This window comes from Streptomyces sp. NPDC048269, from assembly GCF_040652395.1.
GTDB lineage: Bacteria > Actinomycetota > Actinomycetes > Streptomycetales > Streptomycetaceae > Streptomyces.
The window spans coordinates 226,012-282,442 of the sequence record NZ_JBEZLW010000001.1 but is presented as its reverse complement, the minus strand read 5'-3'; the positions used below and the strand labels follow the sequence as shown (position 1 = coordinate 282,442).

Sequence of the window (56,431 nt, the reverse complement as noted above, 5' to 3'; positions counted from 1 at the left end):
CGGGGAGAGACTGGGGGGCGATCCCGGTGAAGGAGTCGCTGAAGCTGCGCCCGATGGTGCCGGCCGGGTTGGCGAAGGACCCGGAGGAGGTGAACCAGATCGCGGCGGCGATGTACGCGGCGACCGCGGCCGGGATGAGCCTGGGGCGCCCTGTGCGCGCGAGGCCCTGGATGACGAGGACGAGTCCGGCGGTGGCCACGACCTCGCCGACGAGCAGGTGGCCGCCGTCGCGGACCTGGGTGGCGAAGGTGCCGGGGGTCCGGCCGAACATGGCTTCCGCGAGGACGGCGCCGCCGATGGCTCCGGCCGTCTGAGCCGCGGTGTAGACCAGGGCCTCCCGACCGCCGAGCCCCTCCCCGCCGGTACGCCGGGACCACCAGGAGGTGAGGGTGACCACCGGGTTGAGATGCGCGCCGGACAGCGGCCCGAAGAGGGTGATGATCAGCCCGAGGCCGATGGCGGAGGCGACCGAGTTCGCGATGAGGGCGACACCGGTGTCGCGGCTGAGCTCGGCGGCCTGGATTCCGGAGCCGATCACGACCACGAGCAGACCGGCGGTGCCGATCAGTTCGGCAGCCGCGCGGCGTGGCAATGAGGTCTGGGCTGTCATGGTTCTCCCCCTGGGCAGAAGTGGCAGCGGAAAATGTATTCCGTATCTTGGAAGAGCGATAGAGGGTGTCCAGGCGTCCGCGGGCCCGTGAAAAATCCCTGCCGGAAGGCCCTCCGACCGGGCACGCTGGGGTCATGGATGACAGGCGCACCGTGAAGGTGTCCAAATACGTCTCGAAACACCTGCGACATCAGCCGGAACGGATCGGACTGGTGCTCGACCCTCACGGCTGGGTGGAGATCAACGATCTGCTGCGGGCGGCCGCCGCCCACGGCTTCGCCTTCAGCCGCGCCGAGCTCGACCACGTCGTGGCCGCCAACGACAAGCAGCGGTTCGCCGTCGACGGGACCCGGATCCGCGCCAGCCAGGGCCACACGGTCACCGTGGACCTGGATCTCCCGGAGGCCGAACCGCCCTCGTACCTCTACCACGGCACCGTCGCCGCCGCCCTGGACGCGATCCGCGCCGAGGGCCTGCGCCCGATGGCCCGCCACCACGTGCACCTGTCCCCCGACCGGGAGACCGCGACCCGGGTCGGCGCGCGCCGCGGCCGGCCCGTCGTGCTCAGCGTCGACGCGGGAGCGATGCGCGCCGCCGGGCACGTGTTCCGGATCAGCGCCAACGGGGTGTGGCTGGTGGACGCTGTACCGCCGCAGTTCCTGCGCTTCCAGTAGCGACTCCGCAGCTCGCCTCGGCGCACCCCGGTGCACGTCGGCGTACCTCGGCGTGCCCCCGCGAATCCCGGCGTATGCGGCGTGTCCGGGTGCTTCCCAGACAGCTCCGGGTGCGGGAATTCGACAGAGATTGTCGGACCGTCAACCTAATTTGTTCCCCACTCCGGGATCTGTGAGGGGGGGACCTCACGATCGCCGAAGCATCCCCATATGCACGCGAGGTGACGCCCCATGACGTCCACACCCCACAGCTTCCAGGTCGATCTGCGCGGCCTGGTCGACCTGCTCTCCCACCACCTCTACTCCAGCCCGCGCGTCTACGTCCGTGAGCTCCTGCAGAACGCGGTGGACGCCGTCACCGCCCGCCAGGCCCTCGACCCCGAGGCCCAGATCCGCATCCGGCTGTCCGCGGCGGACGGCCGGGTCACCATCGAGGACAGCGGCATCGGCCTGACCGCAGCAGAGGCCCACTCCTTCCTCGCCACCATCGGCCGCAGCTCCAAGCGCGGCAACGACGGCACTGAAGACATCCGAGCCCTGGAGACCACCCGCCGGGAGTTCCTCGGCCAGTTCGGCATCGGGTTGCTCGCGTGCTTCGTCGTGGCTCGCCAGATCCGCGTCGTCACCCGCTCCGCCCGCGATCCGCAGGCCGCACCCGTCGAATGGCTGGCCACGGACGACGGTTCGTACACCGTGCGCGAACTGCCCCACGAGGCACGCCCGGAACCCGGTACCACCGTCGTCCTGGAGGCCCGCCCCGGCTCCGCCGAATGGACCGCCCCGGCCAAGGTCGAGCAGCTCGCCCGCGACTACGGCTCCCTGCTGCCCTACGACATCACCTTCGACGACGGCACGGGCGGCGATCCGCGCCCCGTCACCGACCGGCCCGCGGTATGGGACCGGCCCTTCCCCACGCCCGCCGCCCGGCGCGTTGATGGACGCGGCCGCCGGGGGGGGCTGGAGACGGCCCTGGCGACGGATCCCGGGGCTCCCGGGCTCCGGGCCGAACTCGCCCAGACCTGGCACCAGCTGGCGCAGGTCCTCGACCGGCGCGTGAGCGTGCAGGCGGAATCGTTCGACGATGAGGAGGACGACGAGGACGGTGTGGCCGGTGCGGACAGCGGCTCGGCCGCATCGGCCCAGTCGCTGAGCGAGGCGGAGATCGAGGCGCTGCGCCAGGAGGAGATCGAGCTCTGGGACCGGGCTGCCGCGGTCTACGCGGAACTCGGCCCGGACCATCTGCGGGACCGGTTCCAGTGCCTCAACAACGCCGCCTGGACGGAGCAGGAGCGGGGCCACGCGGAAGCGGGCGCGGCCAGTGTCTCCGCCCTGATCAACGAGGTCGAAGCGCTGCCGGAGGGCGCCGCGCCCGACTGGCTCCTGCCGTCCGCCGAGCGTCTGCGCTCCCAGCTGACGGCCTGAGCCCGCCGCTGCCGTCGGTCGTCGCCGCTCCCCGCCCGGGGCAGCGGCGACGACCATGGGGATCAGCCGTCCAGCTGGGCCAGGGCCTCCACGGCGATCTTCTCGAAGATCGCCTCGTCCGCGGCGAAGTCGGAGTCCGCGATCGGCGCGTGGATCACCAGCTCGGTGAACCCCAGATCGCGGTGGCGGCCCGCGAAGTCGACGAACGCGTCCACGGATTCCAGCATGGTGCTGCGTTCGGGCGTGAAGCCGGTCAGCAGGACCTTTTCCATCGGCTCGAAGTCCCGCCCGATCTCTGCGAAAGCCGTCTCCAGCCCTCCGATCTGCCGGCGCAGCGCCTCCAGTGACTGCTCGGGCGTGCCGTCCTCGAATATCTTCGGGTCACCCGCGGTCACCCAGGCCTGGCCGTGGCGGGCGGCGAGCCGCAGGCCGCGCGGTCCGGTGGCGGCGACCGCGAACGGCAGTCGTGGCCGCTGCACGCAGCCGGGGATGTTGCGGGCCTCCTCGGCGGAGTAGAAGGTGCCCTGCGAGCTCACCGCGCCCTCGGTCAGCAGCTGGTCCAGTAGCGGTACGAACTCGGCGAAGCGGTCGGCCCGCTCACGCGGGGACCAGGGCTCCTGGCCCAGCGCGGTCGCGTCGAAGCCATTGCCGCCCGCGCCGATGCCGAGGGTGATGCGCCCGCCGGAGACGTCGTCCAGGGAGATGAGGTCCTTGGCCAGGGTCACTGGGTGACGGAAGTTCGGCGAGGTGACCAGCGTGCCCAGGCGCATCCGCTCCGTGGCCCCGGCCGCCGCCGTCAGGGTGGGCACCGCGCCGAACCACGGCCCGTCGCGGAAGCTCCGCCAGGACAGGTGGTCATAGGTGTAGGCGGTGTGGAACCCGAGCGTCTCCGCCCGTACCCACTGGTCACGACCCCCTTCATGCCATCGACGTACCGGGAGGATCACCGTGCTCAGACTCAGACTCATGCGTTCGAGCCTACGGCGGCCTTCGTGTTTCACGTGAAACATCGCCTCCCACCGATGTTTCACGTGAAACATCGGGCCGCCGGCCCGGGTGGGGCCGCAGATGGTCCGGCCCTCCGCGGGCGATGGGCGAAGATGGAGCGGTGACCTCGGCTCCCCAGTGCCCGGACGGGCCCACCCCCATGCCCCGGCTCATCGCCACCGACCTCGACGGCACCCTGCTGCGCGACGACAAGTCCGTCTCGCCCCGCACGGTCGCCGCTCTCGCGGCCGCCGAGGAGGCCGGCATCGAGGTCTTCTTCGTCACCGGACGCCCGGCCCGCTGGATGGGCGTGGTCAGCGACCACGTCCACGGCCACGGCCTCGCGATCTGTGCAAATGGCGCGGCGGTCGTCGACCTCCATGCCGGACAGGAATTCGTGCAGGTCAGAGCCCTCCCGAGAGCTGCCGCCCTGGCCGTCGTGGACGCTCTGCGGACCGCGGCGCCGGGCACCTCCTTCGCGGTCGAGCTGACCACCGGCATCAATTACGAGCCGACGTACCCGCCGTTCTTCCAGGACCCGGGCGCCAACGTCGCCACCGCCGAGAAACTGCTGCACGAGGACACGGACGAAAGCGCCGCACCGGTGCTCAAGCTGCTCGCGCACCACGCCGAGCTGGCCCCGGACGAGTTCCTCGCCCTGGCCCGCTCCACCGCCGGCGAGCTCGCCTCGATCACCCGCTCCAGCCCGACCTCCTTGCTGGAGATCAGCGGACAGGGCGTCTCCAAGGCGAGCACGCTGGCGATGTGCTGCGCCGAGCGCGGCATCTCCCCCGCCGAGGTGGTCGCCTTCGGAGACATGCCGAACGACGTGGAGATGCTCAGCTGGGCGGGCACCTCGTACGCAATGGGCAACGCCCATCCGGACGTGATCGCGGCCGCGTCCGGCCGTACGACCGCCAACAACGAGGACGGCGTCGCCGTCGTCATCGAGCACCTCGTGGCCGACCGGATCGCACAGCAACTGCTCTAGGGCAGCGACCGCTCTGGAACCAAAGCCTTCCTGGGGCGCCCTAGAGCGGGGCCTCCCAGACCAGGGTGGTCCCGCCGCCGCCCTCGCCGATGCCGGGGCCGTACGAGCTCGCGCCGCCCAGCGCTTCGGCCCGCCGACGCAGATTCCGCAGCCCGCTGCGCCGTCCGCCGTCGGGGATGCCCACCCCGTCGTCGGCGACCTCCAGCCGGACCCCGGGGCGCCCGTCCGCCAGTTTGACCGTGGAATCCACGACCACCTCGATCCGGGACGCGTCAGCATGGCGGAACGCGTTGGACAGCGCCTCGCGCAGCGCGGCGATCAGGTTCTTGCCCACCAGTTCGCCGACGACCGCGTCGATGGGGCCGAGGAAGCGGTGCGCGGGCTTGAAGCCGAGCGGCACGGCGGCCATGTTGATCTCCCGCAGCACCCGGGTGCGCAGCCCCGAGGGTGCCTCCGCGGGGCCCTGCTGGAGCGCGAAGATCGCGGTGCGGATCTCCTGGATCGTCACGTCCAGCTCGTCCACGGCCTTGCCGACCCCGTCACGGACCTCGGGGACGATGGACCGGCGCTGGGCCCCCTCCAGCATCATCCCGGTGGCGAACAGCCGCTGGATTACCAGGTCGTGCAGGTCTCGGGCGATCCGGTCGCGGTCCTCGAACACGGCGAGGCGCTCCCGGTCGCGCTGCGCCTCGGCCATCATCAGGGCGAGCGCGGCCTGGGAGGCGAACTGTGTGGCCAGGGTCCGCTCGGCCTCGGTGAACGGGCGCTTGCCGCGGGTCCGGGGAGTGACCAGGGCGCCCAGAACCCGGCCGCCGCTCTGCAGCGGAAGCATCATGCAGGGCCCGTACGGGCTGGTGAGCTTGCTGGCCATGCGGGAGTCGGACGCGGCGTCGTCCACGAAGACGGGCTCGCCCTGCAGCAGCCTGTCCACCACCGGGCTCTCGGCAGGGATCACCACGCCGAGCGAGGTGGCCGGGTTCTCTGCGGAGACGGCGACGATCTCCATCCCGCCGTCCTCGGTCGGCAGCATCACGATGCCGGCGGATGAGTCGGCCAGATGACGGGCCTGCTCGGCCACCACCGCGAGGGCGTCGTCGGCGTCCCCGCCGGACAGCAAGGCGGTGGTGACGGCCACCGAACCGTCGATCCAGCGCTCGCGCTGAGTGGCGGCCTCGTACAGCCGGGCGTTGCCGATGGCGATACCCGCCTCGGTCGCCAGCACCCGGACCATGTGGACGTCGTAGTCGGTGAACGCGCCGCCGCCGTTCTTCTCGGCGAGGTACAGGTTGCCGAAGATCTCCCCCTGCACCCGGATCGGGACACCGAGGAAGGTCTTCATCGGCGGATGGTGCGCAGGGAAGCCCGCCGAACGCGGATCCTTCGTCAGATCGTCGAGCTGCACGGTGTCGGAGTGCGAGATCAACGCCCCCAGAAGACCCCGCTTCCCGTCCGGCCGATGACCGATCTTCCGGGCCAGCTCGGGACTGATCCCGTACGTGACGAAGTCCGAAAGCCCACGGCCCTCGGTGTCGACGACGCCGATCGCCGCGTAGCGGGCATGCGCGAGCTCGGCCGCGGTCTCGCAGATGCGGTCCAGCGTGGAATGCAGCTCGAGCCCGGTCCCGACCGACCTCATGGCCTCCAGCAGTTGCGGTACGCGGGCCGTGAGCTCGGTGGACAGTCCTTGCAGGCTCCTGGCGGCCTGGGTGGCGGCCCCCAGCGGGTCCGGGGTTCCAGGTGACGGTTCCCGCGGTTCCTGCGGTTGCTGCGGCTCCTGCAGTGACATGCCCTTGAGACTAGTTAGTCCCCATTAGCGGGGAAAGTCGGCCTGGAGGAAGTCGGCCACGGTCCCGTCCGCTTCCCGTTCCCGCTCCAGCAGCCGCCGCAGCGGCCCCTCGATGGCGGCCAGCTCCGCGTACGACCCGCGCTGGACGACCTCCCCGCCGTCGAGCACGAGCACCTCGTCGACCGCCTCCAGTCCGGCCAGCCGGTGGGTGATCAGGACGGTGGTCCGGCCCTCGGTCGCTTCCAGCAGGTCCGCCGTAAGCGCATCCGCCGTGGCCAGGTCCAGGTGCTCGGCCGGCTCGTCCAGCACCAGTACGGGAAAGTCCGCGAGGAGCGCCCTGGCCAGGGCCAGGCGCTGGCGCTGGCCTCCGGAGATCCGCGCACCGTGCTCGCCGACCAGCGTGTCCAGCCCGTCCGGCAGTCCGTCGGCCCACTCCAGCAGCCGCGCCGCGGCCAGCGCCTCCCGAAGCTCCTCCTCGCTCGCACCGGTCCGGGCCAGCCGCAGGTTCTCCCGTACCGAACTGTCGAAGAGATGCGCGTCCTGGGCGCAGAGCCCGACGAGCGCGCGCACGTCGTCACCGTCGAGCGTGCGGGCGTCGGACCCGCCCAGGGTGTACGCGCCCTCGCGCAGGTCCAGAAAACGCAGCAGGACCTGGGCCAGTGTGGTCTTGCCGGAGCCCGAGGGGCCGACGACGGCGACGCGACGGCCGGCTTCCAAGGTCAGGTCCAGGCCCCGCAGCGCGTCACGTTCCTGGCCCGGATGGCGAGCCGCGAGCCCCGTCAGCCGCAACGGGAAGGGCGAGCCGGGTGCCGCAGCAGGCCGCTCCGGCTCGGCGACGGGAACCGGGGAGTCGATCACCTCGTAAACCCGCTCGGCGCTGCGGCGCACCCGCTGGCGGTACTGGACGGCCAGCGGAAGGCCGTTGACCGCCTCGAACGCGGCGAGCGGCGTCAGCACGGCGCCGGCCATGGCCACCCCGGACAGCCGCCCGTCGTGCACCGCGTCCGCCGCCGTGGCCGCAGCCGCCACGACGGTCAGCCCGCACACCAGGGCGGACAGCCCACTACCCAGGCCACCCGCGGCGGCGCCGCGCGCGGCGATGCGCGTCAGTACGCCGTCGCTCTCCCGGGCCCTGCCCTTGCGGTCTTCCAGCGCCCCGGCGACGGTCAGCTCAGCTGTGCCGGTGAGCAGATCGGCCACCCGGGTGGCGAGTTCACCCCGGGCAGGAGCGAGTCGGCGCTCGGCGCGCCGGGAGCATGCTCCGCTCACCAGCGGAACGCCGACGCCGGCGGCGAGCAGCCCGGCAGCGAGAGCGGCTCCGGCCTCCGGCAGCAGCCAGACGGTGAAGGCGACCGAGCCGGTGCCGACGAGCACCGCGGTACCGACGGGCAGCAGCCAGCGCAGCCAGTAGTCCTGGAGTGCATCGGCGTCGGCCACCAGCCGGGCCAGCAGGTCTCCGCGCCGGTGCTCGCGCAGCCCCGCAGGGGCGATGCGCTCAAGCCGCCGGTACACGGAGACCCTCAGGTCGGCGAGCATCCGCAGGACGGCGTCGTGCGAGACGAGCCGCTCGGCGTACCGGAAGACGGCCCGCCCCATCCCGAAGGCCCGGGTGGCGGTGACCGCCACCATCAGATGGAGCACGGGCGGCTGTTCGGAGGCCCGTGAGATCAGCCAGCCGGACACCGCCATCAGCCCGACGCCGCACCCGACCGCCAGCGCGCCCAGGAGCAGTCCGAGCCTGAAGCGCCCTTGCCAGGCCTTGGCCACCGCGCGTACCCGGCGCAACGGATCGGCTCCGCCCGAGTCCTTCCCGCCCCCGGCCCGCGCCCGCTCTGGCGCGGCTCCGAGGATCCACTCCCCGCCGTCGGAGGTGGCCCGGGCCGGGGCCTCGGCCCGGGTGCCGGCGGGACGGGGGAGCGGCTTCGCCGTGGCGCCGCCCGCCGCTGCGAAGCCGGTCTCCGCGATCGGGACCACCCGGTCGGCGACGGCGAGCAGCGCCGGCCGGTGCACGACCAGCAGCACGGTCCGGCCCACGGCGAGCCTCCGGACCGCGTCCACCACCCCCGCCTCGGTCTCGCCGTCCAGCGCGGCGGTCGGCTCGTCCAGCAGCAGCACGGGCCGGTCCGCCAGGAACGCCCGCGCCAGGGCCAGCCGCTGGCGCTGTCCGGCGGACAGTCCCACACCGCCCTCGCCCAGGGGGGTCTCCACCCCGCGCGGCAGCGCCGTCACGAACTCCCAGGCTCCGGCGTCCTTCAATGCCCGGGCCACCTCCGTGTCGGAGGCCCCTGCCCGGGCCAGCCGTACGTTCTCCCCGATCGTTCCGGCGAACAAGTGCGGGCGTTGCGGTACCCAGGCGATCTGCCCCCTCCACTGTTCCCGGGACAGTTCTGTCAGGTCCACGCCGGCCACCCGTACGCGCCCCGTGGTCGGCGTCACGAACCCCAGCAGCACCTGGAGCAGTGTGGATTTCCCGGCTCCGCTCGGTCCGGTGAGGGCCACGCACTCCCCCGGCTCGACGGTCAGCGAGACCGGGCCGGGCGAATCCTGGCCCCGGCCTTCGTACCGGACGCGGACGCCGTCGAACTCGATGCGCAGGGGAGCGGCGCTCGGCAGCCGGGCCCCACCGGCGGCCGGACGCGCGACGGGGGTCTCCAGCACCTCGAAGATCTCCTCCGCGGCGGCGAGTCCCTCGGCGGCCGCGTGGAACTGCGCGCCGACCTGCCGCAACGGCAGGTACGCCTCGGGCGCCAGGATCAGGATGACCAGTCCGGTGTAGAGGTCGAGTTCCCCGTGGACCAGCCGCATGCCGATGGTCACCGCCACCAGAGCCACCGACAGGGTCGCCAGCAGCTCCAGGGCGAAGGAGGAGAGGAAGGCGATGCGCAGGGTCCGCATCGTCGCGCGCCGGTAGTCGGCGGTGATCTTGCGGATGGACTCGGCCTGCGCCTTGGCCCGTCCGAAGACCTTCAGCGTGGGAAGGCCGGCCACCACATCGAGGAAATGCCCCGACAGGCGTGACAGCAGCCGCCACTGGCGGTCCATGCGGGACTGGGTGGCCATCCCGATGAGGATCATGAACAGGGGGATCAGCGGGAGGGTGACCACGATGATGGCCGCCGACACCCAGTCCTCGGTGACGATACGGGCGAGCACCGCGGCCGGCACGACCACCGCGAGCCCGAGCTGGGGCAGGTAGCGGGAGAAGTAGTCGTCGAGCGCGTCCACCCCGCGGGTGGCCAGTGCCACCAGCGAACCGGTTCGCCGGCCGGTCAGCCAGCCGGGGCCCAGCTCGGCGGCCCGGTCCAGCAGCCTGCCGCGCAGTTCCGACTTGACCGCCGCACCGGCCCGGTGCGCGGCCAGCTCCGTCAGCCAGGCGATCAGGCCGCGGCCCAGCGCCACGGCCGCGAGCAGCAGCAAGGGCGTCCGCAGTTCCGCCCCGCCGAGCCCCTCCTCGAAGGCGCCGACCACGATCTCGGCGATGAGCATCGCCTGACCGACGACCAGCCCCGCCCCGGCGAGGCCCAGTGTCACCACCGCCGCCAGGAAGAGGCGGGTGGAACGGGCGTACCGGAGCAGGCGCGGGTCGATCGGTTTCACGTGAAACATCCCCCAGGGGAGGTCAGGCGGGAGGGGCGGGGTCGGGCCTCAGTGCACGTCGACGATGTGCTGCGTCCCGATCCGCTTGCGGAACACCCAGTACGTCCATCCCTGGTAGAGCAGGACGAGCGGCGTGGCCACGCCCGCGCACCACGTCATGATCTTCAGGGTGTAGGGGCTGGACGAGGCGTTGGTGACCGTGAGGCTCCAGGCGTCGTCCAGCGAGGACGGCATGACGTTCGGGAACAGCGTCAGGAAGAGCATCGCGACGGCCGCCGCGATGGTGATCCCGGACAGTGCGAACGACCAGCCCTCGCGGCCCGCCCGGTTGCAGGCGAGGGCCCCGACCAGTGCGATCACCGCGATGGCCATCGCGACGAGGCTCTTGGCGTCGCCGCTGGAGACCTGGGTCCAGCCCAGGAAGACCAGGGCCAGTGCGGCCGTGGCCGCGCCCAGCCGGGTCGCCAGCGTGCGCGAGCGGTCCCGGAGGTCACCGACCGTCTTGAGCGAGGTGAAGACCGCGCCGTGGAAGGTGAACAGGGTGAGCGTGACCAGGCCACCGAGGATCGAGTAGGTGTTGAGCAGGTCGAGAAAGGTGCCGACGTACTCCTTGTTCTGGTCGATCTTCACGCCGTGCACGATGTTGCCGAAGGCCACGCCCCAGAGGAACGCGGGGATCAGCGAGGTCCAGAAGATCGCGTGTTCCCAGTTGGTCTGCCAGCGGTCCTCGTCCCGCTTGTGCCGGTATTCGAAGGCGACACCGCGGATGATCAGGCAGACCAGGATGAGGAGCAGCGGCAGGTAGAAGCCCGAGAAGAGGGTGGCGTACCAGTCGGGGAAGGCGGCGAAGGTCGCGCCGCCCGCGGTGAGCAGCCAGACCTCGTTGCCGTCCCACACGGGTCCGATCGTGTTGATCAGTACCCGCTTCTCCGTGCGGTCGCGGGCGAGCAGCTTGGTCAGTACGCCGACTCCGAAGTCGAAGCCCTCCAGGAAGAAGTAGCCGGTCCACAGGACGGCGATGAGTACGAACCAGACGTCGTGAAGTTGCATGGTGTGGTCTCCTCAGCCTCAGTACGAGAAGGCCATCGGCCGGTCGGGGTTCTTGTCGTCCCCGCCGATCCTGGTGGGCGGGTTGAGGTCGGCCTCGGTGAGTTCGGGCGGACCTGCCTTGACGTACTTGACCAGGAGCCTGACTTCGATGACGGCGAGCACGGCGTACAGGAGCGTGAAGCCGATCATCGAGGTGAGCACCTCGCCCTGGGAGACGTTCGGCGAAACCGCGTCCCGGGTGCGCAGGACTCCGTAGACCACCCAGGGCTGGCGGCCCATCTCGGTGAAGATCCAGCCCCAGGAGTTGGCGATGAGCGGGAAGCCCATCGTCCAGAGCGCGACGATCCAGAACAGGTTGGCGAACTTCGGGCTCAGCGCGCTCTTGAAGAGGACCAGGTTCGGAACCTCCTCCTCCCCGGTGCGCAGACCCGGCGGCAGCATGAACTTCTTGCGGGTCAGCCACAGGCCCAGCACTCCGACGCCGAGGGAGGCCATGCCGAAGCCGATCATCCAGCGGAAGCCCCAGTAGGCGACCGGGATGTTGGGCCGGTAGTCGCCGGGGCCGAACCTCTCCTGCTCGGCCTTGTTGACGTCGTTGATGCCCGGGACGAAGGAGGTGAAGTCGTCGTTGGCCAGGAAGGACAGCAGGCCCGGGATCTCTATCGCGACCTTGTTGTGGCCCTTCTCGACGTCGCCGTAGGCGAAGACGGAGAAGGGAGCCGGCGCCTCGCCGTTCCAGAGCGCCTCGGCGGCGGCCATCTTCATGGGCTGCTGCTTGAACATCACCTTGCCGAGCAGGTCACCGCTCACCGCCGTGCCCATACCGGCGATGATCATGACGATCAGGCCGAGCCGCAGCGAACTCCGCATCACGGGGATGTGCTTCTTGCGCGCCAGGTGGAAGGCGGCGATGCCGGCCATGAACGCACCGCCGACCAGGAAGGCGGCCGTGATGGTGTGGAAGAACTGGGTGAGCGCGGTGTTCTGCGTGAGCACGTGCCAGAAGTCGGTGAGCTCGGCCCGGCCGCGCTCCTCGTTGATCCGGTACCCGACCGGGTGCTGCATCCAGGAATTGGCCGCCAGGATGAAGTAGGCGGACAGGATCGTGCCGAGGGACACCATCCAGATGCAGGCCAGGTGGATCTTCTGGGGCAGCTTGTCCCAGCCGAAGATCCACAGACCGATGAAGGTCGACTCGAAGAAGAAGGCGATCAGCGCCTCGAAGGCCAGCGGGGCGCCGAAGATGTCACCGACGAATCGCGAGTAGTCGGACCAGTTCATGCCGAACTGGAACTCCTGGACGATGCCGGTGACGACCCCCATCGCGATATTGATCAAGAAAAGCTTGCCCCAGAACTTCGTGGCCCTGAGGTACTTCTCCTTCTCGGTGCGCACCCAGGCGGTCTGCAGGCCGGCCGTGAGGGCCGCGAGCGAGATCGTCAGGGGAACGAAGAGGAAGTGGTAGACGGTGGTGATGCCGAACTGCCAGCGCGCCAATGTCTCCGGCGCCAAAGCTAGGTCCACGTCGTCTTCTCCTTGTCGTCGCCGTGGGTCACAGCCGCAGTCTGCCTGGCGGGTTCCCTCCCGTAACGGGAGGAAGCAGGACACGCTTGTGAACGCGTTCACATTCACAAGCATTATTGCGCACCTGTTTTCGACCCTTCACAGGGGGGTCCCCTCCAGGCCCCCTCCGGATCCCCTCTAGCCAAGAAATTCAACAGATTGTTGAATGTGCTCATGAAGATTCGAATCTCCTGGCCCGCCGGACAGCTCACCGCAACCCTCGACGAGACCCCGACCAGCAAGGCGCTGGCCGAGGCCCTTCCGATCTCCGCCTCCGCGAACACCTGGGGCGAAGAGGTCTACTTCGACACCGGCGTCTCCGTGGCCCTGGAGCACGACGCCCGGCAGGTGGTCGAGCCCGGCACGGTCGCGTTCTGGACCGAGGGCGACGCGCTCGCGCTGCCCTACGGCCCCACACCGATATCGCGCGGAGGCGAGAGCCGCCTGGCGAGCCCGTGCAACGTGCTCGGCTCCTTCGACGGCGACCCCCGCCTGCTGGCCACCGTCCGCGACGGCGACCCCGTGCGAGTGGAACTCGCGTAAAGCGCGGAACTCGCGTAACCCGCGGAACTCACATGACGCGACGGAACACGGCGCCCGGAACTCGGGTAAGTACCTGGTGCGCAGTCCGCAGTCCGCAGTCCGCAGTCCGCAGTCCGCCGGGGGAGCTACAGCTCCTTGAAGAACGCCTCCGCCGCGTGCAGGAAGAGGTCGTTCGCCTCGGTCTCACCGATCGTGACCCGCAGGCCCTCGCCCGCGAAGGGCCGGACCACCACACCGGCCTTCTCGCAGGCCGCCGCGAAGTCGGCCGTCCGCTCCCCCAGCCGCATCCACACGAAGTTCGCCTGCGTGTCCGGGACCGTCCAGCCCTGCGCCAGCAGCGTCTCGTGCACCCGGTTCCGCTCGCAGACCAGCGCGCCGACGCGGCCCATCAACTCGTCCTCGGCGCGCAGCGAGGCGACCGCCGCGTCCTGCGCCAGCTGGCTGACGCCGAAGGGCACCGCCGTCTTGCGCAGCGCCGCGGCCACCGGCTCGTGCGCCACCGCGAAGCCGACGCGCAGGCCGGCGAGCCCGTACGCCTTGGAGAACGTACGCAGCACACAGACGTTCGGGCGGTCGCGGTACAGCTCGATGCCGTCCGGCACGTCCGCGTCGCGCACGAACTCGCGGTAGGCCTCGTCCAGCACCACCAGGACGTCCGACGGCACCCGGTCCAGGAACCGCTCCAGCTCGGCGCGGCGCACGGCGGTACCCGTGGGGTTGTTGGGGTTGCAGACGAAGATCAGCCGGGTCCGCTCGGTGATCGCCTCGGCCATCGCGTCCAGGTCGTGCACATCGCCCTCGGTCAGCGGGACCTGCACGGAGGTCGCACCCGAGATTTGCGTGATGATCGGGTAAGCCTCAAAAGAGCGCCAGGCATAGATGACCTCGTCGCCCGGGCCGGCCGTCGACTGGATCAGCGACTGGGCCACACCCACCGAGCCGGTGCCGGTGGCGATGTGCTCGACCGGCACCCCGAACCGCTCCGCGAGCTCGTTCACCAGGCCGGTGCAGGCCATGTCCGGGTAACGGTTGAAGTTCCCGGCCGCCGCGACCGCGCTCTCCAGCACCCCGTTGAGCGGCGGGTACGGGTTCTCGTTCGAGGACAGCTTGTACGCGACGGGCCCGCCCGCGGCCGCCGGCTTGCCGGGCTTGTATGTGGGAATGCCATCCAGCTCGGCGCGCAGCTTCGGGCTCTTCTCGCTCACCGCAGGTCCTCCTCGACCGTCCCGTACGACGTCGCCGTCGACTCAATACTGCTCACCTTATGAGGATTCCGCTCTGCCGAGAATGGGGGCGCCTGGAATGCGGGGGAGCGCGCGCATATATGCGCGCGCCGGTGGCCTGCGCCGTGGCGCGCATCCCTCGTGCAGGTGAGTTGAGACCGGCCCGAGACCGTACCGCTTTGGCATGCTCGTACCCGCCGACAAGCTTCACGACAGCCCTCGCCCAGCAAATGCCTTCATTTCCAAGGTCATTGGGGGTGGCGAACCATGCAGAATCGTGCCTGTCAACGCGTGCATATGCACCCAGACCACCCGCCCCACCGAGCCCTACTATCGGCTCGCCATGACACCAGCAGGGAAGCATCAGGTGAGCCGGACCGAGACCACCCGGCGGGCCGCCGGCCGACAGGGCCGGGCAGGCATCAGGGACGTGGCCGCCGCGGCGGGCGTCTCCATCACAACCGTCTCCGACGCGCTCAATGGCAAGGGGCGGCTGCCGGACGCCACCCGCCGCCATGTCCGCGAGGTCGCCGACCGGCTGGGCTACCGCCCGTCCGCCGCCGCCCGCACCCTCCGTACCGGCAAGTCGGGCCTCATCGGCCTGACCGTGACGACGTACGGGGATGAACCTTTCACCTTCACCGAATTCGCCTACTTCGCCGAGATGGCCAGAGCCGCCACCTCCGCCGCGCTCGCCCGCGGCTACGCCCTCGTCATCCTCCCCGCCACCTCCCGACACGACGTGTGGTCCAACGTCGCCCTCGACGGCACCGTCGTCATCGACCCCTCCGACCACGATCCCGTCGTCACCGAACTGGTCCGCCAGGGCCTGCCCGTGGTCTCCGACGGCCGCCCGGCAGGCTCCCTCCCCGTCACCGCCTGGGTCGACAACGACCACGAGGCCGCCGTACTGGGCCTGCTCGACCACCTCGCCGCCGCCGGCGCCCGTCGGATCGGGCTGCTGACCGGCACCACCACCGACACCTACACCCGGCTCTCCACGACCGCCTACCTCAACTGGTGCGAACGCGTCGGCCAGGACCCCGTCTACGAGTCCTACCCCGCCCACGACCCCTGCGCGGGCGCCGTGGCCGCCGACCGGCTCCTCGCCCGCCCCGACCGGCCCGACGCCGTGTACGGGCTCTTCGACCCCAACGGCACGGACCTGCTCGCCGCCGCCCGGCGCTACGGCCTGCGCGTCCCCGAGGACCTGCTGCTCGTGTGCTGCAGCGAGTCCACCGTGTACGCCAACACCGAACCGCCCATCACCACCCTCTCCCTCAAACCGCGCCGCATCGGCACCGCCGTGGTGCAGCTGCTCATCGACGCGATCGAGGGAGTGGACACCGGACGCCCCGTCGAACAGGTCGTCCCGACCGAGCTCATCATCCGTACGTCGTCACAGCGCAGGCAGCCCCGTACGACCGTCAGCCCGCCCCGGTCTCCGGCCCAGGACTGAGTCGCCGCACCACCCCACGGGCGGGGTCGTTGGCTCCGCCGAGGATTTCAGAACACCGATATCGGGAGAAAATGGTAGGAACCATCGGCTCCGGACAGGATTCACCACCCCTGGTGCGTCACACAGCGCGAGCCGCATTCCTATGATGGGCGCACGACATCACGGACCCTCCTCCCCGGAGGTCAGGAGGGTCCGCAGGTGTACGGCAGCGCGACGGTGGTGGAGGGGTCGATGACTCAGGGGGCCGGTCAGGGACCCGCGATGCGGACGGAGACGCTGCGGGACTTCCGGGTTCCGGTCACCGAACCCGCTCCGTACGCCGTATCCAACGGGCTTCCCGGTGAGGCCCCCGTGTACGGCGAGTACCCGGCGTACTACGAGGACGGCGCGCTGAGCGTGCCCGCGCAGCCCGGCTACGCGCCTCCGGCGAACGCACAGCCCGTGGCACCGCCCGTCCCGCATCACGACGTGAACGAGGCGCGCGCCGTCCACGATGCGCGCGAGGCGTACGAACCGCGCGAGGCCCACGACGCGTACGAGCCTCGCCTGGCGCACGAAGCGTACGAGCCTCGCAAGGCCCATGAGCCGCACGAGGCGCACGCACCCGCCGAGCCCGAGGCCCCCGTGGACCCCGAGGACGACGGCTTCGACGGCTACACCCCGACCCACCGCGACCTGCCCGTCATCGGCCGCGGCGCGCTCGGCGGCCCCGGCGACACCGTCCAGGTCCAGTACGTCCCCCAAGAGGCGTCGACCGCCGGTCCCGGCCCGCTCTACGTGGTCGGCGACGTCCACGGCTACCTCGACGAGCTCGTCACCGAACTCCACGCCCAGGGCCTGATCGACACCGAGCGCCGCTGGTCCGCCGGCAACGCCCGGCTCTGGTTCCTCGGCGACTTCACCGACCGCGGCCCCGACGGCATCGGCGTCATCGACCTCGTCATGCGGCTGTCCGCCGAGGCCGCGGCCGCCGGCGGCTACTGCAAGGCCCTCATGGGCAACCACGAGCTGCTGCTCATCGGCGCCAAGCGGTTCGGCGACACCCCCGTCTCCTCCGGCGCCGGCACGGCCACCTTCCAGGCCGCCTGGCTGCTCAACGGCGGCCAGCGCACCGACATGGAGCGCCTGCAGGACGTACACCTGCAGTGGATGTCCCGCCTGGACGCGGCCGTCCTGGAGGAGGACCACCTGCTGCTGCACTCCGACACCACGGCCTACCTGGACTACGGCGACTCCATCGAGGACGTCAACGACACCATCCACGAGCTCCTCAACCGCAACGACGCCGACATCACCTGGGACCTCTTCCGCAAGTTCACCAAGCGGTTCGCCTTCCGCGACGAGGAGACCGGCCCGGGGGCCGTACGCGAACTGCTCGGCACGTACGGCGGCAGCCGCGTCGTGCACGGGCACAGCCCCATCCCGTACCTCCTCGGCGAAGTGGGCACCGAGGACGGCGACGAGGCGCGCGGCCCGGAGGCGGTGGACGGGCCCCACGTGTACGCGGACGGGCTCGCCATCGCGATGGACGGCGGGGTCACGATGGCCGGCAAACTGCTGGTCGTCCAACTTCCGCTGCGCGACTGAGGATTGTCACCAGGGGGGTATTTCCGCAAAGCCCCTGTCAACCTGCGGTGTGATCCCTCTACCATCGCTCTATCCGTAGCAGGCTCTCCTCCGTTTGTGCCGGCGCCCGGGTCTACGCGGGCAAACCGGCCTCCACGGAGCATCGGGGGATGCACATGACCAGCGCTCCGCACCTGCTGACCGAAGACCGGCCGGAGTTCGATCGGCTCCTCGACGAGGCGCTGCGCACCGCACACGACCGGCCCGAGCTCGCCACCCTGGGCGAACGTCTGAACGCCGAACAACTGCGCACCATGGCCCTGGGGGCCAGCGCGCTGCTGACGGCCGCGGCCGCGGCCGAGTACGACCACTACGTGAAGCTCCGCGAGGAACGGCGCGACGAGGTCCTCTCCACTCCCGGGACCGCGGGCGAGGACGACGACGGACAGGGCGGCGCGGGCCTCGGCGCCGTGATCGCGGTCCTCGCACCCGTGCTGGCGGGCACCGCCATGCTGATCTTCCTGCTCGTGGGCTACATCCTGAAGATGATCGAGCCCGAACCGGCCTTCGCGGAGACCATGCTGACGGCGGGTTCGTTCTTCGGCGTGCTCACCGCCGCCGCCCTGATCTTCGCCGTCATCGGCCTGCTGGTGACCGCCGTCCACAACGGCGCGACCGAGGTGGCGGCGGACGAGGCCGAGGCGATACCCGACGAGGTCGCGCAGGCCCGGGAGGCCTGGCGGAACGCGCTGCTGGAGCGGGGGATCATGCCGTTCCTGCGCGATGCGCTGACCGATCCGGCGGCGGGGCCGGGACATCCGGCGCCCCGCACGCCAGGGGCCGGGCGCATCCCCAACCTGGGATACACCCGGCCCGACTTCACCAGTCCGGGATCCCCGTCACAGGGGCCCCGGCCCGGCTACACGCCCCCGGACTTCACGAGTCCGGACTTCGGCGGCACGGAACACGGTCCGGAGTAGTTCCCCCCGGCCGCGCCCCCTGCTTCCCCTACTTCAGTGCCTTCGGCAGGTAGTTGGGGTTCATCGGCCGGATCGGCGGTGAGTTGGCTGCCCGGCGGGCGTCCGGGTCATCCGGGTCGGGCTGGGGAACCGCCTCGGTCCACACCCCGCCGCAGGTGAGGGTGAGGGGACCCGGATTGACGGCGCAGGTGGTCTCCCAGATCACGCCTTCCGTCGTCACCACCTCGACCAGCAGCTGGTTGGCCTGATGGCTGATGGCGATCGCGCAGGCGTCGTCGGGGTAGTTGCCCTCCTCGTTGGTGGTGAGGTCGTACCAGGTCCAGGGTCCCGGGGTCGCCTGGAGCCCGCGGATACCCGCGTACGCAGTGCCGTCGCCGGGGAGTACCGCCTTGAACTCGCGGCTGTTGTTGTCCCGGACGGAGTCGATGTCGACACACGTGGACCCACCGGTGGCTCCGGTCGCACCCGTCGCGCCGGTGGCGCCCGTCGCGCCGGTGGCACCCGTGGCTCCGTCGGCACCCTTCGGACCCCTGGGGCCCGTCGGACCCTGCCGGCACTCGTCGTCGTCGCCGCCACCACCACCGCGCGGGCCGGCCTGGACGGCCGCTCGCGGGTCGTAGTCGTGCTTGTCCGACTCGCAGCGGTCGCCCGTGGGGGCAGCCGCGCGGACTGTCTCGCTCGCCTGGATGGCCTGAGCCGTGGCGACCGCGGGGCTGGAGATGCCCGCCACGACCAGGGCCAGCGAAGCGAGGGTGCCGCCAGTCAGCCAACTGCTCCGCCTGGGCAGCGGACCAAGGGTTGACTTGGTCCTGTTCTCGGGGCTCATATACGCCGCTCCTTCTCGAAACCGGATCGAACGATGTGCGATGGGCCATATCGGGCCACCTCGGTCATCGTGAGGATCGCGGTTGCAAGTGGTGAGACGCCCCGCGAGAAAGTCCACTTATCGGACCAGCGGTACGCCCCCAATGGGGGCTTTTACGAAGTGGCGGGCGCGACGCGCGCCCGGCACGGAAGGACCGTGGCCTACGGTCGGCTCACGGTCGTTTTTCATCACCACAGGGGATGGAATCCTTGAGAGCAACAGTCTGCCTGAACATGATCGTCAAGAATGAGGCTCCGGTGATCCGGCGCTGTCTCGAATCGGTTCGCCCCTTGATCGACACATGGGTGATCGTGGACACCGGATCTACGGACGGCACCCAGGACATCATCCGGGAATTCTTCAGTGACCTGCCCGGAGTTCTGCACGAGCGGCCGTGGAAAGGATTCGGCGAAAGCCGCAGCGAGGCGATCGACCTCGCGCGTTCCAGCGCGGACTACCTGCTGTTCATCGATGCCGATGACGTGATGCAGGTACCGCCCGGCTTTCACATGCCGGACCTCACTCTCGACGCGTACAGCCTCGCGGTGCACCACGAGCCCGTCATCCACTGGCGGCCCGCTCTGGTCTCCACCCGATTGCCGTGGAAATACGTCGGAGTGCTCCACGAGTACATCGACTGCGAAGTCCGGCACAGCAGCGGAGTGCTCGAAGGCATCAACATCCTCATCATCGGCGGCGGGGCACGCCTCAGGCAATCGGGCGAGCGGGAGAAGTACCTGCGCGACGCGGAGGTACTCGAACAAGGGCTGATCAAAGAACCCGAGAATGCCCGCTACGCGTTCTACCTGGCCCAGAGCTGGCGCGACGCGGGAGAACCGGAGAAATCCCTCGCCGCATACGACCGCCGGGCGGCGATGGGCGGATTCGTCGAGGAGGCCTTCTGCTCCCAGCTGTACGCGGCGCGGATCGCGGCGAACCTCAAGAAGCCCTCGGCCGAGGTGATGGACCGTTTCCTCCGCGCGCACGAGAGCCGTCCCTCGCGCGCCGAAGCGATCGGCAGCCTCGCCCGCTACTGCCGCCTCGAAGGCCGATGGCCGCTGGCGTACATGTTCGCCCGGGAGGCGCTGCGGATCCCCCGCCCTGCCGACATCCTGTTCGTCGAGTTCGACTGGCACGACTGGCGCGCCCTCGACGAACTCGCCGTGGCCGCCTACTGGGTCGGTGAGTACCAGGAGTCGCTGGACTGCTGCGAGCGCCTCCTCCAGGACGGCGGGCCACTCCCTGCGTCCCAGCGTGACCGGGTCACCGAGAACCTCGCGTTCGCGCGCAGCAAGGTGGACCCGGGGTACCAGGTGGTCGCCTGACGGGCTCCGGCCCGGGCACCGAAAGGCGCCGCTCCCCGGCCCGACGGACCGGGGAGCGGCGCCTTCGCGTGTGAGCGGTGGTGCCTCAGTCGGCCAGCGGCAGGTAGACGCGGTTGCCCGAGGCCGCGAACTCGGCGGCCTTCTCCGCCATGCCCGCCTGGATCTCCTCGGCCTTCAGGTCGCCGCCGTGCTCACGGCGGATGTCCTGGGAGATCTTCATCGAACAGAACTTCGGACCGCACATGGAGCAGAAGTGCGCGGTCTTGGCCGGCTCGGCGGGCAGCGTCTCGTCGTGGAACTCACGAGCCGTGTCCGGGTCGAGGGCCAGGTTGAACTGGTCCTCCCAGCGGAACTCGAACCGCGCGTCCGACAGCGCGTCGTCCCACTCCTGGGCGCCGGGGTGCCCCTTGGCCAGGTCCGCGGCGTGCGCCGCGATCTTGTACGTGATGACGCCGGTCTTGACGTCGTCCCGGTTGGGCAGGCCCAGGTGCTCCTTGGGTGTGACGTAACAGAGCATCGCGGTGCCCCACCAGGCGATCATCGCGGCGCCGATGCCCGACGTGATGTGGTCGTACGCGGGCGCGACGTCCGTGGTCAGCGGGCCGAGCGTGTAGAAGGGCGCCTCCTCGCAGATCTCCTGCTGGAGGTCGATGTTCTCCTTGATCTTGTGCATCGGGACGTGGCCCGGGCCCTCGATCATCGTCTGCACGTTGTGCCGCTTAGCGATCGTGTTCAGCTCGCCCAGCGTCTTCAGCTCGGCGAACTGCGCCGCGTCGTTGGCGTCCGCGATGGAGCCGGGGCGCAGACCGTCGCCCAGCGAGTACGTGACGTCGTACGTCGCGAGGATCTCGCAGAGCTCCTCGAAGTTCGTGTAGAGGAAGTTCTCCTTGTGGTGCGCCAGGCACCACGCGGCCATGATCGAACCGCCGCGCGAGACGATGCCGGTCTTGCGGCGGGCGGTCAGCGGCACGTACGGCAGCAGCACGCCGGCGTGGACCGTCATGTAGTCGACGCCCTGCTCGGCCTGCTCGATGACCGTGTCCTTGTAGATCTCCCAGGTCAGGTCCTCGGCACGGCCGTCGACCTTCTCCAGCGCCTGGTAGAGCGGGACGGTGCCGATCGGGACGGGGGAGTTGCGCAGCACCCACTCGCGCGTGGTGTGGATGTTGCGGCCGGTCGAGAGGTCCATGACCGTGTCGGCGCCCCACTTGGTCGCCCAGGTCATCTTGTCGACCTCCTCCTCGATGGAGGAGGTGACCGCGGAGTTGCCGATGTTGGCGTTGACCTTCACCAGGAACCGCTTGCCGATGATCATCGGCTCGATCTCGGGGTGGTTCACGTTGGCCGGAAGCACCGCGCGACCTGCGGCGATCTCCTCGCGCACGACCTCGGGGGAGACGTTCTCGCGGATCGCGACATACTCCATCTCCGGGGTGATCTCGCCCCGGCGGGCGTACGCGAGCTGCGTGACGGCGGCGCCGCCGCGGCCCCGGCGGGGCTGGCGGGGGCGGCCCGGGAAGACCGCGTCGAGGTTCTTGAGCCCGCCGCGCGGCGAGGTGTGCTTGATCCCGTCGTCCTCGGGGCGCACGGGACGTCCCGCGTACTCCTCGGTGTCGCCGCGGCCGATGATCCAGTTCTCGCGCAGCGGCGCGAGACCCCTGCGCACGTCGGTCTCGATCTGGGGGTCGGTGTACGGACCGGACGTGTCGTAGAGCGTTACGTCCTTGCCGTTGGTGAGGTGGACCTGGCGGACCGGCACCCGGATGTCGGGGCGGGAGCCCGCCACGTAGCCCTTGTGCCAGCCCGGCTTGCGCTCGGTCGAGCCGTCGCCGTCCTGGCTGACGGCAGGCGTGCGTGCGTCCTGAATGGTCATGAGACCTATCTCCCTACGCCGGCATTACCCGGTAACAGGTTCGGCGGTCGACGCAGCCTCCTCCCGCACGCATCCGTGATGCGCGTACGGTGATCAGCGTCCTCTCAGCCCGGTGCTCCGAGCTCCCGCGTTGTGCAAAGGTGCCCCCACGCTAGCGTCATCTATGGCGTGCTGAACAGTGGGCCCCCTCATCTCTTGCGATGATCTGCTGGTGACGATCTCGCCGCAGCCCCCCACCGAGCCCACGGATCCCACCGGCCACTCGGGCCACGCACACGCGGGTTCCGGGCACCCTGCCGGCCATTCCCACGGGCACGGCCACGGGCATGGCCCGGCGGCCCCCGTCTCGAAGCACCTGCGCAAGGTCATCGCGGCCGTTCTGATCCCCTTCGCCGCCGCCGTCTTCATCGGCATGGCGGTGCTCTGGCCGGGCGGAGCCCCTGCCCACGAGCGCACGGGGGTGGGCTTCGACCGGCAGACGCAGCAGGGCACGGTCGTCTCGCTCGAACAGGTCGACTGCAAATCGGTGAACGCCTCACAGGTGCCGCCCACCGGTGACACATCCACTCCCGAGGGCCGCGAAGCCAAGGCGGCGCAGACCGGCGAGTGCAAGAAGGCCACCGTCGAGGTCGGCACCGGCCCGGACAAGGGCCGTACCTTCGTGGAGATCGTCCAGCCGGGCGCGCCACGGCAGTTGGCGGACGGCCAGGAGGTGGTGGTCGCGTACGCGCCGGATGCGCCCCGGGACCTCCAGTACTCGGTGATCGACGTGAACCGCAAGCTCCCCATGGCGCTGCTGGCCGGGATCTTCGCGGTCGCGGTCGTCCTGGTCGGCCGGATGCGCGGGCTGTTCGCTCTGATCGCGCTGGTCATCAGCTTCGGCGTGCTGACCCTCTTCATCCTCCCGGCCATCCTGCAGGGCTCGAATCCGCTGGTCGTCGCGGTCATCGGCGCGAGCGCCATCATGCTCATCGCCCTGTACATGTGCCACGGTCTGACCGCCCGCACCTCGGTCGCCGTCCTCGGCACGCTCGTCTCGCTGCTGCTCATCGGGCTGCTGGGCTCGGTGTTCATCGACTGGGCGTTCCTCAGCGGCAACACCGACGACAACACGGGCCTGATCCACGGGCTCTACCCGGAAATCGACATGAGCGGTTTGCTGCTCGCGGGCGTGATCATCGGATCGCTGGGCGTGCTCGACGACGTGACGGTCACCCAGACCTCCGCGGTCTGGGAACTCCACCAGGCCGACCCGTCGATGGGGTCGCGCGCCCTCTACCGGGCGGCCATCCGGATCGGCCGTGACCACATCGCGTCGGTGGTCAACACACTCGTACTGGCCTACGCGGGTGCCGCACTCCCCCTGCTCCTGCTGTTCTCGATCGCGAACAGCAGCATGGGGTCGGTGGCCAACAGCGAGCTGGTCGCGGTGGAGATCGTACGGACCCTCGTGGGCTCGATCGGCCTCGTGGCCTCGGTTCCCCTGACGACGGCGCTGGCCGCTCTGGTCGTTTCCGCCGACCGGCCGGGGACCCCGGTCGCCGGGCCGGCTTCGGGGCCGGTCCGTGGCGGCCGGGGCCGCCGTCGCAAGCGCTGAAAGGTTGTTGCGGGAAGAGCAGCGTGGCCGGCGCGGCTGGTCAGTGCGCGCGCGGGGGCGTGTCAGCCCGCGTTCTGCTCGTTCTGCCGGGATTCGGACAGGATCTTGCCGAGCTCCTCGTCAAGGTTCTCCTCGAAGTCACCCAGGTTGCGCTCCTGGCCGAGCGGGACGAGCCGGTCGGTGCGGTCGAGGAACGCGACGAGCGGCGCCGCGCTGGCGCGGAACAGGGCCCGGTCGCCGCCGACCTGGAGGCGGATGTGGACATCGGACAGGTCCTCGGGATCGGTCGGGGCGATGTGCACATCGCCGTCGCCGCACGGTTTGTTGATGCCGTCGAGGAGGAGTTCCCGGCCGAACGCCCAGGTCACGGGCGCGTCTCCGGGAAGGTGGAAGGTCAGGCGGACTGCGTAGGGGTCCCGAGCGTCGTACCCGAGTTCCACCGGGATCCGGAACGAGAGCTCCTCGGAAACGAGGAAGCTCATCATGACCTCTGCCTGTACCGACTCGCGCATTGCCTACCCCGCTGTAGTGGAAGTGGCCAGGAATGATCCCCCAGGGCCCTCTTGACAAGGGTGGTGGAAGCGCTAGCAGATCACAAGGAGTGAGTTTTCAGATACTGATAGAGAACGAGAGGGTGCTCAACAGCGCGCCTACTTCACTCCGTAGTCGATCGACTGCATACAGCAACCGACCTTCTTGGTGCAGAGGCAGGGAAATCGCCATGGTTGCGGCCGTGTCGCCGGCAGTGATGGGGATGGCTGCACACACGGTGCCGAGGGCGTACTCCTGACGCTCCGTAACCAGCTGCAGCCGCGCCAGGGACCCGATCCGGTGTTCCAGGGAGCGTTGATCGGCCACGGTGTACGGGGTGATGGCCTCGACCGGGTGCCGGTCGTAGTAGTCCTTGCGCGTCTTCTCGTCGAGCTGGCCGAGCAGGCACTGACCGATGGCGTGCGCGTGGCCGGTCTCGCGGAAGTCGGCCCACTCCTCGCAGGCCGGGCTGGCCGGGGTGTCCGAGACGCCCACGAGCTCGATCTCACCCTCGCGGAAGACCGCGAAGTAGACGGGGGCCCCGACCGAGTCGCGGAAGTGCGCTAGCGAGTCGAGGATCATGCTGCGACGTTTCTGCTGGAGTCCCCCACCGGCCAGCCGCCCGGCCGCCTCGCCGAGGACGAAGACTCCGCTCTCCCGGCGCAGATAGCCCTCGTGCGTGAGGGTGCGCAGCAGGTGGTACGCGGTGGGCAGAGGGAGCCCGGCCTCGCGGGCCAGCTGTTTCGCCGGGGCTCCCTCGCTGTGCGAGCCCGCCGCTTCGAGCAGTCTCAACGCCCGCTGCACCGAACCGATCAGAGTCGGCACACCGGCGTTGGGAACCGAAGACAAAGCTCACCCCCAGGCGTGGCGGCGGGCCTTGGGGTGGCCCGCTCTGCGGGGGCCGCCCCCGCACATGCCGTGACTCCTGGGGGTCGTGCTCGGCGGCGTATCAACGCAACCGCAGGTCAGAGCGGTGGTACCGGCTTTCGGTGCCCAGGGAACGGCACAGATTGCCACTCTATCCGCCGATTCCCGGAGTGTGAGCGGTTTCGCGCGTCATGTTCCCCCGCCTGGCTCAATCCCGGGAGTGCCGGGCCGAGTCCTCTACCACTCACCGGAGGAGGACTTCGTGCTGCGGCCGCTGACCTTCTTCACCACGAAGATCAGGCCGCCGACCAGGCCGACGAAGAGGAGCAGCTTGAAGACGATCCCGATCAGGGCGCCCAGGATGCTCGTGATCACACCACCGAAGACGAACAGCGCCAGCAGCGGAACGGCGACCCACTTAACCCACCAGGGCATGCCTGCGAAAATCCCTCGGATGCCGTCCATGGCTCGTCCTCTTCCTCGTCCTCGTCCGTGACTTCCTGCTCTCGACTCTAGGAGTCCGCGGACTGCCGCGGGGGCCCGCGAGCCCCCGGAGTCCCCTGATCCGCCCCCTAGGGGGACCGGGGGGCGAAACCCTCATCCGGTCGGGGCCTCACCCGGCCCCCATCCGGTCCGGGGGCTCACGCGGCCCCATTCCGGTCCGGGGGCTCACGCGGCCTCCGTCCGGTCCGGGCCCTCAGCCCTCCGGCGGGGAGAAGACCACCATCACGCGCAGGTCCTCGCTGATGTGGTGGAACTTGTGCGGGACCCCCGCCGGGACGTAGACCACGCTGCCGCGCGCCACCGTCGTCGTCTCCTCCCCGACCGTGATCGAGGCCCGGCCGCTCACGACGAAGTACACCTCGTCCTGGCGGTGCGGCTGCTGCGGATCACTCTGTCCGGCGTCGAGCGCGTACAGCCCGACCGACATGTTCCGCTCGCGCACGAACTGCAGATAGGCGCCGTCGTTGGCGACCCGCTCCGCTTCGAGCTCGTCAAGCCGGAAGGCTTTCATCGTGGTTGTGCCCCTTGTACTCGATCGTTCCCTCACATCCGCTGATCTGCGGATGTCCACCCGGGATCTTCTCTGCCACGATCAGACACATGACGAATTTCGTAGTCAAGACGCTCGCCAACGCGGCGGCCCTGGCCGTCGCCATCTGGTTGCTCGCCGGCATCACCCTGGACGACGGCAGCAGCATGGGCCGCCGGACGCTGACCCTCATCCTGGTCGCCCTTGTCTTCGGCCTGGTCAATTTCCTCGTCAAGCCCGTGGTGAAGCTGCTCTCGCTGCCGCTTTTCATCCTCACCCTCGGCCTGTTCACCCTCGTCGTGAACGCCCTGATGCTGCTGCTGACCTCCTGGCTGGCCGGGCAGCTCAACCTCAGCTTCCACGTCGACGGCTTCTGGACCGCGGTCCTCGGCGGCCTGATCATCTCCATCGTCTCCTGGGCCGTGAACATGGTCCTGCCCGACAAGAGCTGAACGGGCCGCCCATGTACCGCGTGTGCTTCGTCTGCACGGGCAACATATGCCGCTCACCCATGGCCGAGTCCGTCTTCCGCGCCCATGTCGCCGCAGCCGGGCTCGACGCCCTGGTCGAGGTCGACAGCGCCGGAACCGGCGGCTGGCACGAGGGCGACGGCGCGGACCCGCGCACCGTCTCCGTCCTGGAGGCCGCCGGCTACGAGCAGGACCACCGGGCCCGGCAGTTCCGGCCCTCCTGGTTCGACCGCCTCGACCTGGTCGTCGCGCTCGACGCCGGGCACCTGCGGGACCTCACGGCGCTCGCGCCCACCCCGCGGGACGCCGCCAAGGTCCGGCTGCTGAGGTCCTACGATCCGGCGGCCACGGCCGCCGAGACCGACGTACCGGATCCCTATTACGGCTCGCTCGACGGGTTCGAGGAATGCCTGCAGCTGGTCGAGGCAGCGAGCCCCGGCCTGCTGGACGCCGTACGCGAGGCCATGAAGGAGCACACCGCGTGAACTCCCCCCACGACTCCGGCCCCAACCCCCGCCCCGGCTCCGGCTCCGGCCATGGCCCGGCTGACGACCGCGGGCACGGCACCGCGGCGGCCCGGCTCGGCGACGGCACCCTGGCCGTCCGCGCCGGGCTGCCCGAGCCCGTCAAGAACGAGCCGCCCCTGCCCGGCCCGGTCTTCGCCGCCCACTTCCACCTCCCCGGCGACGTCGAAGGCCCGTACACCTACGGCCGCGACACCAACCCCACCTGGACCTTGCTGGAACAGGCCGTCGGGGAGCTGGAAGCCCCCGGCAAGGACGTGCACACCATCGTCTTCGCCTCAGGGATGGCCGCCATCTCCGCCGTCCTGCTCTCCCAGGCGCGCACCGGCGACACCGTGGTCCTGCCCGACGACGGCTACCAGGCCCTGCCCCTGCTGCGGGAGCAACTGGAGGCGTACGGGATCCACGTACGCACCGCCCCGACCGGGGACGACGCCCAGCTCGCGGTGGTAGACGGCGCCCGGCTGCTGTGGATCGAGACGCCCTCCAACCCCGGGCTCGACGTGTGCGACGTACGCCGCCTCGTGGACGCGGCGCACACCGGCGGGACGCTGGTCGCCGTCGACAACACCCTCGCCACCCCGCTCGGCCAGCGGCCCCTCGAACTCGGCGCGGACTTTTCCGTCGCCAGCGGCACCAAGGGCCTCACCGGCCACGGTGACCTGCTCCTCGGGTACGTCGTCTGCCGCGATGCGGAGCTCGCTGCCGGCGTCCGCAGGTGGCGCAAGATCGTGGGCGCGATCCCGGGCCCCATGGAGGCCTGGCTCGCCCACCGCTCCCTGGCCACCATCCAGTTGCGCGCGCAGCGCCAGTGGGCCAACGCGCTGGCCGTCGCCGAGGCACTGGCCGACCGCACCGAGGTGACGGGGCTGCGCTATCCGGGCCTGGCGTCGGACCCGTCCCACAAGACGGCCGCCCGGCAGATGCGGGGCTTCGGGTCCGTGGTCTCCTTCACGCTGCCCGACCGCGCACACGCCGAACGCTTCATGGCGGCCCTGCACCTCGTCGAGGACGCGACGAGCTTCGGAGGCGTACGGTCGACCGCCGAGCGGCGCGGACGGTGGGGCGGCGACGCCGTGCCGGAGGGCTTCATCCGCTTCTCCGCCGGAGCCGAGGACACCGAGGACCTCGTCGCGGACGTCCTGCGCGCCCTCGATCTCACGGGTGGCAGCGGCCTCGCGGGTGACGGCGGCTGAACAGGCTGTGGAACGGCGGTCCGAGCCTCCCCCCTCGTGGCTCGGACCGCCCCGGGTTCCGCACGAGAAGAACCACGCGACAAGGCTAGTTGACTCTGTGTCAGAGTCCAATCACGGTAACGACAGGGGGCTATCGGCATATTTATAGTTGAAGCCCCCACCGAGAGGTGCCGCCATGGACCTGGCCCTGCTGCGCACCTTCGTCGCCGTCCACCGGGCGGGCTCCTTCACCCGGGCCGCCGCGCTCCTCGGACTGTCCCAGCCGGCCGTCACCTCGCAGATCCGCACGCTCGAACGCCAGCTGGGCCGCCCGCTGTTCCACCGTCGCGCCCGCGGTGTCACCCCCACCGCCGTGGGCGACGAGCTCGCCCACAAGGCCGCCCCTCACCTCGACGCCCTGCTGCGGATCACCGAGGCCGGGCGGGAGGCCGCCGGCGCGTTACGCTCCCTGCACGTCGCGAGGGCCCCCGGAGTTCCTGTGCCTGCGGGTGCTCCCCGCCCTCGCGCCCCTCGTCGGCCAGGGCCACACTCTGCGCGCCGCCCTCCAGACCGGCGCCGAGGAGACCCTCGACGGGCTCGCCGCCGGCCACCACGACCTCGTCGTCACGACCGCCCATCCCCGGGGCGGGCTGTTCACCGTCACCGCGCTGTGCGACGAGGAACACGTCCTGGTCGCCGCGCCCTACTGGGCCGCCCTCGTCGGCCAGGACCGCGTGCGCGAGGAGGGGCCCGCAGCTCTCGCCGGCGTCCCGCTCGTCGAGGTCCACGAGACCCTGCCGCTCGTCACCCGCTACTGGGCCGCCGTCTTCGACACCCGGCCCGACGCCGGCGCCCTCGCCGCCACCGTGGTCGCCCCGGACCTGCGCGCCGTACTGGAATGCGTCCAGGCGGGCGCCGGGCTCGCCGTCCTGCCCCGCTACCTCTGCCAGGACGCCCTCGACAGCGGCCGGATCGTGGCCCTGGCGGATCCGCCCGTACCCCCGCTGCGTACCTGGTTCCTGGTCGTGCGGACCGGCAGCCTCGCCCTTGCCCACCTCGCGAGGGCGCATGACCGGCTGCTGCGAGCCGCCGCACACTGGTAAGCCTCCGTTTCCGGTCCGTGGCGCGTTTCAGAAGCGGAGTCGTGGGCCACTCTTCTCCCATGACCGAACGTCCCGTGGTCAAACGCACCGCCCGCGCGATCCTGCTCGACGGTGACGACCTGATCCTCATCAAGCGCACCAAGCCCGGCCTCGATCCGTACTGGCTCACCCCCGGCGGCGGAGTGGAGTCCTCGGACGCCACCGTCGTCGACGCCCTCCACCGGGAGGTCCACGAAGAACTCGGCGCGAAGATCACCGATGTGGTGCCCTGCTTCGTCGACACCGTCGAGCACATCGCCGACGGGGGAGTGACCGGCGTGAAGGTGCAGCACTTCTTCGTCTGTCACCTCGAATCGATGGACCCCAGCCAACGGCACGGCCCCGAGATCGACCAGCCCGAGGGGGAGTACGAGATCGTCCGCGTGCCCTTCAGCCGGGTCGGCATCGCCGCCGTCCACCTCGTCCCGCTGTCCCTGCGGCACTACCTCGACGGAAACATCGAGGGGGTCCGCGCCATGCACGCCCCCGACCTGGGCTGAGGCGGCCCCTGACCGAGACCGGCGGGACGCCCGCCGGTCTCAGCCGGCCACGCCCGCCAGCTCCTCCACCGCGTCGTGCCGGATCCGCTCACCGGGGATCCCGATCCGCTTGAGCTCGTCCACCCCGCTGCGGATCATGGCGGGCGGCCCGGAGATGAACGCGTCGTACGAACTCCAGGGCCCGTGCTCGCCGATCGCTTGCGGCAGTTGCCCGGAGAGCCAGTCGCCGACCACCGGGCGCACCGACAGCCACGGATGCGAGCGCTGCAGGCCCAGCAGCGTGTCCTTGTCGTACAGGTCGTGGTCACTGCGCGCCCCGAAGAACACCTCCACCGGCCGCCGTTCACCGTGCTCGGCCACGTCCTCGATCAGCGCCTTGATGGGGGCGATTCCGGTGCCGCCGCCCAGGCACAGCATCCCGTTGTCGGTCGTGTGGTCCACCACCATCGACCCGCCCGGCGGACCGAGGCGCAGCACGTCCCCGGGGCGGGCGTGACGTACCAGCGCGTTGGAGACCCAGCCCGCGGGCACTGCCTTGACGTGGAAGGACAGCAGCCCGTCGGCACGCGGCGCCGAGGCGAAGGAGTAGTGCCGCCACACCCGGGGCCACCACGGGGTTTCCAGGCTGGCGTACTGCCCGGCGAGGAATGCGTACGGCTGGTCGGGACGGACGGTCAGCACGGCGATGTCGGACGTGCGCAGATCGTGCGAGACCACCTCCGCGTGCCACCACGCGGGAGCCCTGACCTCGTCCTCCGCCGCTGCGTCGATCATGATCTGAGAGATCGCGGTGTAGGCCCGCACCCATGCGGCCTCCGTCTCGGGCCCCCACATGCCCCCCGCGTACCGGGCCAGCGCACCGATGAGGGCCTCGCCCACCACCGGATAGTGACCGGCCAGGGTGCCGTACTTGCGGTGCCCCGTGCCGAGCCGGCGCAGATAGGGGTTGAGTACCCCGGGATTGTCGATGTGCTCGGCGGCGGTCAGCAGCGCCTTCAGCAGCCGGTCGCGCTGGGCGTCCATGGCGGCGGGGAACATGCCGCGCATTTCGGGGTGCCCGGTGAAGACCAGGGCGTAGAAGTACGAGGTCACCTTGTCGGCGACGGGTGCGATCTCCGCGAGGGTCCGGCGGATGAGCACGGCATCCGGCGAGGGCTCGATCACACCGCCCCCGGCGGGTATCCGGGACCCCCGGCTGGCCGATCTGGTGGGCGGAGCGTCCATGCGGTGCCTCGCTTCGAACATCTCGGTCGGTCTGCACACGCCACGGCCTGAGAATCCGTGGTTCCGGGTTCCACAGCGTGCCAGCCCACTCAGAAGCCTGCGGCGAAACGCGGAAAATCTGCGCTTCGGACCCACTTTCCTCTTAAGATGCCTCAACTCCCGGGCGTGCCACCCCTACAAGCTGGTATGCCTCCCGAAGGTCCCGCCCCTCGTAGACATGTGTCGCGCGCTCGGCCAGATAGGGCCGCGCGTTGACCGCCACCGAGACCGGCACCGCCTCGAAGAGCACCGCGTCGGTCATCGAGTCCCCGTACGCGACGCAGTTGCCCCGGCTCACCCCGAACCGCTCGCACAGCCGGTCCGCCACCGTCACCTTGCCCTCGGGCGTGAGGATTCCGGACACCTCCATGGGCCCGGTGAACGGCACCGCCGGGAACACCGAACCGTGCGCGGCGTGCGCGCCCCATTCCACGAGCAGTTCCACGAAGAAGGACGGCGACAACGAGATCACCGCGCAGTAGTCCCCGCGCTCGCGGATCTCCCGCCACACCTCCCGGATACCCGACAGCCACGGGGAGCCGTCGAACGCCGCCCGGACATGCGCGGGCGTCAACTCGGCCCACAGCGCGTGGGCCGCCACCGAGAACTGCTGCGGCCCGATCTCCTGTGCGCCGAAGGACCGCTCCAGCTCCGCGATCTCGTCACTCAGCCCGAGCTGTCGGGAGATCTCGACCGGCGCCGCCGAGCCGAACATCAGCGTCCCGTCGAGGTCGAAGAGATGCAGGGTGGTCATAGCCGTCGAGGCTAACCTCTCCCGGCCAGCGCAGGGATGCACAAGCCGATGTTTCACGTGAAACATCGGCTTGTTTCACGTGAAACATCGACACCAAATCCCCTGGACGGCTCCCGACCGATGATCCAGTCTGGGCCGGTGACACCACCACACCTCACCGATCTGCCGATCCGGGCGCTGACCGTGGACGATCTCCGCCACTGCGCCGACCTGTCCGAAGACCGCGGCTGGCCCCGCGAGGACCACAAGTGGGGCCTCCTCCTCGCCGCTGGAAACGGCTACGGAGTCAACGCCCCTGACGGACAGGGACTCGCCGCCGCCTGTGTCATCACCCGGTACGGCGGCACCCACGCGGAACCGGAACTCGCCGCCATCGGGATGGTCCTCGTCGCCGGCCGCTACGCCCGCCAGGGCATGGGACGGCGCCTGATGACATACATCTGCGACGACGTGCTCAAGGGCATCCCCCTGACCCTGCACGCCACCCCGTACGGCCGGCCCCTCTACGAAGAGCTGGGCTTCGAGACCACGGGACGCGCCGAAATGCTCCGGGGACCCTTCCAGCCTGCGGGCATCCCCGGCGCATACGGCACTGCCCGGGTACGGCCGGCCCGCGCCGGGGACCTCCCCCGCATCCTGCGGCTGGACGCCGAGGTCTTCGGCAGCGACCGCACCCACCTGATCACCCGGCTGCCCGCCTTCGCCGACCAGCTCGTCGTCGCCGAGGACGGTGGCGGCAACGGCACCCTCACGGGCTACGCCGCGGCCTGGCCCAACATGGACACCCACGTCATCGGACCGCTGATCGCCCACGACACCGGCACCGCCCAGTCCCTGATCACCGCACTCGCCCAGGGCACCGACCGGCCGCTGCGGACCGATGTCGACGTACGTCACGAGGAACTCCTCGCCTGGCTCAAGGACCGAGGCCTCGTCTCCGTGGCCTTCAACGCCGTCATGACCCGCGACATCCCCGCCCTGCCGGGTGACTGGACCCGCCGCTGGGCACCGCTCACCGTGGCCGCGGGCTGAGAGAGGAGCACCCTGACGTGATGGACACCCCCGAGTTGGCCATTCGAGCCGCCACCGAGGCCGACCTGCCCGCCATCGTCGCCATGCTCGCCGACGACCCCCTGGGCGCCACCCGGGAATCCCCGGACGACCTCACCCCGTACCGCGCGGCCCTGAAGCGCCTCACCGACGACCCGAACCAGCACCTGGTCGTCGCCGTCCGCGCGGACCGTGTCGTCGGCACCCTCCAACTGACGATCGTTCCGGGCCTCTCCCGCAAGGGGTCCACCCGCTCCATCATCGAAGGCGTCCGTGTGCACGCCGACGAACGGGGCAGCGGCCTGGGCACGCGCTTCGTCGAATGGGCCATCGAGAAGTCCCGCGCCGAGAACTGCGCGCTCGTCCAGCTGACCTCGGACGTGACCCGGACCGACGCCCACCGCTTCTACGAGCGGCTCGGCTTCACCGCCTCGCACGTCGGATTCAAGTTGCAGCTCTGACCCACCGACCGGCAGGCCGGGCCGCTGTGTCATCGGCCCGGCCTACGATCGGAAGGATGAGCCCCAGCCTTCCCCTCATCAGCACCGCCGAGCGCCGCAATCGCCTCGGCAGGCGCCACCGCCTGGCTCCCTCGACCCGCGCGACCACGGTCCCCGAGGCCGCGGACGCCGTGGTCGCCCTGCACGCCACCGACGCCGCGACCATCTTCCTGTCCGCCCGAGCCCGGCTCACCGCAGGCGGACCCGAGGCCATCGAGCGGGCGCTCTACGAGGACGTGAGTCTCGTCCGGCTGCTGAGCATGCGCAACACCCTCTTCGCCGTCTCCACCGGCCTCGCCCCGTACGTCGATTCCTCCACCGCCCGCGGCATCGCGGTCAAGGAGCGCCGCACCCTCATCAAGCACCTCGAAGAGGACGGCCAAGGCCTCGACGCCGCCTGGCTGGCGCAGACGGAGGCCGCCGCGCTCGACGCGCTCGACAGCCGTGGTCCCTCCACGGGCAGCCAGCTGTCCGCGGCCGTTCCCGCCCTGCGCCAGAGGATCACCGTGTTCCGGGGCAAGAAGTACGAGACGGAGACCGGTGTGGCCACCCGGGTCATCCGCCTGCTGGCTGCCGACGGCCGGATCCGCCGCGACCGCCCGCGCGGATCGTGGACCTCCAGCCAGTACCGCTGGGTCCACACCGAGCCCTGGTCCCCCGTACCGGCAGCCGAGGCCCGCGCCGAGATCGCCCGCCGCTGGCTCCACGCATACGGTCCGGCAACCGAGGCCGACCTCAAGTGGTGGACCGGCTGGACCCTCACCGACGTCCGCAAGGCCCTCGCCGCCGTGGACCCCGACCACGTGCGCCTCGACGACGGGACCACCGCCCTGGTCAGCCCCGGCGACACCGCCCCCGAACCGGCCCCGGAGCCCTGGGCCGCCCTGCTGCCCGGCCTCGACCCCACCGGCATGGGCTGGGCAGACCGCGGCTTCCACCTCGACCCCGCCCACAAGGCCGCCCTCTTCGACTACGCCGGCAACATCGGCCCCACCGTGTGGTGGAACGGCGAGATCGTCGGCGGCTGGGCCCAGCGCCCCGACGGCGAGATCGTCTGGCGGATGCTGGGCAGCCCCGGCCGCGCCGCCGAGAAGGCGATCACCGCAGAGGCCGCCCGACTCGCCGCATGGGTCGGTGACGCCCGCATCACCCCGCGCTTCCGCACCCCACTGGAGCGCGAACTCATCGCGTAAGCCCCCTGGTTTTGGCCTGGACCGGCCTGCCCTGGACCGGCCGTCAGCCGATGCCCCGCCATCCCTGCGGGTCCACCCCGCCGGGCACCGGGGCCTGGGCCTCGTACGGCTCCCGCGTGAACACGAAGGACGCCAGGTCGAGGTGGCTCACCGAACCGTCCTCGCGGCGCACCGCCCGCAACGTCTCCCCCGCGTAGTAGCCGGACAAGCCCGTCCAACTGCCGTCCGGCTCCGCCCGGAAGCGGGCCGTACGCCCGGTCGCGCCCAGCGGGCCCAACTCCAGCGTCCCGTCCGACTTCAGCCGCACCGCCTGCGCCGACGTCCCCCAGTACCAGGGGCCGCACAGCTCCAGCGGCACATGGTCGGACTCCGTGAACGGCCTCCACGGCTGCGGGACCCGAGGCTCGGCCTCCGCGACGATCGCCACGAGGTCCGCGGCCAGCGTCGCGGCCGCGAGCCCCGAGGTGCAGTTCGCCAGCGCCACCGCCGCCACGTCGTCCGCCTCGCTCAGCCACAGCCCCGCGACGAACCCGGGCAGTGATCCGCTGTGACCCGCCAGCCGGCGCTCGCCGTGGGCCACCAGTTGCATCCCCAGCCCGTAGCCGAGATCGGCTGAACCGGGCTCCGGCGGCGCGGCCGGCGTACGCATCTCCCGTACGGACTCCACGCTCAGCACCCGCTCGTCGCCCCGGAGAAGGAAGTCCGCGAACCGCGCCAAGTCCCTGGTCGTGGACCACAGCTGGCCCGCCGGCGCCATCAGCCCGAGATCCTCCAGCGGCTCCGGCATCATCACGTCCGCCCACGGATGCACCGCCCAGCCTCCCGCGTGCGGGGCCTGCGGCCGCCCACTCGTGCGGTCCAGCCCCAGCGGCTCCAGGACCTCGGCCCGCAGCGCCTCTTCCCACGGCTTCCCGCGCAGCGCCTCGACGAGCGAACCCAGCAGCGTGTAGCCCGGGTTGGAGTAGTGGTGCCTGGTACCCGGCGTGTGCTTGAACGGCTCTTCGCCCAGCACGTCGGCGAGCTCGGGCCGCAGTTCAGCGGGGGTGCGCTCCCACCAGGGGCCGGGGGTCTCCGCCGCCAGTCCGCCGGTGTGGGCCAGCAATTGGGCGATGGTCACCTCACCCGCGCCGGTACCCGGCAGGTGCTTCTCCAGCGGATCCGCGAGCGCCAGCATCCCCTCGTCGCGCAGCCGCATCACCAGCACGGCGGTGAAGGTCTTGGTGATCGACCCGATCCGGTACTGGACGTCCCCGTCAGGGCCATGCCCCTCCACCGAGGTCCGGGAGCCCTCCCAGACCACCTCCCCGCCCCGCGCGACGGCCGCCACGACGGACGGCGCCCGTCCTTCGCTCTGCGCGACGGCCATACGACGGCGCAATGCACGCCGGGTGGACGGGAGAAGTTCAAGGTCCTCAGAGAGCGCATCCATGATCGGATGCTACGTGTTGGCCATGTCCACGAACCGCGAATAATGGCCTTGGAAGGCCACGGTGATCGTCGCCGTGGGTCCGTTACGGTGCTTCGCCACGATCAGGTCCGCCTCGCCCGCGCGGGGGGACTCCTTCTCGTACGCGTCCTCACGGTGCAGCAGGATCACCATGTCCGCGTCCTGCTCGATCGAGCCCGACTCACGCAGGTCGGAGACCATGGGCTTCTTGTCGGTGCGCTGCTCGGGACCACGGTTCAGCTGGGAGAGCGCGATCACCGGGACCTCCAGCTCCTTCGCCAGCAGCTTGAGGTTTCGGGACATGTCCGAGACCTCCTGCTGACGGCTCTCGGGACGGCGCGATCCGCCCGACTGCATCAGCTGGAGGTAGTCGATGACCACGAGCGAAAGGTCGTTGCGCTGCTTGAGCCGACGGCACTTGGCCCGGATCTCCATCATCGACAGGTTGGGCGAATCGTCGATGTACAGCGGAGCGGCGGACACGTCCGGCATCCGGCGGGCCAGCCGGGTCCAGTCATCGTCCGTCATCGTGCCCGAGCGCATGTGGTGCAGCGCCACCCGGGCCTCCGCCGAGAGCAGGCGCATCGCGATCTCGTTGCGCCCCATTTCGAGGGAGAAGATCACGCTGGGCAGGTTGCTCTTGATGGAGCACGCGCGTGCGAAGTCCAGCGCGAGCGTGGACTTGCCCATCGCGGGACGGGCGGCGATGACGATCATCTGGCCCGGGTGCAGACCGTTGGTCAGCGAGTCGAGGTCCGTGAAGCCGGTCGGAACGCCCGACATCTGGCCGCTGCGCGAACCGATCGCCTCGATCTCGTCGAGGGCGCCTTCCATGATGTCGCCCAGCGGCAGGTAGTCCTCGGAGGTCCGCTGCTCGGTGACGGCGTAGATCTCGGCCTGGGCGCTGTTGACGATCTCGTCGACGTCGCCGTCTGCCGCATATCCCATCTGTGTGATCTTCGTACCGGCCGCGACCAGCCGGCGCAGGACGGCTCTCTCGTGGACGATCTCCGCGTAGTACTCGGCGTTCGCCGCCGTCGGCACGGACTGCACCAGCGTGTGCAGGTACGAGGCCCCGCCGACCTTGCTGATCTCCCCGCGCCGGGTCAGTTCGGCGCCGACGGTGATGGGGTCGGCCGGCTCGCCCTTGGCGTACAGGTCGAGGATGGCCTGGTAGATCGTCTCGTGCGAGGGCCGGTAGAAGTCGTGGCCCTTGAGGACCTCCACGACGTCGGCGATCGCGTCCTTGGACAGCAGCATGCCGCCGAGCACGGACTGCTCGGCGTCGAGGTCCTGCGGGGGGACGCGCTCGAAGCCGCCGGCGCCACCGCCGCCGTCCCAGGAGCCGCCCTCGCGGCCCCGGTCGTGCTGGTCGTCCCCGCGACCGCGGCCTTCGCTGTTGCGGCGAGTACGGGCGGGCAGACGGTCACCCGGACCGCTGTCGGCCCAAGGGTCGTCCATGGGCTCGGGCATGCTCACCGGGCCGCCTCCCTCCGTCCGCAACGCGGACCTCGCCGTGTCACTCTTTCTACGACACGGCTCTGACATTTGGGGCACCCGAATCGGCTGTGGGCGAGTCGGGCAACGCACCACGGTAGGGCCGCGAGCGGCGTCAGCCAATCTTGTTATCCACAGGCTGTGTGGATGAGATGTGGACGACGGCGCCAATGCTGTGGGTAAGTCCCCGGAAGCTGTGTACGGACCGGGGGACGACGCTGTGGACAAAATCACCTGACCCACCCCAGCACCCCACCTGACCTGGGATTTTCTTCGCCCGCACCGGTGGGGCGGAAAATTCTTCGCCACCGTCTCGAGATCGCCTCCAACGGGTTGGAAGGAACGTGCAAGTCAGGACGTCGGTAAGGATCCAAAGACCCTTGCATCTATTACCTGTGGAAGATTAGATTGAGCGCATGACACAGGCCCCCGTCGCACCGAAGGCCACACCGAGACGGCACGACCGAGAGATCTTCGCGCTCGCCGTCCCCGCCTTCGGCGCCCTCGTCGCCGAACCGCTGTTCGTGATGGCCGACAGCGCCATCGTCGGACACCTCGGGACACCCCAGCTGGCCGGCCTCGGCATCGCCGCCGCCCTGCTCACCACCGCGGTGAGCGTCTTCGTCTTCCTCGCCTACGCCACCACCGCGGCCGTCTCCCGCAGGGTCGGAGCGGGTGACCTGCAGGCGGCGATCCGGCAGGGCATGGACGGCATCTGGCTCGCTCTCCTCCTCGGCGCCGTCGTCATCGCCGTGGTCCTCCCCACGGCTCCCTGGCTGATCTCCCTCTTCGGGGCCTCCGACACCGTCGCCCCGTACGCGATCACGTACCTGCGGATCTCCGCGCTCGGCATCCCGGCCATGCTCATGGTCCTGGCCGCCACCGGCGTCATCCGCGGCCTCCAGGACACCCGTACGCCGCTCTATGTGGCCGTGGGGGGCTTCGCCCTCAACGCGGGCCTGAACGCCCTCCTGGTCTACGGAGCAGGCCTCGGGATCGCGGGCTCCGCTTGGGGCACGGTCATCGCCCAGCTCGCCATGGCCGCCGCCTACCTCGTCGTCGTCATCCGCGGGGCCCGGCGGCACAGCGCTTCCCTGCGTCCCGACATCGCGGGAATCCGGGCCTGCGCACAGGCCGGCGCACCCCTGCTCGTCCGCACCCTGTCCTTGCGCGCCATCCTGATGATCGCGACCGCCGTGGCCGCCCGGCTCGGCGACGCCGACATTGCGGCCCACCAGATCCTGCTCGCCCTGTGGAGCCTGCTCGCCTTCGCGCTGGACGCCATCGCGATCGCCGGCCAGGCAATCATCGGACGCTATCTCGGTGCGGGTGACACCGAGGGCGCGAAGACCGTCTGCCGACGCATGGTGCAGTGGGGGGTCGCTGCGGGCATCGTCCTCGGCCTGCTGGTCGTCCTGGCCCGCCCCGTGTTCATTCCGCTGTTCACGAGCGACCCGGCGGTCGAGGACGCGTTGCTGCCCGCACTGCTGGTCGTGGCCCTCTCCCAGCCCGTCTCCGGCATCGTCTTCGTTCTCGACGGAGTCCTGATGGGTGCGGGCGACGGCCGCTACCTGGCCTGGGCGATGCTGCTGACGCTGGCCGTCTTCACCCCGGCGGCGCTCCTCGTGCCCACCCTGGGAGGCGGCCTGACGACGCTGTGGTGGGCCATGACGCTGATGATGGTGGTCCGGATGGCCACCCTCCAGCTCCGCGCCCGCTCGGGCCGGTGGCTGGTCTCGGGAGCCACCCGCTGACGCACCTTGACGTTTCACGTGAAACATCGGTCCGGCTTCGGCATGTTTCACGTGAAACATGGCCCGGTCCCGGCAACGACGAAGGGCCGCACCCCACTGGGGTGCGGCCCTTCATGCGCAGCCCTTAGGCGGCGACGACCTCGATGCCCACGTTCGCGGCCACGTCGGCGTGCAGACGCACGGAGACCTGGTACGAACCGAGGGTCTTGATCGGGGAGCCCAGCTCGACGCGGCGCTTGTCGACCTTCGGGCCACCCGAGGACTCGATCGCCGTGGCGATGTCGGCCGGGGTCACGGAACCGAAGAGACGACCGGCGTCACCCGCGCGGGTGGCCAGACGGACCTTCACACCCTCGAGCTTGGCCTTGACCTCGTTGGCCTGCTCGATGGTCGCGATCTCGTGGATCTTGCGGGCGCGGCGGATCTGCGCCACGTCCTTCTCGCCACCCTTGGTCCAGCGGATCGCGAAACCACGCGGGACCAGGTAGTTGCGAGCGTAACCGTCCTTGACGTCGACGACATCGCCGGCGGCACCGAGGCCAGAAACCTCGTGGGTCAGGATGATCTTCATTAGTCGGTCACCCTTTCCTTATCGCGCGGTGGACGTGTAGGGCAGCAGCGCCATCTCACGGCTGTTCTTGACGGCCGTGGCGACGTCACGCTGGTGCTGCGTGCAGTTGCCGGTAACGCGGCGGGCACGGATCTTGCCGCGGTCGGAAATGAACTTCCGCAGCATGTTCGTGTCCTTGTAGTCCACGTATGCGGTCTTGTCCTTGCAGAACGCGCAGACCTTCTTCTTAGGCTTGCGCACAGGCGGCTTCGCCATTGTGTCTCTCCTGTGTGATCAAGAAGTGGGGGTGCGAGCTGCCCTAGAAGGGCGGCTCGTCCGAGTAGCCACCGCCGGAACCGCCGGAGCTTCCGCCCCAACCGCCCCCGCCGCCGCCCTGCTGCTGCTGGCCACCGGCCGGCGCGCTGGACGCCCACGGGTCGTCGGAGGGAGCTCCGCCGCCCTGCGGGGCACCGGCGCTGGGGGCTCCGCCCCAGTTACCGCCGCCGCCACCCTGCTGCTGACCGCCGCCGTATCCACCCTGGCCACCGCGACCGGTGGTCTTGGCGACCTTGGCCGTGGCGTTCTTCAGGCTGGGGCCGACTTCCTCGACGTCCAGCTCGTAGACCGTGCGCTTGACACCCTCACGGTCCTCGTACGACCGCTGCCTCAGCCGGCCCTGCACGATGACGCGCATGCCCCGCTGAAGGGATTCGGCGACGTTCTCAGCCGCCTGCCGCCACACCGAGCAGGTCAGGAACAGGCTCTCGCCGTCCTTCCACTCATTGGTCTGACGGTCGAAGGTGCGGGGGGTGGACGCGACACGGAACTTCGCGACCGCCGCACCCGAGGGGGTGAAGCGCAGCTCGGGGTCGTCGACGAGATTGCCGACGACCGTGATGACGGTCTCGCCTGCCATGGATGAACCTCTCGGCGGGGATTGCTGCTGGGCTGCTGTGCTACTCGGTCCCGATTACCGCTGAACCGAAGTTCAGTGGGTCTCGGGGCGAAGGACCTTGGTCCGGAGAACCGACTCGTTCAGGTTCATCTGTCGGTCAAGCTCCTTGACGACCGCAGGCTCGGCCTGAAGGTCGATGACCGAGTAGATGCCCTCGGGCTTCTTCTTGATCTCGTAAGCGAGACGACGACGGCCCCAGGTGTCGACCTTCTCGACCTTTCCGTTGCCCTCACGGACGACGGAGAGGAAGTTCTCGATCAGCGGGGAGACAGCGCGCTCCTCGAGATCGGGGTCGAGGATGACCATCACTTCGTAGTGACGCATGTGGAACCCACCTCCTTTGGACTCAGCGGCCACGGTCGTTCCGTGGCAGGAGGGTCGTGATGCGTGCGCACGGCATCCGCAGAGCAGACACCGCGCAGACCGTACAGACTACCTGCTCGACTCCTTCCGGTTGAAATCCGGCGGGAGGGGGCCACAATCTGTATCCATCGGGTGTGCTCGGTGCTATGACTTCGGCCCCCGCCGGAGACGGCCCGCAGCACCGCTCTGCTTCAGCCAGGAGGTGCCTTTCCGATGGCACAGGCAATGCGGTCCCAGTCCTCGCCCCCGCCCATCTCCCTCTTCTCGACCGACGGCAAGCCCCACCCGCTGCAGGACGCCCTGATTGCGGCCACCTTGATCCTCGGAGCCGTGGCGTTCATCACGGCGTTCTTCCACAACCTGCACCTGCTCACCTCGTGGGCCGGCCTGATCGGGATCCTGACCGGCGCGTACGGACAGTTCGTCTCCGTCACGACACGCGAGCGCTTCGCGCTGATCATCGGCCTTGGCGCGTCTGCCATCGGCTTCTTCATCGGCATGTTCCACGGCGGCCTCTTCGGCGGCTGGGTGGGCTGACCGGGGCACCTCCGCGGCAGGGCGCCGGCCGCGCACCGGCCCGGGCCCCGGCCCGTCCCCCAGAAGGGTGGCGCCCCTGTCGCAGTAGGCTTCGCGCCATAGCCAGCGAAGCCGCCGGAGGAGACACCCCGCATGAGCCTGTCCCTGAGGACCATCAGCCGAGAGCAGCATCTGGCGTACCTCCAGAGCCTGCCGTCGGCTAGCCACTGCCAGGTCCCGGCATGGGCCGACGTCAAGAACGAATGGCGTTCGGAGAACCTCGGCTGGTTCGACAAGTCCGGCGAACTCGTCGGTGCCGCCCTGGTGCTGTACCGGCAGCTGCCCAAGGTGAAGCGGTACCTCGCGTACCTTCCCGAGGGCCCGGTCATCAACTGGTACGCCCCGAACCTGGAGGAGTGGCTCCAGCCGATGCTGGCGCACCTGAAGAACCAGGGCGCCTTCACCGTGAAGATGGGCCCGCCCGTCGTCATCCGCCGCTGGAACTCCACCGCCATCAAGGCCGGTATCCAGGACCCGGACGTCAAGCGCCTGCGCGACGTGGAGGCCTCGCACATCGAGCCCCGCGCCTTCGAGGTGTCCGACAAGCTGCGCCGCATGGGCTGGCAGCAGGCGGAGGACGGCGGCGCCGGATTCGGTGACGTCCAGCCCCGCTACGTCTTCCAGGTGCCGCTGGCCAACCGCTCGCTGGACGATGTCCTCAAGGGCTTCAACCAGCTGTGGCGCCGCAACATCAAGAAGGCCGAGAAGGCCGGCGTCGAGGTCGTCCAGGGCGGCTACGAGGACCTGCCGACCTGGCAGCACCTGTACGAGATCACGGCCGAGCGCGACAAGTTCCGCCCGCGCCCGCTCAGCTACTTCCAGCGCCAGTGGACGGCCCTCAACTCCGAGGACCCCAACCGGATGCGCCTGTACATCGCCAAGCACGAGGGGGAGCCGCTGGCCGCCGCCACGATGCTCACCGTCGGCCAGCACGTCTGGTACTCGTACGGCGCCTCCGCCAACCACAAGCGCGAGGTCCGTCCCTCGAACGCGATGCAGTGGCGGATGCTGCGCGACTCCTACGCGCTCGGTGCGAGCGTCTACGACCTGCGCGGCATCTCTGACACGCTGGACGAGAACGACCACCTGTTCGGTCTGATCCAGTTCAAGGTCGGCACGGGCGGCGAGGCCGTCGAGTACGTCGGCGAGTGGGACTTCCCGCTCAATAAGGTGCTGCACAAGGCGCTCGACATCTACATGTCGCGTCGCTGACCCCACCCCCACCCACGCACCGCTGCATCCCGCAGCCATTCAGGAGAGGTTCCGGACGGGCATGGCGCTCACGCTCTACGTCGACACCGCGCGCTGGCGTGCGCACCAGAAGCAGATCCAGGACCAGTTCCCCGGAATGATCCCGGTCTGCAAGGGCAACGGCTACGGCTTCGGCCACGAGCGCCTGTGCGAGGAGGCGACCCGGATGGGCGCCGACGTACTGGCCGTCGGGACGACGTACGAGGCCGCCAGCATCAAGGACTGGTTCGGCGGTGACCTGCTCGTCCTGACCCCGTTCCGGCGGGGCGAGGACCCGGTGCCGCTGCCCGACCGGGTCATCCGCTCGGTGTCCTCGCTGGACGGGGTCCGCGGCCTGGTCGGTGCCCGCGTGGTCATCGAGTGCATGAGCTCGATGCGCCGCCACGGCATCTCCGAGCAGGACCTGGGACAGCTGCACGCGGCGATCGAGGACGTCCGGCTGGAGGGCTTCGCCCTGCACCTGCCGCTGGACCGCCCGGACGGCTCGGACGCCGTCGAGGAGGTCATCGGCTGGATGGACCGGCTGCGCGCTGCCCGGCTGCCGCTGCACACCATGTTCGTCAGCCACCTGCGGGCCGAGGAGTTGGCGCGGCTGCAGCAGCAGTTCCCGCAGACCCGCTTCCGCGCCCGTATCGGCACGCGCCTGTGGCTGGGCGACCACGACGCGACCGAGTACCGCGGCGCGGTCCTGGACGTCACGCGGGTGGCCAAGGGTGACCGCTTCGGCTACCGCCAGCAGAAGGCCGCGTCCGACGGCTGGCTGGTCGTCGTGGCCGGCGGTACCTCGCACGGCGTGGGCCTGGAGGCCCCCAAGGCCCTGCACGGCGTGATGCCGCGCGCCAAGGGCGTCGCCCGGGCGGGCCTGGCCACGGTCAACCGGAACCTGTCGCCGTTCGTGTGGGCGGGCAAGCAGCGCTGGTTCGCGGAGCCGCCGCACATGCAGGTGTCGATCCTGTTCGTGCCGTCGGACGCGACCGAGCCGAAGGTCGGCGACGAGCTCGTGGCGCACCTGCGCCACACCACCACGCAGTTCGACCGGGTGCTCGACGCCTGACGGCCGTGTGCCGGTCCTCCCGGCTCACGGCGATCAGTCCTCGGGGCCCGTGCCCCAGTCGACCCGCTGTCCCTCGGAGGGCGCCGCGTACTGCGGCGCCCTCGTCGCGCCCGACAGCGCGAACACGTCCGGGGCACCGTCCAGCACCCCGCCGGAGGGGTCGTCCGAGCCGTCCCGGCGTACGACGTCCCGTTCGGGCATCAGGACGTCGCGGACGATGACCGCGCACAGGTAGAGGGTGCCGAGCAGGTGGGCGGCGATCGCCAGCTGGTAGCCCTCCACGGGCAGGCCCTGGTGCTTGTCCCCGCTGGTCGTGTAGGCCAGGTAGAACCAGATCCCGAGGAAGTAGACGACCTCGGTGGCCTGCCAGATCAGGAAATCCCGCCAGCGCGGCCGGGCCAGCGCCGCGAGCGGGATGAGCCAGAGCACGTACTGCGGCGAGTAGACCTTGTTGGCCAGGATGAAGGCGGCGACCACGAGGAAGGCCAGCTGCGCGAAGCGGGGCCGCCGGGGGGCGATCAGGGTGAGCAGCCCGATGGCTCCGCACATCAGGAGCGTCAGGACGGTCGCGTACACGTTGGCACCGTCCAGGGGGTTGCCCGAGCGCTGGGAGATCAGCAGCCACACGGAGCCGAAGTCGATGGGCCGTTCCTGGCTGAACGTGTAGAACTTCGTCCAGCCCTCCCAGGCGGGGATCATGACGGGCAGGTTCACCACGAGCCAGGATCCGGCTGCGCCGAGGACGGCGGCGCCGAAGGCCCGCCACTTCCCGGCCCGCCAGCAGAGCACGAACAGCACCCCGAGCAGCAGCACGGGATAGAGCTTCGCGGCGGTGGCCAGGCCGATGAAGACGCCGCAGAGCACCGTGCGGCCCCGGGACCACATGAGCATTCCGGCGGCGGTCAGGGCGATGGCCAGCAGGTCCCAGTTGATCGTCGCGGTGAGCGCGAAGGCCGGCGCGAGGGCGAAGAGCAGGGCGTCCCAGGGCCGGCGGCGGTGGGTGCGTGCGACGCAGACGGCGATGACGGCCGCGCAGGCCATCAGCATGCCCGCGTTGACCATCCAGTACATCTGCTCGCGGTGCTGCATGGAACCGCTGCCGGGGGTCAGCCAGGAGGCGATCTCCATGAAGAGCCCGGTGAGGACCGGGTACTCCAGGTACTCCATGTCGCCGGGGAGCCGGTCGAAGTAGGGCGTCAGGTTGTCGGCGAAGCCGCGTACCACGTAGAGGTGCGGGATGTCCGAGTAGCAGGCGTGGGTGTACTGCGAGCCTGCCCCCTGGAACCACGCCCAGTCGTAGCAGGGCAGCTTTTGGACCATGCCCAGCGCGAACATGCCGATGGCGATGAGGGCCACCAGGCGCACCGGCCCCAGCCAGTGTCCGCCCATCCGGGCGTAGCGGCCGATCGGGCCGCCGATGAACTCACTGCCCGCCGCGGCGACCTCGTCCTGCTGCGTGGGCAGTACGGGGAGGTCCTCGTGCACCTTCGTCATGGGCTCATCCTGCCGTACCGGCCCGGACATGGGGGAAGGCCGCCGCACCCTGTGCGACGGCCTTCCCCTACTCGATGCGCGGCCCGGTCAGTCGGCCGCCGTGCCGGTGGGCCAACCCGTGGTGCCGCCCGGGCGGCCGGGTTTGCCGGTGTTCGTCGGAGACGGTGATCCGCTGGCTCCGCCGTCGGCGCCTCCTATGACCCCGGAATTCGTTCCCCCGGTGGAGGTCCCGCCGGTGGTGTTCGGGTCGCAGTACAGCTCCCACGGCTTGCACGACGGCTTGCCGCCCTTGGACGGGGTCGGGGACGGGGTCGGGGAGCTCGAGGGAGACGGCGAGGGAGACATGGACGGCGCCGCGGGGGCCGGGGGGGTGGGGGAGGGCGCGCCGGCGGAGTCGGCGACCACACCGATCTCCTCGGCTTCGGGGAACGGCTTGATCGGGGCGCCCTTGAGCGCCTCGCGCATGTACTCCGTCCAGATCACCGTCGGGATGTCACCACCGTGGATGGAGTCGGTGCCACCCACGCCGTTCATGGACATCAGCTTCTTGTCGGCGGAGTTCGGGTCGCTGCGGAAGAGGGTGACGGCGGTCGACAGCTCCGGGGTGTAGCCGACGAACCACGCCGACTTGTTCTGGTCGGTGGTGCCGGTCTTGCCCGCGGCGGGCCGGCCGAGCGCCTTGGCCTTCTTGGCGGTGCCGTTCTCGACGACGTTCTCCAGGACCTTGGTGACGTTGTCCGCGACGGCGTTGTCCATCGCCCGCTCGGCCTTGGGCGCCTCGAAACCGGACAGCTTCTCGCCGTTCTTCACGACCTCGGTCACGGAGAAGGGCTCGTGGTGCGTGCCGGACGCGGCGAAGGTGGCGTACGAGTCGGCCATCCGGATGGCGCTGGGGGTCGAGGTGCCCAGTGCGAAGGAGGCGTCGTCGCCCACGACCATCGACTCCTTGAGGATGCCGGTGGACCTGGCCACGTCGCGGACCTTGGTGTGGCCCACGTCGAAGACGAGCTGCGCGAACGGCACGTTGATGGACTTCTCCATCGCCTCGTTGAGGGTCACGTAGCCGAAGGCGGCGGAGCTCTCGTTCTTCTGCTTGAACGGCTTGCCGGAGTTGTCCAGCAGGGGCTTGCCCTGGCGGTTCTTGATCACCGTGAGGTCGTCGGCCAGGTACTTGCTGTCGGCCGACAGGCCCCGGCCGTTCGAGTTCTGGGTGCCGTACTCCATCGCCGCCGCCAGGACGTACGGCTTCCAGGTCGAGCCGACCGGCACACCGCTGGTGTTGGCGTTGTTGCTGAAGTACTTCTTGTCCATGCCGGGGCCGCCGTACAGGGCGACGATCGCCCCGGTCTTCACATCGACGGAGGCGGCGCCGAACTGCACGAAGGTGTCGAGTTCGGGGCGCTTCTTCTCGTCGAGGAAGTCGTTTCGGGTGTCCTCCACGGCCTTGACCAGGGCGTCGACCCGGGGCTTCTGGAAGGTGGTCTTGATCTGGTAGCCGCCCAGGGCCATCTGCTCGGCCGTGATGCCCTGGGTCTTCATCACGTACTGCTTGGCCGTCTCGACCAGGTAGCCGATCTGGCCGGACATGGCGCGGGCCTGCTCCGACTCGACCCGGGCGGGGAAGTCCGAGTCCTTGTACTTGGCCCGCTCGGCCTTGTCCATCCGGCCCACCTCGACCTCGCGGTCGAGGACCCAGGCCCAGCGCTTCCTCGCCCGTTCCTCGTTGAGTTGGGGGGTGGCGGCGGACCCGATGCCGCCGTCCGGGTTGTAGAGGTTGGGGCCCTTCAGCACGGAGGCCAGAAAGGCGCTCTCGGAAGGGTTCAGGTCCTGGCAGTCCTTGCCGAAGTAGGCGCGGGCCGCGGCCTGGATGCCGTAGGCGTCGCGACCGTAGTAAGCGGTGTTGAGGTAGCCCGCGAGGACCTTGTCCTTCTCCTCGGAGACACCCAGCTTTATGGCGATGAAGAGCTCGGTGACCTTCCGCTTGAGCGTCTGCTCGGAGTCCAGGTAGGTGTTCTTCACGTACTGCTGGGTGATGGTCGAGCCGCCCTGGGTGGAGCCGCCCGTGGCCATGTTGTAGACGGCCCGGGCGATGCCCATCGGGTCGACGCCCTTGTCCGTCTCGAAGGACTCGTTCTCCGCGGAGATGACGGCGTCCCTCATCGACCGGGGGATCTTGTCGATGGGCACGATCTGCCGGTTCATCGAACCGCCCGTCGCGACCATCTGGGAGCCGTCCTCCCAGTAGAAGACGTTGTTCTGCGCCTGGGCGGCCTTGTTCTCGTCGGGCTTGTTCACCATCGCGATGCCGATGCCGGCTCCGGCGATGATGACCGCGAAGAAGCCCAGGACCGTGCCGGAGACGAACTTCCAGGACGGTACGAAGCGCTTCCAGCCGTCTCTGTCGGACCGCGGGTAGTTGATGAGGCGCTTGTCCGGGCGGCCCGTGCCACGAGCGGGTCTGCCCGAGCCTCGTCCGCGGCCGGCTGGCCCTCTCTGCGCGGTTCGGCGGGCCTCGACGCGGCTGCCCCGGGGGGGCCGCTCGGCGTAGGGGCCACTGTGTGACGCGGTGGGGACGTCACGCCGGTCATCGGCGCCCCGGCCAGGGCGCTGCTGGGCGGCCCGGCGGGCCGAGGCTCGCCCGCCACCCTGGGGCTGCGGCGGTTTGCGGCGGTGCTCGCTCATCGAACGACTACTCCTCGGGCAGGCGAGTGGCCTGGAAGCGGCAGGTGAATTCCGGTTCCCCCGGTGTCATGGCGCACAGACTACGCACGGTCAAAACCCAATCAGTGCCGAAGTTCACCCCAAATCAGGCAACTTGCCTGCCAGGAATTCACGATGTGACGCCGGTCACCACGTCACCCCTTGTCGTCGGACGCGCACCGTTCTATCGTCTGGATGTATCGAGTCGATACATCAGCTCGGTATAAAGACCCAGAGTCGGAGGAGAGGCAGGCGGATGAGCAGGCGCTCAGGCATCCTCGAATTCGCCGTCCTCGGCCTGCTGCGCGAATCCCCCATGCACGGGTACGAGCTGCGCAAGCGGCTCAACACCTCGCTGGGTGTGTTCAGGGCCTTCAGCTACGGGACGCTCTATCCCTGCCTCAAGACGCTGGTCGCCAACGGCTGGTTGATCGAAGAGCCGGGCAACGCCCCGGAAGACGCGCTCGCCGCTTCACTCGCAGGGCGCCGCGCCAAGATCGTCTACCGGTTGACGGCCGCGGGTAAGGAGCACTTCGAGGAGCTCCTCTCCCACACCGGCCCCGACACCTGGGAGGACGAGTCCTTCGCCGCCCGCTTCGCCTTCTTCGGCCAGACCGAACGAGACGTACGCATGCGGGTGCTGGAGGGCCGCCGCAGCCGGCTGGAGGAGCGCCTGGAGAAGATGCGCGCCTCACTGGCCCGCACGCGCGAGCGCCTCGACGACTACACGCTTGAGCTGCAGCGGCACGGCATGGAGTCCGTTGAGCGCGAAGTGCGCTGGCTGAACGAGCTCATCGAGAGTGAGCGGGCGGGACGGGATCGGAGACGAACCGGTCCGTCCGACGAAACTGAAAAATGAGGCCTGCACCTCGCAGACCTCGTCCGAGAACAAACAGGGAGCAACCGGAATGGGTTCGGTTCGCGTAGCCATCGTCGGCGTGGGCAACTGCGCCGCCTCGCTGGTGCAGGGCGTCGAGTACTACAAGGACGCCGACCCGGCGGCCAAGGTCCCCGGTCTGATGCACGTCCAGTTCGGCGACTACCACGTGCGTGACATCGAGTTCGTCGCCGCGTTCGACGTCGACGCGAAGAAGGTCGGCCTCGACCTTTCGGACGCCATCGGCGCCAGCGAGAACAACACCATCAAGATCTGCGACGTCCCGAACGCCGGTGTGACCGTGCAGCGCGGCCACACCTACGACGGCCTGGGCAAGTACTACCGCCTGACGATCGAGGAGTCCGCCGAGGCCCCGGTCGACGTCGTCCAGGTCCTCAAGGACCGCCAGGTCGACGTCCTGATCTGCTACCTGCCCGTCGGCTCCGAGGACGCGGCGAAGTTCTACGCCCAGTGCGCCATCGACGCCAAGGTCGCCTTCGTCAACGCCCTCCCGGTCTTCATCGCCGGCACCAAGGAGTGGGCGGACAAGTTCACCGAGGCCGGTGTCCCGATCGTCGGCGACGACATCAAGTCGCAGGTCGGCGCCACCATCACGCACCGCGTGATGGCGAAGCTGTTCGAGGACCGCGGTGTCCGTCTTGAGCGCACCATGCAGCTCAACGTCGGCGGCAACATGGACTTCAAGAACATGCTCGAGCGCGACCGCCTCGAGTCGAAGAAGATCTCCAAGACGCAGGCCGTCACCTCGCAGATCCCCGACCGTGAGCTCGGCGAGAAGAACGTCCACATCGGGCCGTCCGACTACGTCGCCTGGCTCGACGACCGCAAGTGGGCCTACGTCCGCCTCGAGGGCCGTGCCTTCGGCGACGTCCCGCTGAACCTCGAGTACAAGCTCGAGGTGTGGGACTCCCCGAACTCCGCCGGTGTCATCATCGACGCCCTGCGCGCCGCGAAGATCGCCAAGGACCGCGGTATCGGCGGCCCGATCCTGTCGGCGTCCAGCTACTTCATGAAGTCCCCGCCGGTGCAGTACTTCGACGACGAGGCCTACGCGAACGTCGAGAAGTTCATCAAGGGCGAGGTCGAGCGCTAGTCGAACCCCAAGGGTCCTCGCGGACACCTGGACTTCGACCGTTCTTCCGCGGAGGGTCCCCGGGCAATGTGCCCGGGGACCCTCCGCGTATGTGACCCTTTCCCTCATGCCTGTCGTACGTGATCTGCGCGTACTCCTGCGCCTGAGGGACTTCCGCAACCTGCTCGCCGTACGGCTGCTCTCCCAGGCGGCGGACGGCGTCTACCAGGTCGCGCTCGCCACCTACGTGGTCTTCTCCCCGGAGAAGCAGACCTCGCCCGCGGCCATCGCCTCGGCCATGGCGGTACTGCTGCTCCCGTACTCGGCGATCGGCCCCTTCGCCGGGGTGCTGCTCGACCGCTGGCGCCGCCGCCAGGTCTTCCTCTACGGGAACCTGCTGCGCGCCTTCCTCGCCTGCGTCACCGGAATGCTGATCGTCGCGCACGTCCCCGACTGGCTGTTCTACGCCTCGGCGCTGTCCGTGACCGCCGTCAACCGCTTCGTCCTGGCCGGGCTCTCCGCGTCACTGCCCCACGTCGTCGATCCCCGCCGGCTGGTCACCGCGAACGCGCTGTTCCCCACCGCCGGAACCCTCGCGGCGACCGCCGGCGGAGGGCTGGCCTTCCTTGTCCGGCTGCTGGCCGCCGGATCCGACGCCCTCGTCGTCCTCCTCGGGGCCGGGCTCTACCTGTGCTCGGCCCTCGTCTCCCTGCGCCTGGCCGTCGGCCTGCTCGGGCCCGACCACCCCCCCGGCCGGCTCCACCCCTCGGTCGCCGAAGCCATCACCCTCACGGTCCGGGGCATGACCAAAGGCCTGCGGCATCTGGCCTCCCGCCGGGAGGCCGCCCAGGCGCTCACCGCGATGACCATGATGCGGTTCTGCTACGGAGCGCTGTTCGTCATGCTGCTCATGCTCTGCCGCTACGCCTGGTCGGACAACGAGTCCGACGGACTGGCTCTCCTGGGGGCCGCGGTCGGCGTCTCCGGGGCCGGGTTCTTCACGGCCGCCGTGATCACTCCCTCGCTCGTGGGCCGGCTGGGACCACTGGGCTGGATCACCGCATGCTCCGCGGGCGCCGCGGTCCTGGTCCCGGCGCTCGGCCTGTTCTTCGCCCCCGGCCCGATGCTGATCGCCGCGTTCGTCCTCGGCCTCGCCACCCAGGGCGCCAAGATCTCCACCGACACCGTCGTCCAGTCCCGGGTGGACGACGAGTACCGCGGCCGTGTCTTCGCCGTCTACGACGTGCTCTTCAACGTCGCCTTCGTCGGCGCCGCGGCGGTGGCCTCCCTCATGCTCCCCGCCGACGGGCGGTCCGTGCCGCTGATCCTCTGCGTGGCCACCCTCTACGCCGCGACCGCTGCGCTGCTGGCCCGGCAAGGCCGGCGTTTCGCCGGGGGCACCTCCCCGCGGTAGCCACGGGGAACATCCGCTCCAGCCCGTCCGCCCGAGGCGATGTTTCACGTGAAACATCGCCTCGGGCGTTCCCGGGTCAGGCCTGCGCGGCCCACCACTCCTTGAGCGCGGCGACGGCCGCATCGCGCTCCATCGGGCCGTTCTCCAGGCGCAGCTCCAGCAGGAACGCGTAGGCCTTCCCGATCACCGGGCCGGGGCCGACACCCAGCACCTGCATGATCTCGTTGCCGTCCAGGTCGGGCCGGATCGCGTCCAGCTCCTCCTGCTCCTGCAGCTGCGCGATGCGCTCCTCCAGCCCGTCGTAGGTACGGGAGAGGGCGTTGGCCTTGCGCTTGTTGCGCGTGGTGCAGTCGGACCGGGTCAGCTTGTGCAGGCGCTCCAGCAGCGGACCGGCGTCACGGACGTAGCGCCGCACCGCGGAGTCGGTCCACTCGCCGTCGCCGTAGCCGTGGAAGCGCAAGTGCAGCTCCACCAGCCGGGACACGTCCTTGATCATGTCGTTGGAGTACTTCAGGGCGGTCAGGCGCTTCTTGGTCATCTTCGCGCCGACCACCTCGTGGTGGTGGAAGGAGACCCTGCCGTCGCTCTCGAAGCGGCGGGTGCGCGGCTTGCCGATGTCGTGCAGCAGAGCCGAGAGCCGCAGCACCAGGTCCGGCCCGTCCTCCTCCAGCGCGATCGCCTGCTCCAGCACGATCAGCGAGTGGTCGTAGACGTCCTTGTGGCGGTGGTGTTCGTCACTCTCCAGCCGCAGCGCGGGCAGCTCCGGCAGGATCCGGTCGGCCAGTCCTGTGTCCACGAGCAGGCCCAGGCCCTTGCGCGGGTTGGCGGAGAGGATCAGCTTGTTCAGCTCGGCCTGCACCCGCTCCGCCGAAACGATCTCGATCCGGTCCGACATGGCCTTCATGGCCGCGACGACCTCGGGGGCGACCTCGAAGTCCAGCTGCGCGGCGAACCGCGCCGCCCGCAGCATGCGCAGCGGATCGTCGGAGAACGAGTCCTCAGGGGTCCCCGGAGTGCGCAGCACACCGGCGGCCAGATCCTCCAGACCGCCGTGCGGGTCGATGAACCGCTGCTCCGGCAGGGCCAGGGCCATGGCGTTGACCGTGAAGTCGCGCCGGACCAGGTCCTCCTCGATCGAGTCGCCGTAGGAGACCTCGGGCTTGCGCGACGTACGGTCGTAGGCCTCCGAGCGGTACGTGGTCACCTCGATCTGGAAGTCCCGGTCGACCTCCCCGACGCGGGCGTGCTTCTGCGCCCCGACGGTGCCGAAGGCGATGCCGACGTCCCACACCGAGTCGGCCCACGGGCGGACGATCTTCAAAACGTCCTCGGGGCGGGCATCGGTCGTGAAGTCGAGGTCATTGCCGAGACGCCCGAGCAGCGCGTCGCGGACGGACCCGCCGACCAGGGCGAGGCGGAAGCCCGCCTCCTGGAAACGACGGCCGAGCTCGTCGGCGACAGGGGCGACCCGCAGCAGTTCACTCACCGCGCGGCGCTGCACCTGACTCAGGGCACTGGGGTTGTCTTCGTTGGCGTTCGGCACAACAGAAAAGGGTACGTGCCCCGCCCGGCGCGGGCTTCCGCGTTTTTCGGCGACCCCCGGTACACAGCCGGCCCCGGGGTGAGCCGATCATGTGGAGCACGGCGCGGCACTCGCGCACAGCGGGTCTCGTTACCATGCGTGGACGCACATACGACGACCACTGACACTTCGAGGGACGGGCTAGCGCGTGGCCGAGGCGGCAGACATCCTGGGGGCCTCACCGGCCCCTGTCCGGCGCCGATGGCTGCGGCGCGCGGTGGTCCTGCTCGCCGGGACGCCCGTGATGGCCGCACTGGTCTACTCTCCCGCCCCGAAGGCCCAGGCCGCGCAGGCGGCCGCCGTCGACATCCAGCTGACCTCGATGACCCCCGCCGCACCGGTCAAGAGCGACACCCTGACCATCTCCGGCACCGTGGTCAACAACAGCTCCGAGACGATCAACGACGCCCACGTGGGTCTGCGGGTCGGACCCCTCCTCGCGGACCGGTCGTCGATCGACGAGGCGGCGGACCGCACCAGCTTCCGCGCCGGCACGGACCCCGGCGAGATCGACCCGGCCTACGCCGTGAAGATCGCCTCGCTGCCCTCGAAGGTCAGCCAGCAGTTCAGCCTGACGGTCCCGCTGAACAAGCTGGACCTGGACAAGGACGGCGTCTACCAGCTCGGCGTCTCCCTGTCCGGCGTGACCGAGAGCCGCCCGTCGGAGCAGGTCCTCGGCATCAAGCGGACCTTCCTGCCCTGGCAGCCGGAGGCCGCAGCCAAGCGCGCCCAGCTCACGTACGCGTGGCCACTGATCTCCACCACCCACGTCACCGCGGAGACCGGCTCGGACGAGACCCAGACCCCGGTCTTCCTCGACGACGCCCTCGCCGAGGAGCTCAAGCCGGGCGGCCGCCTGGAACGGATGGTCGCGCTCGGCAAGGAACTGCCCATCACCTGGGTCATCGACCCCGACCTGCTCTACACGGTCGACGCGATGACCAAGGGCTATCGGGTCCGCGTCCCGGGCGGCAAGCCCGTCCAGGGCAAGAACAAGGCCGTCGCCGAACAGTGGCTGAGCTCCCTGGAAGCCGCCGTCCAGGGCAAGAAGGTCGTCGCCCTGCCCTTCGCCGACCCCGACCTCGCCTCCCTCGCCCACCACGGCAAGGACGTCTCGGGCACCCTGGGCCAGCTGCGGCCCGCCACCGACAAGGCGAAGCAGGCCGTCGAGACGGTCCTGCACGTCCCCGCGTCCACCGACTTCTCCTGGCCCGTGGACGGCGCGATCGACCCCTCGATCGTCAACGTCGCCACCTCGGCCGGCGCCCACAACATCCTCACCCGCAGCGACAGCCTCTCGGAGAGCGGAGCCCTCGGGTACACCCCCTCGGCCGCCCGCCCCATCGGCGCGGGCGCCACCGCCGTGGTCGCGGACGCGGAACTCTCCACCGCCTTCGAGGGCGACATGCTGAACGCAGGCAACTCCACCCTCGCCACGCAGCGGTTCCTCGCCCACAGCCTTGCCCTGAACCTCCAGCACACCGACGAGCAGCGCAGCTTCGTGGTCACCCCGCAGCGGATGCCCACCGCCAGCCAGGTCGAGACGATGGCAGGCGCCCTCCGTGCCCTCCAGGCCGGGCGCTGGACCCAGCCCGGGGACCTCGAAGCCGCAGCCGCTGCCAAGCCCGACCCCGCGGCCGCCACCCAGGTGCCGGGCGCCGGCCAGTACCCCGAGGCCCTGCGCAAGCAGGAGCTTCCCGTGACGGCCTTCGAGAAGATCCGCACCACTCAGAACACCCTCGACCACTTCAAGGTGATCCTCGCCGCACCCGACCGCGTCGAGATCCCCTTCGGCAACACCACCAACCGGGAGATGTCCACCTCCTGGCGCGGCCACCCCGCGGAAGCCGACGTCTACCGGGACCAGGTCCAGGCCTACCTGATCGGTCTCACCGAGAAGGTCAAGGTCATCCCCAAGTCCGACGCCACCCTGTCCGGGCACAGCGCCACCATCCCGGTGAGCGTCCAGAACAGCCTCGTCCAGGACGTCCACAACCTCGTCCTGCGCGTGAAGTCCGGCAACCCCACCCGCCTGATGTTCGGCGACAAGGGCGAGGCGGAACAGCAGGTCACCATCCAGGGCGACCACACCCAGACCGTGAAGTTCCCCGCCAACGCCACCGCGAGCGGCCCCGTCGAGGTCACCGCCCAGCTCTTCACCAAGGACGGCGTCCCCTACGGTAAGGAACGCAAGTTCACCGTCGACGCCACCGAGGTCACTCCCACCGTCATGCTCGTCATCGCCGGCGGTGTGCTCCTCCTCGTCCTGGCGGGCATCAAGATGTACGCCAGCCGCAAGCGCGTCGCGGCCCGCGCGGCCGCCGATGAGAGCACGCAGCCGAGTGACGAGTCCCCGGACACCGGACCGCAAAGCAGCGACGGGTCCGGCACGGGTGAGACAGTGGACCGTTGAGCGATGCCGTGGCCGGCCGGCCTGGGGACGATGAGGTGGGGTTTCGATGAACGCGCCGTACGACGGTGACCGCGCGCAGGGCACTGGTGGGCCCACGCCCTCCCAGGGCACTGCCCCGGGCACTCCGGTGCCCGGGCAGGTTCCCGCGCCCGCGCCCGCTCCGGACCGCGACCCGTATGTCCAGGACGCCTACGACCACGACCCGTACCGGTCGCAGGACCTGTCCGCCCAGGACCCCGTCGCCGAGGTCCTCTACGACCGGGCCTCGCACCCCCCGCCGCCACCCGGTACCTACCAG

Annotated in this window: 48 protein-coding genes, 2 pseudogenes and 1 riboswitch (2 of these 51 running past the window's edge); of the genes and pseudogenes, 26 read left to right on the top strand and 24 right to left on the bottom strand. The window is 70.0% G+C overall.

Annotated elements, in window-relative coordinates; genetic code table 11:
• On the bottom strand, positions 1-610 hold the 5' portion of the coding sequence (locus AB0D48_RS01385) for an aquaporin (protein ID WP_362389529.1). The gene continues 167 nt to the left of window position 1, outside the view; 610 of the gene's 777 nt are visible here — the first part of the coding sequence; it begins with the start codon at positions 608-610; the stop codon falls past the left edge of the window.
• Positions 611-744: 134 nt separating this feature from the next.
• Between AB0D48_RS01385 and AB0D48_RS01380 the strand changes: the two genes are divergently transcribed.
• Both AB0D48_RS01380 and AB0D48_RS01375 read left to right on the top strand, forming a co-directional pair.
• Positions 745-1,284, top strand: coding sequence for an RNA 2'-phosphotransferase (locus tag AB0D48_RS01380; protein WP_362389527.1), 540 nt, complete (start codon positions 745-747; stop codon positions 1,282-1,284).
• Positions 1,285-1,515: 231 nt separating this feature from the next.
• Positions 1,516-2,217: pseudogene (locus AB0D48_RS01375) on the top strand (ATP-binding protein); the annotation flags it as partial.
• Positions 2,218-2,768: 551 nt separating this feature from the next.
• Here AB0D48_RS01375 and AB0D48_RS01370 read toward each other — a convergent pair.
• Positions 2,769-3,674 carry an LLM class flavin-dependent oxidoreductase gene (locus tag AB0D48_RS01370; protein ID WP_362389525.1) on the bottom strand — a complete coding sequence of 302 codons (906 nt, stop codon included), beginning with the start codon at positions 3,672-3,674 and terminating at the stop codon, positions 2,769-2,771.
• 122 nt (positions 3,675-3,796) lie between these two features.
• On the opposite strand from AB0D48_RS01370, the gene AB0D48_RS01365 reads away from it, so the two are divergent.
• Positions 3,797-4,684 carry a Cof-type HAD-IIB family hydrolase gene (locus tag AB0D48_RS01365; RefSeq protein WP_362389523.1) on the top strand — a complete coding sequence of 296 codons (888 nt, stop codon included), beginning with the start codon at positions 3,797-3,799 and terminating at the stop codon, positions 4,682-4,684.
• A gap of 40 nt (positions 4,685-4,724) precedes the next feature.
• Here AB0D48_RS01365 and AB0D48_RS01360 read toward each other — a convergent pair whose 3' ends face one another.
• From AB0D48_RS01360 to AB0D48_RS01345, 4 genes are read right to left on the bottom strand one after another with little or no spacing between them, the layout of a single operon-like run.
• The gene (locus tag AB0D48_RS01360; RefSeq protein WP_362389521.1) at positions 4,725-6,470 is read right to left on the bottom strand and encodes a GAF domain-containing protein; all 1,746 of its coding nucleotides are present in this window, start codon (positions 6,468-6,470) and stop codon (positions 4,725-4,727) included.
• Positions 6,471-6,494: 24 nt separating this feature from the next.
• On the bottom strand, positions 6,495-10,067 hold the full coding sequence (gene cydD / locus AB0D48_RS01355; protein WP_362389519.1) for a thiol reductant ABC exporter subunit CydD: 3,573 nt from the start codon (positions 10,065-10,067) through the stop codon (positions 6,495-6,497).
• A gap of 48 nt (positions 10,068-10,115) precedes the next feature.
• The gene (gene cydB, locus AB0D48_RS01350) at positions 10,116-11,117 is read right to left on the bottom strand and encodes a cytochrome d ubiquinol oxidase subunit II (protein ID WP_362389517.1); all 1,002 of its coding nucleotides are present in this window, start codon (positions 11,115-11,117) and stop codon (positions 10,116-10,118) included.
• A gap of 18 nt (positions 11,118-11,135) precedes the next feature.
• On the bottom strand, positions 11,136-12,641 hold the full coding sequence (locus AB0D48_RS01345) for a cytochrome ubiquinol oxidase subunit I (RefSeq protein ID WP_362389515.1): 1,506 nt from the start codon (positions 12,639-12,641) through the stop codon (positions 11,136-11,138).
• 213 nt (positions 12,642-12,854) lie between these two features.
• Between AB0D48_RS01345 and AB0D48_RS01340 the strand changes: the two genes are divergently transcribed.
• The gene (locus AB0D48_RS01340; protein ID WP_362389514.1) at positions 12,855-13,223 is read left to right on the top strand and encodes a cyclophilin-like fold protein; all 369 of its coding nucleotides are present in this window, start codon (positions 12,855-12,857) and stop codon (positions 13,221-13,223) included.
• Positions 13,224-13,348: 125 nt separating this feature from the next.
• On the opposite strand, the gene hisC is transcribed toward AB0D48_RS01340, so the two are convergent.
• Entirely contained in the window at positions 13,349-14,428 is a 1,080-nt protein-coding gene (hisC, locus tag AB0D48_RS01335; protein ID WP_362389513.1) for a histidinol-phosphate transaminase, read from the bottom strand.
• Positions 14,429-14,789: 361 nt separating this feature from the next.
• Between hisC and AB0D48_RS01330 the strand changes: the two genes are divergently transcribed.
• The 3 genes from AB0D48_RS01330 to AB0D48_RS01320 all read left to right on the top strand — a co-directional run bounded on the left by AB0D48_RS01330 (position 14,790) and on the right by AB0D48_RS01320 (position 18,451).
• A complete protein-coding gene (locus AB0D48_RS01330) occupies positions 14,790-15,905 on the top strand; it encodes a LacI family DNA-binding transcriptional regulator (RefSeq protein ID WP_362389512.1) in 1,116 nt (371 codons plus the stop codon).
• A 231-nt stretch (positions 15,906-16,136) separates the two neighbouring features.
• Positions 16,137-17,492 carry a metallophosphoesterase gene (locus AB0D48_RS01325; protein ID WP_362389511.1) on the top strand — a complete coding sequence of 452 codons (1,356 nt, stop codon included), beginning with the start codon at positions 16,137-16,139 and terminating at the stop codon, positions 17,490-17,492.
• Positions 17,493-17,641: 149 nt separating this feature from the next.
• The gene (locus AB0D48_RS01320; protein WP_362389510.1) at positions 17,642-18,451 is read left to right on the top strand and encodes a hypothetical protein; all 810 of its coding nucleotides are present in this window, start codon (positions 17,642-17,644) and stop codon (positions 18,449-18,451) included.
• 28 nt (positions 18,452-18,479) lie between these two features.
• Here AB0D48_RS01320 and AB0D48_RS01315 read toward each other — a convergent pair whose 3' ends face one another.
• Entirely contained in the window at positions 18,480-19,277 is a 798-nt protein-coding gene (locus AB0D48_RS01315; RefSeq protein WP_362389509.1) for a hypothetical protein, read from the bottom strand.
• Between the two features lie 272 nt (positions 19,278-19,549).
• Between AB0D48_RS01315 and AB0D48_RS01310 the strand changes: the two genes are divergently transcribed.
• Positions 19,550-20,641, top strand: coding sequence for a glycosyltransferase (locus tag AB0D48_RS01310; protein ID WP_362389508.1), 1,092 nt, complete (start codon positions 19,550-19,552; stop codon positions 20,639-20,641).
• A gap of 85 nt (positions 20,642-20,726) precedes the next feature.
• On the opposite strand, the gene thiC is transcribed toward AB0D48_RS01310, so the two are convergent.
• Positions 20,727-22,514, bottom strand: a complete 1,788-nt coding sequence (gene thiC, locus AB0D48_RS01305) for a phosphomethylpyrimidine synthase ThiC (RefSeq protein WP_362389507.1) — start codon at positions 22,512-22,514, stop codon at positions 20,727-20,729.
• Positions 22,508-22,653: riboswitch (TPP riboswitch) on the bottom strand. It overlaps the preceding gene by 7 nt.
• Positions 22,654-22,731: 78 nt before the next feature.
• Between thiC and AB0D48_RS01300 the strand changes: the two genes are divergently transcribed.
• Positions 22,732-24,111 carry a YibE/F family protein gene (locus AB0D48_RS01300; protein WP_362389775.1) on the top strand — a complete coding sequence of 460 codons (1,380 nt, stop codon included), beginning with the start codon at positions 22,732-22,734 and terminating at the stop codon, positions 24,109-24,111.
• A 62-nt stretch (positions 24,112-24,173) separates the two neighbouring features.
• Here the strand turns inward: AB0D48_RS01300 and AB0D48_RS01295 are convergent, their stop codons facing one another.
• The 4 genes from AB0D48_RS01295 to AB0D48_RS01280 form a co-directional block, all read right to left on the bottom strand.
• Positions 24,174-24,623 (bottom strand): SsgA family sporulation/cell division regulator, encoded by a 450-nt coding sequence (locus AB0D48_RS01295; protein WP_362389506.1) that lies wholly within the window; start codon positions 24,621-24,623, stop codon positions 24,174-24,176.
• A 97-nt stretch (positions 24,624-24,720) separates the two neighbouring features.
• The gene (locus AB0D48_RS01290) at positions 24,721-25,467 is read right to left on the bottom strand and encodes a helix-turn-helix domain-containing protein (RefSeq protein ID WP_362389505.1); all 747 of its coding nucleotides are present in this window, start codon (positions 25,465-25,467) and stop codon (positions 24,721-24,723) included.
• Positions 25,468-25,746: 279 nt separating this feature from the next.
• Complete coding sequence (locus AB0D48_RS01285; protein ID WP_362389504.1) at positions 25,747-25,974, bottom strand: DUF5326 family protein; 228 nt, start codon at positions 25,972-25,974, stop codon at positions 25,747-25,749.
• A 232-nt stretch (positions 25,975-26,206) separates the two neighbouring features.
• Positions 26,207-26,524, bottom strand: coding sequence for a cupin domain-containing protein (locus AB0D48_RS01280; protein WP_362389503.1), 318 nt, complete (start codon positions 26,522-26,524; stop codon positions 26,207-26,209).
• A gap of 89 nt (positions 26,525-26,613) precedes the next feature.
• On the opposite strand from AB0D48_RS01280, the gene AB0D48_RS01275 reads away from it, so the two are divergent.
• The 5 genes and pseudogenes from AB0D48_RS01275 to AB0D48_RS01255 all read left to right on the top strand — a co-directional run bounded on the left by AB0D48_RS01275 (position 26,614) and on the right by AB0D48_RS01255 (position 30,353).
• A complete protein-coding gene (locus AB0D48_RS01275; protein WP_362389502.1) occupies positions 26,614-26,994 on the top strand; it encodes a phage holin family protein in 381 nt (126 codons plus the stop codon).
• Between the two features lie 11 nt (positions 26,995-27,005).
• On the top strand, positions 27,006-27,497 hold the full coding sequence (locus tag AB0D48_RS01270; RefSeq protein WP_362389501.1) for a low molecular weight protein-tyrosine-phosphatase: 492 nt from the start codon (positions 27,006-27,008) through the stop codon (positions 27,495-27,497).
• On the top strand, positions 27,494-28,732 hold the full coding sequence (locus AB0D48_RS01265) for a cystathionine gamma-lyase (protein ID WP_362389500.1): 1,239 nt from the start codon (positions 27,494-27,496) through the stop codon (positions 28,730-28,732). The genes AB0D48_RS01270 and AB0D48_RS01265 overlap by 4 nt, the downstream gene beginning before the upstream one ends.
• Positions 28,733-28,907: 175 nt before the next feature.
• Positions 28,908-29,814 (top strand): annotated as a pseudogene (locus AB0D48_RS01260) (LysR family transcriptional regulator).
• Between the two features lie 59 nt (positions 29,815-29,873).
• A complete protein-coding gene (locus tag AB0D48_RS01255; RefSeq protein WP_362389499.1) occupies positions 29,874-30,353 on the top strand; it encodes an NUDIX hydrolase in 480 nt (159 codons plus the stop codon).
• Positions 30,354-30,392: 39 nt separating this feature from the next.
• Here AB0D48_RS01255 and AB0D48_RS01250 read toward each other — a convergent pair whose 3' ends face one another.
• Both AB0D48_RS01250 and AB0D48_RS01245 read right to left on the bottom strand, forming a co-directional pair.
• Entirely contained in the window at positions 30,393-31,598 is a 1,206-nt protein-coding gene (locus tag AB0D48_RS01250; protein ID WP_362389498.1) for a globin domain-containing protein, read from the bottom strand.
• A gap of 121 nt (positions 31,599-31,719) precedes the next feature.
• Complete coding sequence (locus AB0D48_RS01245; protein ID WP_362389497.1) at positions 31,720-32,370, bottom strand: HAD-IB family phosphatase; 651 nt, start codon at positions 32,368-32,370, stop codon at positions 31,720-31,722.
• Between the two features lie 138 nt (positions 32,371-32,508).
• Between AB0D48_RS01245 and AB0D48_RS01240 the strand changes: the two genes are divergently transcribed.
• From AB0D48_RS01240 to AB0D48_RS01230, 3 genes are read left to right on the top strand one after another with little or no spacing between them, the layout of a single operon-like run.
• On the top strand, positions 32,509-33,402 hold the full coding sequence (locus AB0D48_RS01240; protein ID WP_362389496.1) for a GNAT family N-acetyltransferase: 894 nt from the start codon (positions 32,509-32,511) through the stop codon (positions 33,400-33,402).
• Positions 33,403-33,422: 20 nt separating this feature from the next.
• Positions 33,423-33,881, top strand: coding sequence for a GNAT family N-acetyltransferase (locus AB0D48_RS01235; protein ID WP_362389495.1), 459 nt, complete (start codon positions 33,423-33,425; stop codon positions 33,879-33,881).
• Between the two features lie 56 nt (positions 33,882-33,937).
• Positions 33,938-35,113, top strand: a complete 1,176-nt coding sequence (locus AB0D48_RS01230; RefSeq protein ID WP_362389494.1) for a winged helix DNA-binding domain-containing protein — start codon at positions 33,938-33,940, stop codon at positions 35,111-35,113.
• A 43-nt stretch (positions 35,114-35,156) separates the two neighbouring features.
• Here AB0D48_RS01230 and AB0D48_RS01225 read toward each other — a convergent pair whose 3' ends face one another.
• Positions 35,157-36,542 (bottom strand): serine hydrolase domain-containing protein, encoded by a 1,386-nt coding sequence (locus AB0D48_RS01225; RefSeq protein WP_362389493.1) that lies wholly within the window; start codon positions 36,540-36,542, stop codon positions 35,157-35,159.
• A gap of 9 nt (positions 36,543-36,551) precedes the next feature.
• Positions 36,552-38,021, bottom strand: coding sequence for a replicative DNA helicase (gene dnaB / locus AB0D48_RS01220; protein WP_362389773.1), 1,470 nt, complete (start codon positions 38,019-38,021; stop codon positions 36,552-36,554).
• A gap of 452 nt (positions 38,022-38,473) precedes the next feature.
• Here dnaB and AB0D48_RS01215 point away from each other — a divergent pair, with 452 nt between their 5' ends.
• Positions 38,474-39,811, top strand: coding sequence for an MATE family efflux transporter (locus AB0D48_RS01215; RefSeq protein ID WP_362389492.1), 1,338 nt, complete (start codon positions 38,474-38,476; stop codon positions 39,809-39,811).
• A gap of 124 nt (positions 39,812-39,935) precedes the next feature.
• On the opposite strand, the gene rplI is transcribed toward AB0D48_RS01215, so the two are convergent.
• The 4 genes from rplI to rpsF all read right to left on the bottom strand — a co-directional run bounded on the left by rplI (position 39,936) and on the right by rpsF (position 41,640).
• Complete coding sequence (rplI, locus tag AB0D48_RS01210) at positions 39,936-40,382, bottom strand: 50S ribosomal protein L9 (protein ID WP_030008386.1); 447 nt, start codon at positions 40,380-40,382, stop codon at positions 39,936-39,938.
• Between the two features lie 18 nt (positions 40,383-40,400).
• On the bottom strand, positions 40,401-40,637 hold the full coding sequence (rpsR, locus tag AB0D48_RS01205) for a 30S ribosomal protein S18 (protein ID WP_005315025.1): 237 nt from the start codon (positions 40,635-40,637) through the stop codon (positions 40,401-40,403).
• Positions 40,638-40,680: 43 nt separating this feature from the next.
• The gene (locus tag AB0D48_RS01200) at positions 40,681-41,277 is read right to left on the bottom strand and encodes a single-stranded DNA-binding protein (protein WP_362389491.1); all 597 of its coding nucleotides are present in this window, start codon (positions 41,275-41,277) and stop codon (positions 40,681-40,683) included.
• Between the two features lie 72 nt (positions 41,278-41,349).
• Complete coding sequence (gene rpsF, locus AB0D48_RS01195; protein ID WP_004950685.1) at positions 41,350-41,640, bottom strand: 30S ribosomal protein S6; 291 nt, start codon at positions 41,638-41,640, stop codon at positions 41,350-41,352.
• A gap of 252 nt (positions 41,641-41,892) precedes the next feature.
• On the opposite strand from rpsF, the gene AB0D48_RS01190 reads away from it, so the two are divergent.
• From AB0D48_RS01190 to AB0D48_RS01180, 3 genes are all read left to right on the top strand, one after another.
• Entirely contained in the window at positions 41,893-42,216 is a 324-nt protein-coding gene (locus tag AB0D48_RS01190; protein WP_362389490.1) for a hypothetical protein, read from the top strand.
• A 132-nt stretch (positions 42,217-42,348) separates the two neighbouring features.
• Positions 42,349-43,467, top strand: coding sequence for a peptidoglycan bridge formation glycyltransferase FemA/FemB family protein (locus AB0D48_RS01185; protein WP_362389489.1), 1,119 nt, complete (start codon positions 42,349-42,351; stop codon positions 43,465-43,467).
• Positions 43,468-43,528: 61 nt separating this feature from the next.
• Positions 43,529-44,560 carry an alanine racemase gene (locus tag AB0D48_RS01180; RefSeq protein ID WP_362389488.1) on the top strand — a complete coding sequence of 344 codons (1,032 nt, stop codon included), beginning with the start codon at positions 43,529-43,531 and terminating at the stop codon, positions 44,558-44,560.
• A 33-nt stretch (positions 44,561-44,593) separates the two neighbouring features.
• Here the strand turns inward: AB0D48_RS01180 and AB0D48_RS01175 are convergent, their stop codons facing one another.
• Entirely contained in the window at positions 44,594-46,054 is a 1,461-nt protein-coding gene (locus AB0D48_RS01175) for a glycosyltransferase 87 family protein (RefSeq protein ID WP_362389487.1), read from the bottom strand.
• Positions 46,055-46,141: 87 nt separating this feature from the next.
• The gene (locus tag AB0D48_RS01170; protein ID WP_362389486.1) at positions 46,142-48,736 is read right to left on the bottom strand and encodes a transglycosylase domain-containing protein; all 2,595 of its coding nucleotides are present in this window, start codon (positions 48,734-48,736) and stop codon (positions 46,142-46,144) included.
• 274 nt (positions 48,737-49,010) lie between these two features.
• On the opposite strand from AB0D48_RS01170, the gene AB0D48_RS01165 reads away from it, so the two are divergent.
• The 3 genes from AB0D48_RS01165 (at position 49,011) to AB0D48_RS01155 (ending at position 52,138) form a co-directional block, all read left to right on the top strand.
• Positions 49,011-49,613 (top strand): helix-turn-helix transcriptional regulator, encoded by a 603-nt coding sequence (locus AB0D48_RS01165; RefSeq protein ID WP_362389485.1) that lies wholly within the window; start codon positions 49,011-49,013, stop codon positions 49,611-49,613.
• Between the two features lie 49 nt (positions 49,614-49,662).
• On the top strand, positions 49,663-50,745 hold the full coding sequence (locus AB0D48_RS01160; RefSeq protein ID WP_362389484.1) for an inositol-3-phosphate synthase: 1,083 nt from the start codon (positions 49,663-49,665) through the stop codon (positions 50,743-50,745).
• 106 nt (positions 50,746-50,851) lie between these two features.
• The gene (locus AB0D48_RS01155) at positions 50,852-52,138 is read left to right on the top strand and encodes an MFS transporter (RefSeq protein WP_362389483.1); all 1,287 of its coding nucleotides are present in this window, start codon (positions 50,852-50,854) and stop codon (positions 52,136-52,138) included.
• A gap of 76 nt (positions 52,139-52,214) precedes the next feature.
• Here the strand turns inward: AB0D48_RS01155 and AB0D48_RS01150 are convergent, their stop codons facing one another.
• Positions 52,215-53,681, bottom strand: a complete 1,467-nt coding sequence (locus AB0D48_RS01150; protein ID WP_362389482.1) for a CCA tRNA nucleotidyltransferase — start codon at positions 53,679-53,681, stop codon at positions 52,215-52,217.
• Between the two features lie 187 nt (positions 53,682-53,868).
• On the opposite strand from AB0D48_RS01150, the gene AB0D48_RS01145 reads away from it, so the two are divergent.
• The gene (locus tag AB0D48_RS01145; RefSeq protein WP_362389481.1) at positions 53,869-56,133 is read left to right on the top strand and encodes a DUF6049 family protein; all 2,265 of its coding nucleotides are present in this window, start codon (positions 53,869-53,871) and stop codon (positions 56,131-56,133) included.
• Between the two features lie 46 nt (positions 56,134-56,179).
• Positions 56,180-56,431, top strand: the 5' end (the start) of a protein-coding gene (gene murJ, locus AB0D48_RS01140; protein ID WP_362389480.1) for a murein biosynthesis integral membrane protein MurJ. It continues 1,923 nt past the right edge of the window; only the first 252 of its 2,175 coding nucleotides appear in the window; its start codon is at positions 56,180-56,182; the stop codon falls past the right edge of the window.

What these genes read in the sequence shown, in the direction of transcription:
- AB0D48_RS01330 (WP_362389512.1), top strand. Translation starts at nt 14,790, where the DNA reads ATGACACCAGCAGGGAAGCATCAGGTGAGCCGGACCGAGACCACCCGG.
- AB0D48_RS01255 (WP_362389499.1), top strand. Translation starts at nt 29,874, where the DNA reads ATGACCGAACGTCCCGTGGTCAAACGCACCGCCCGCGCGATCCTGCTC.
- AB0D48_RS01155 (WP_362389483.1), top strand. Translation starts at nt 50,852, where the DNA reads ATGCCTGTCGTACGTGATCTGCGCGTACTCCTGCGCCTGAGGGACTTC.
- AB0D48_RS01315 (WP_362389509.1), bottom strand. Translation starts at nt 19,277, where the DNA reads ATGAGCCCCGAGAACAGGACCAAGTCAACCCTTGGTCCGCTGCCCAGG.
- AB0D48_RS01370 (WP_362389525.1), bottom strand. Translation starts at nt 3,674, where the DNA reads ATGAGTCTGAGTCTGAGCACGGTGATCCTCCCGGTACGTCGATGGCAT.
- AB0D48_RS01325 (WP_362389511.1), top strand. Translation starts at nt 16,137, where the DNA reads ATGACTCAGGGGGCCGGTCAGGGACCCGCGATGCGGACGGAGACGCTG.
- AB0D48_RS01270 (WP_362389501.1), top strand. Translation starts at nt 27,006, where the DNA reads ATGTACCGCGTGTGCTTCGTCTGCACGGGCAACATATGCCGCTCACCC.
- AB0D48_RS01285 (WP_362389504.1), bottom strand. Translation starts at nt 25,974, where the DNA reads ATGGACGGCATCCGAGGGATTTTCGCAGGCATGCCCTGGTGGGTTAAG.
- rpsF (WP_004950685.1), bottom strand. Translation starts at nt 41,640, where the DNA reads ATGCGTCACTACGAAGTGATGGTCATCCTCGACCCCGATCTCGAGGAG.
- AB0D48_RS01380 (WP_362389527.1), top strand. Translation starts at nt 745, where the DNA reads ATGGATGACAGGCGCACCGTGAAGGTGTCCAAATACGTCTCGAAACAC.
- AB0D48_RS01360 (WP_362389521.1), bottom strand. Translation starts at nt 6,470, where the DNA reads ATGTCACTGCAGGAGCCGCAGCAACCGCAGGAACCGCGGGAACCGTCA.
- AB0D48_RS01160 (WP_362389484.1), top strand. Translation starts at nt 49,663, where the DNA reads ATGGGTTCGGTTCGCGTAGCCATCGTCGGCGTGGGCAACTGCGCCGCC.
- cydB (WP_362389517.1), bottom strand. Translation starts at nt 11,117, where the DNA reads ATGCAACTTCACGACGTCTGGTTCGTACTCATCGCCGTCCTGTGGACC.
- AB0D48_RS01230 (WP_362389494.1), top strand. Translation starts at nt 33,938, where the DNA reads ATGAGCCCCAGCCTTCCCCTCATCAGCACCGCCGAGCGCCGCAATCGC.
- rplI (WP_030008386.1), bottom strand. Translation starts at nt 40,382, where the DNA reads ATGAAGATCATCCTGACCCACGAGGTTTCTGGCCTCGGTGCCGCCGGC.
- AB0D48_RS01245 (WP_362389497.1), bottom strand. Translation starts at nt 32,370, where the DNA reads ATGACCACCCTGCATCTCTTCGACCTCGACGGGACGCTGATGTTCGGC.
- thiC (WP_362389507.1), bottom strand. Translation starts at nt 22,514, where the DNA reads ATGACCATTCAGGACGCACGCACGCCTGCCGTCAGCCAGGACGGCGAC.
- AB0D48_RS01190 (WP_362389490.1), top strand. Translation starts at nt 41,893, where the DNA reads ATGGCACAGGCAATGCGGTCCCAGTCCTCGCCCCCGCCCATCTCCCTC.
- AB0D48_RS01340 (WP_362389514.1), top strand. Translation starts at nt 12,855, where the DNA reads ATGAAGATTCGAATCTCCTGGCCCGCCGGACAGCTCACCGCAACCCTC.
- AB0D48_RS01320 (WP_362389510.1), top strand. Translation starts at nt 17,642, where the DNA reads ATGCACATGACCAGCGCTCCGCACCTGCTGACCGAAGACCGGCCGGAG.
- AB0D48_RS01250 (WP_362389498.1), bottom strand. Translation starts at nt 31,598, where the DNA reads ATGTTCGAAGCGAGGCACCGCATGGACGCTCCGCCCACCAGATCGGCC.
- AB0D48_RS01310 (WP_362389508.1), top strand. Translation starts at nt 19,550, where the DNA reads ATGATCGTCAAGAATGAGGCTCCGGTGATCCGGCGCTGTCTCGAATCG.
- AB0D48_RS01180 (WP_362389488.1), top strand. Translation starts at nt 43,529, where the DNA reads ATGGCGCTCACGCTCTACGTCGACACCGCGCGCTGGCGTGCGCACCAG.
- AB0D48_RS01365 (WP_362389523.1), top strand. Translation starts at nt 3,797, where the DNA reads ATGGGCGAAGATGGAGCGGTGACCTCGGCTCCCCAGTGCCCGGACGGG.
- AB0D48_RS01185 (WP_362389489.1), top strand. Translation starts at nt 42,349, where the DNA reads ATGAGCCTGTCCCTGAGGACCATCAGCCGAGAGCAGCATCTGGCGTAC.
- AB0D48_RS01200 (WP_362389491.1), bottom strand. Translation starts at nt 41,277, where the DNA reads ATGGCAGGCGAGACCGTCATCACGGTCGTCGGCAATCTCGTCGACGAC.
- AB0D48_RS01295 (WP_362389506.1), bottom strand. Translation starts at nt 24,623, where the DNA reads ATGCGCGAGTCGGTACAGGCAGAGGTCATGATGAGCTTCCTCGTTTCC.
- AB0D48_RS01235 (WP_362389495.1), top strand. Translation starts at nt 33,423, where the DNA reads ATGGACACCCCCGAGTTGGCCATTCGAGCCGCCACCGAGGCCGACCTG.
- AB0D48_RS01175 (WP_362389487.1), bottom strand. Translation starts at nt 46,054, where the DNA reads ATGACGAAGGTGCACGAGGACCTCCCCGTACTGCCCACGCAGCAGGAC.
- AB0D48_RS01170 (WP_362389486.1), bottom strand. Translation starts at nt 48,736, where the DNA reads ATGAGCGAGCACCGCCGCAAACCGCCGCAGCCCCAGGGTGGCGGGCGA.
- AB0D48_RS01275 (WP_362389502.1), top strand. Translation starts at nt 26,614, where the DNA reads ATGACGAATTTCGTAGTCAAGACGCTCGCCAACGCGGCGGCCCTGGCC.
- AB0D48_RS01225 (WP_362389493.1), bottom strand. Translation starts at nt 36,542, where the DNA reads ATGGATGCGCTCTCTGAGGACCTTGAACTTCTCCCGTCCACCCGGCGT.
- AB0D48_RS01165 (WP_362389485.1), top strand. Translation starts at nt 49,011, where the DNA reads ATGAGCAGGCGCTCAGGCATCCTCGAATTCGCCGTCCTCGGCCTGCTG.
- dnaB (WP_362389773.1), bottom strand. Translation starts at nt 38,021, where the DNA reads ATGGACGACCCTTGGGCCGACAGCGGTCCGGGTGACCGTCTGCCCGCC.
- rpsR (WP_005315025.1), bottom strand. Translation starts at nt 40,637, where the DNA reads ATGGCGAAGCCGCCTGTGCGCAAGCCTAAGAAGAAGGTCTGCGCGTTC.
- AB0D48_RS01280 (WP_362389503.1), bottom strand. Translation starts at nt 26,524, where the DNA reads ATGAAAGCCTTCCGGCTTGACGAGCTCGAAGCGGAGCGGGTCGCCAAC.
- AB0D48_RS01215 (WP_362389492.1), top strand. Translation starts at nt 38,474, where the DNA reads ATGACACAGGCCCCCGTCGCACCGAAGGCCACACCGAGACGGCACGAC.